This window comes from Bradyrhizobium zhengyangense (assembly GCF_022012435.1).
GTDB lineage: Bacteria > Pseudomonadota > Alphaproteobacteria > Rhizobiales > Xanthobacteraceae > Bradyrhizobium > Bradyrhizobium zhengyangense.
Genome location: NZ_JAKLUA010000014.1, coordinates 111478 through 166901, shown reverse-complemented (window position 1 = coordinate 166901; position 55424 = coordinate 111478). Strand labels below are relative to the sequence as shown.

Annotated in this window: 54 protein-coding genes and 1 pseudogene (2 of these 55 only partly in view); 24 read left to right on the top strand and 31 right to left on the bottom strand. The window is 64.0% G+C overall.

Annotation, left to right across the window (positions count from 1 at the left end; genetic code table 11):
• Both L6637_RS31855 and L6637_RS31850 read right to left on the bottom strand, forming a co-directional pair.
• Positions 1–2907 carry the 5' portion of an efflux RND transporter permease subunit gene (locus tag L6637_RS31855; RefSeq protein WP_237873006.1) on the bottom strand. It extends 273 nt beyond the left edge of the window, so the window shows 2907 of its 3180 coding nt (coding positions 1–2907); it begins with the start codon at positions 2905–2907; its stop codon lies beyond the left edge, outside the window.
• The gene (locus tag L6637_RS31850; protein WP_237873005.1) at positions 2897–4090 is read right to left on the bottom strand and encodes an efflux RND transporter periplasmic adaptor subunit; all 1194 of its coding nucleotides are present in this window, start codon (positions 4088–4090) and stop codon (positions 2897–2899) included. The genes L6637_RS31855 and L6637_RS31850 overlap by 11 nt, the downstream gene beginning before the upstream one ends.
• An 83-nt stretch (positions 4091–4173) precedes the next feature.
• On the opposite strand from L6637_RS31850, the gene L6637_RS31845 reads away from it, so the two are divergent.
• Positions 4174–4383, top strand: coding sequence for a hypothetical protein (locus L6637_RS31845; RefSeq protein ID WP_128950524.1), 210 nt, complete (start codon positions 4174–4176; stop codon positions 4381–4383).
• 8 nt (positions 4384–4391) lie between these two features.
• On the opposite strand, the gene L6637_RS31840 is transcribed toward L6637_RS31845, so the two are convergent.
• Genes L6637_RS31840 through L6637_RS31825 form a run of 4 tightly spaced genes read right to left on the bottom strand, consistent with a single transcriptional unit; the run spans position 4392 to position 7206 of the window.
• On the bottom strand, positions 4392–4745 hold the full coding sequence (locus L6637_RS31840) for a hypothetical protein (RefSeq protein WP_237864759.1): 354 nt from the start codon (positions 4743–4745) through the stop codon (positions 4392–4394).
• Positions 4746–4792: 47 nt separating this feature from the next.
• Positions 4793–5503 (bottom strand): ABC transporter ATP-binding protein, encoded by a 711-nt coding sequence (locus L6637_RS31835; RefSeq protein ID WP_237873003.1) that lies wholly within the window; start codon positions 5501–5503, stop codon positions 4793–4795.
• Positions 5493–6230 carry an ABC transporter permease gene (locus L6637_RS31830; RefSeq protein ID WP_237864757.1) on the bottom strand — a complete coding sequence of 246 codons (738 nt, stop codon included), beginning with the start codon at positions 6228–6230 and terminating at the stop codon, positions 5493–5495. The genes L6637_RS31835 and L6637_RS31830 overlap by 11 nt, the downstream gene beginning before the upstream one ends.
• Position 6231: 1 nt before the next feature.
• Positions 6232–7206, bottom strand: a complete 975-nt coding sequence (locus L6637_RS31825; protein WP_237873002.1) for an ABC transporter substrate-binding protein — start codon at positions 7204–7206, stop codon at positions 6232–6234.
• Between the two features lie 87 nt (positions 7207–7293).
• On the opposite strand from L6637_RS31825, the gene L6637_RS31820 reads away from it, so the two are divergent.
• Complete coding sequence (locus L6637_RS31820; RefSeq protein WP_237864756.1) at positions 7294–7653, top strand: hypothetical protein; 360 nt, start codon at positions 7294–7296, stop codon at positions 7651–7653.
• A gap of 118 nt (positions 7654–7771) precedes the next feature.
• Here L6637_RS31820 and L6637_RS31815 read toward each other — a convergent pair whose 3' ends face one another.
• Together L6637_RS31815 and L6637_RS31810 are read right to left on the bottom strand one after the other, a co-directional pair.
• Positions 7772–8590, bottom strand: a complete 819-nt coding sequence (locus tag L6637_RS31815) for a quinoprotein dehydrogenase-associated SoxYZ-like carrier (RefSeq protein ID WP_237873001.1) — start codon at positions 8588–8590, stop codon at positions 7772–7774.
• A gap of 65 nt (positions 8591–8655) precedes the next feature.
• Positions 8656–9447, bottom strand: coding sequence for a quinoprotein relay system zinc metallohydrolase 2 (locus tag L6637_RS31810; RefSeq protein ID WP_377803191.1), 792 nt, complete (start codon positions 9445–9447; stop codon positions 8656–8658).
• A 310-nt stretch (positions 9448–9757) separates the two neighbouring features.
• Here L6637_RS31810 and L6637_RS31805 point away from each other — a divergent pair, with 310 nt between their 5' ends.
• Both L6637_RS31805 and L6637_RS31800 read left to right on the top strand, forming a co-directional pair.
• Positions 9758–10591 carry a substrate-binding domain-containing protein gene (locus tag L6637_RS31805; RefSeq protein ID WP_237864920.1) on the top strand — a complete coding sequence of 278 codons (834 nt, stop codon included), beginning with the start codon at positions 9758–9760 and terminating at the stop codon, positions 10589–10591.
• Positions 10588–11160 carry a PQQ-dependent catabolism-associated CXXCW motif protein gene (locus L6637_RS31800; protein WP_237873000.1) on the top strand — a complete coding sequence of 191 codons (573 nt, stop codon included), beginning with the start codon at positions 10588–10590 and terminating at the stop codon, positions 11158–11160. Before L6637_RS31805 ends, L6637_RS31800 begins: the two co-directional genes overlap by 4 nt.
• A gap of 156 nt (positions 11161–11316) precedes the next feature.
• Here L6637_RS31800 and L6637_RS31795 read toward each other — a convergent pair whose 3' ends face one another.
• The 6 genes from L6637_RS31795 to L6637_RS31770 all read right to left on the bottom strand — a co-directional run bounded on the left by L6637_RS31795 (position 11317) and on the right by L6637_RS31770 (position 16160).
• The gene (locus L6637_RS31795) at positions 11317–11616 is read right to left on the bottom strand and encodes a copper-binding protein (protein ID WP_237864752.1); all 300 of its coding nucleotides are present in this window, start codon (positions 11614–11616) and stop codon (positions 11317–11319) included.
• A 135-nt stretch (positions 11617–11751) separates the two neighbouring features.
• A complete protein-coding gene (locus L6637_RS31790) occupies positions 11752–12366 on the bottom strand; it encodes a hypothetical protein (RefSeq protein ID WP_237864751.1) in 615 nt (204 codons plus the stop codon).
• Complete coding sequence (locus tag L6637_RS31785; RefSeq protein ID WP_237864750.1) at positions 12363–13211, bottom strand: ABC transporter permease; 849 nt, start codon at positions 13209–13211, stop codon at positions 12363–12365. Before L6637_RS31785 ends, L6637_RS31790 begins: the two co-directional genes overlap by 4 nt.
• The gene (locus tag L6637_RS31780) at positions 13208–14014 is read right to left on the bottom strand and encodes an ABC transporter ATP-binding protein (RefSeq protein WP_237864749.1); all 807 of its coding nucleotides are present in this window, start codon (positions 14012–14014) and stop codon (positions 13208–13210) included. Before L6637_RS31780 ends, L6637_RS31785 begins: the two co-directional genes overlap by 4 nt.
• Complete coding sequence (locus L6637_RS31775) at positions 14011–14994, bottom strand: YVTN family beta-propeller repeat protein (RefSeq protein WP_237872999.1); 984 nt, start codon at positions 14992–14994, stop codon at positions 14011–14013. The genes L6637_RS31780 and L6637_RS31775 overlap by 4 nt, the downstream gene beginning before the upstream one ends.
• Positions 14979–16160, bottom strand: a complete 1182-nt coding sequence (locus tag L6637_RS31770) for an ABC transporter substrate-binding protein (RefSeq protein WP_237864747.1) — start codon at positions 16158–16160, stop codon at positions 14979–14981. Before L6637_RS31770 ends, L6637_RS31775 begins: the two co-directional genes overlap by 16 nt.
• 61 nt (positions 16161–16221) lie before the next feature.
• Here L6637_RS31770 and L6637_RS31765 point away from each other — a divergent pair, with 61 nt between their 5' ends.
• On the top strand, positions 16222–16791 hold the full coding sequence (locus L6637_RS31765) for a DUF3280 domain-containing protein (RefSeq protein ID WP_237872998.1): 570 nt from the start codon (positions 16222–16224) through the stop codon (positions 16789–16791).
• A 173-nt stretch (positions 16792–16964) separates the two neighbouring features.
• Here L6637_RS31765 and fghA read toward each other — a convergent pair whose 3' ends face one another.
• Both fghA and L6637_RS31755 read right to left on the bottom strand, forming a co-directional pair.
• On the bottom strand, positions 16965–17810 hold the full coding sequence (fghA, locus tag L6637_RS31760) for an S-formylglutathione hydrolase (protein WP_237872996.1): 846 nt from the start codon (positions 17808–17810) through the stop codon (positions 16965–16967).
• Positions 17811–17881: 71 nt separating this feature from the next.
• Entirely contained in the window at positions 17882–18502 is a 621-nt protein-coding gene (locus L6637_RS31755) for a response regulator (protein ID WP_237864744.1), read from the bottom strand.
• A 194-nt stretch (positions 18503–18696) separates the two neighbouring features.
• Here L6637_RS31755 and L6637_RS31750 point away from each other — a divergent pair, with 194 nt between their 5' ends.
• The 4 genes from L6637_RS31750 to L6637_RS31735 all read left to right on the top strand — a co-directional run bounded on the left by L6637_RS31750 (position 18697) and on the right by L6637_RS31735 (position 23815).
• The gene (locus tag L6637_RS31750) at positions 18697–20055 is read left to right on the top strand and encodes a histidine kinase (protein ID WP_237872994.1); all 1359 of its coding nucleotides are present in this window, start codon (positions 18697–18699) and stop codon (positions 20053–20055) included.
• Positions 20056–20232: 177 nt separating this feature from the next.
• Positions 20233–22701 (top strand): TonB-dependent receptor, encoded by a 2469-nt coding sequence (locus tag L6637_RS31745; protein ID WP_237872993.1) that lies wholly within the window; start codon positions 20233–20235, stop codon positions 22699–22701.
• A gap of 316 nt (positions 22702–23017) precedes the next feature.
• Complete coding sequence (locus L6637_RS31740) at positions 23018–23302, top strand: hypothetical protein (protein WP_237872991.1); 285 nt, start codon at positions 23018–23020, stop codon at positions 23300–23302.
• Positions 23303–23458: 156 nt separating this feature from the next.
• Entirely contained in the window at positions 23459–23815 is a 357-nt protein-coding gene (locus L6637_RS31735) for a hypothetical protein (protein WP_237872990.1), read from the top strand.
• A gap of 72 nt (positions 23816–23887) precedes the next feature.
• Here L6637_RS31735 and L6637_RS31730 read toward each other — a convergent pair whose 3' ends face one another.
• The 3 genes from L6637_RS31730 to L6637_RS31720 are packed head-to-tail and all read right to left on the bottom strand — an operon-like array spanning position 23888 to position 27400.
• Positions 23888–24901 carry an ABC transporter permease gene (locus L6637_RS31730; RefSeq protein ID WP_237864739.1) on the bottom strand — a complete coding sequence of 338 codons (1014 nt, stop codon included), beginning with the start codon at positions 24899–24901 and terminating at the stop codon, positions 23888–23890.
• A 12-nt stretch (positions 24902–24913) separates the two neighbouring features.
• Entirely contained in the window at positions 24914–26416 is a 1503-nt protein-coding gene (locus L6637_RS31725; RefSeq protein ID WP_237872989.1) for a sugar ABC transporter ATP-binding protein, read from the bottom strand.
• A 30-nt stretch (positions 26417–26446) separates the two neighbouring features.
• Positions 26447–27400: a sugar-binding protein gene (locus tag L6637_RS31720; RefSeq protein ID WP_237872988.1), complete on the bottom strand. Its 954-nt coding sequence runs from the start codon at positions 27398–27400 to the stop codon at positions 26447–26449.
• A 390-nt stretch (positions 27401–27790) separates the two neighbouring features.
• On the opposite strand from L6637_RS31720, the gene L6637_RS31715 reads away from it, so the two are divergent.
• Positions 27791–28198: a hypothetical protein gene (locus tag L6637_RS31715; RefSeq protein ID WP_237864736.1), complete on the top strand. Its 408-nt coding sequence runs from the start codon at positions 27791–27793 to the stop codon at positions 28196–28198.
• A gap of 120 nt (positions 28199–28318) precedes the next feature.
• On the opposite strand, the gene L6637_RS31710 is transcribed toward L6637_RS31715, so the two are convergent.
• Positions 28319–28945, bottom strand: a complete 627-nt coding sequence (locus tag L6637_RS31710) for an MSMEG_1061 family FMN-dependent PPOX-type flavoprotein (RefSeq protein WP_237872987.1) — start codon at positions 28943–28945, stop codon at positions 28319–28321.
• A 158-nt stretch (positions 28946–29103) separates the two neighbouring features.
• Here L6637_RS31710 and L6637_RS31705 point away from each other — a divergent pair, with 158 nt between their 5' ends.
• The 4 genes and pseudogenes from L6637_RS31705 (at position 29104) to L6637_RS31690 (ending at position 34285) form a co-directional block, all read left to right on the top strand.
• Positions 29104–30669 (top strand): winged helix-turn-helix domain-containing tetratricopeptide repeat protein, encoded by a 1566-nt coding sequence (locus tag L6637_RS31705; protein ID WP_237872986.1) that lies wholly within the window; start codon positions 29104–29106, stop codon positions 30667–30669.
• Between the two features lie 159 nt (positions 30670–30828).
• A pseudogene (locus L6637_RS31700) lies at positions 30829–32291 on the top strand (GH1 family beta-glucosidase).
• 125 nt (positions 32292–32416) lie between these two features.
• Complete coding sequence (locus L6637_RS31695) at positions 32417–33649, top strand: acetyl-CoA C-acetyltransferase (protein ID WP_237872985.1); 1233 nt, start codon at positions 32417–32419, stop codon at positions 33647–33649.
• Positions 33650–33982: 333 nt separating this feature from the next.
• A complete protein-coding gene (locus L6637_RS31690) occupies positions 33983–34285 on the top strand; it encodes an HU family DNA-binding protein (RefSeq protein ID WP_008139488.1) in 303 nt (100 codons plus the stop codon).
• A 71-nt stretch (positions 34286–34356) separates the two neighbouring features.
• Here L6637_RS31690 and L6637_RS31685 read toward each other — a convergent pair whose 3' ends face one another.
• The 4 genes from L6637_RS31685 to L6637_RS31670 form a co-directional block, all read right to left on the bottom strand.
• Positions 34357–34512, bottom strand: coding sequence for a hypothetical protein (locus tag L6637_RS31685; RefSeq protein ID WP_237864730.1), 156 nt, complete (start codon positions 34510–34512; stop codon positions 34357–34359).
• 4 nt (positions 34513–34516) lie between these two features.
• The gene (gene lon / locus L6637_RS31680; RefSeq protein WP_237872983.1) at positions 34517–36904 is read right to left on the bottom strand and encodes an endopeptidase La; all 2388 of its coding nucleotides are present in this window, start codon (positions 36902–36904) and stop codon (positions 34517–34519) included.
• 8 nt (positions 36905–36912) lie between these two features.
• Positions 36913–37296, bottom strand: coding sequence for an Hsp20/alpha crystallin family protein (locus L6637_RS31675; RefSeq protein ID WP_237872981.1), 384 nt, complete (start codon positions 37294–37296; stop codon positions 36913–36915).
• A gap of 182 nt (positions 37297–37478) precedes the next feature.
• Positions 37479–38048: a YciE/YciF ferroxidase family protein gene (locus L6637_RS31670; protein ID WP_237872980.1), complete on the bottom strand. Its 570-nt coding sequence runs from the start codon at positions 38046–38048 to the stop codon at positions 37479–37481.
• Positions 38049–38193: 145 nt separating this feature from the next.
• Here L6637_RS31670 and L6637_RS31665 point away from each other — a divergent pair, with 145 nt between their 5' ends.
• The 5 genes from L6637_RS31665 (at position 38194) to L6637_RS31645 (ending at position 43404) form a co-directional block, all read left to right on the top strand.
• Positions 38194–38820, top strand: coding sequence for a MarC family protein (locus tag L6637_RS31665; RefSeq protein WP_237872979.1), 627 nt, complete (start codon positions 38194–38196; stop codon positions 38818–38820).
• Between the two features lie 193 nt (positions 38821–39013).
• Positions 39014–39661: an L-fuculose-phosphate aldolase gene (locus L6637_RS31660; protein WP_237873017.1), complete on the top strand. Its 648-nt coding sequence runs from the start codon at positions 39014–39016 to the stop codon at positions 39659–39661.
• A 12-nt stretch (positions 39662–39673) separates the two neighbouring features.
• Entirely contained in the window at positions 39674–41461 is a 1788-nt protein-coding gene (locus L6637_RS31655) for a chloride channel protein (protein WP_237872978.1), read from the top strand.
• A 125-nt stretch (positions 41462–41586) separates the two neighbouring features.
• The gene (locus L6637_RS31650) at positions 41587–42906 is read left to right on the top strand and encodes an alpha/beta hydrolase (protein ID WP_237872977.1); all 1320 of its coding nucleotides are present in this window, start codon (positions 41587–41589) and stop codon (positions 42904–42906) included.
• Positions 42907–43023: 117 nt separating this feature from the next.
• On the top strand, positions 43024–43404 hold the full coding sequence (locus L6637_RS31645; protein ID WP_237872975.1) for a hypothetical protein: 381 nt from the start codon (positions 43024–43026) through the stop codon (positions 43402–43404).
• A 147-nt stretch (positions 43405–43551) separates the two neighbouring features.
• On the opposite strand, the gene L6637_RS31640 is transcribed toward L6637_RS31645, so the two are convergent.
• Positions 43552–43770, bottom strand: a complete 219-nt coding sequence (locus L6637_RS31640; protein ID WP_237864722.1) for a hypothetical protein — start codon at positions 43768–43770, stop codon at positions 43552–43554.
• Positions 43771–43995: 225 nt separating this feature from the next.
• On the opposite strand from L6637_RS31640, the gene L6637_RS31635 reads away from it, so the two are divergent.
• The 4 genes from L6637_RS31635 to uraD all read left to right on the top strand — a co-directional run bounded on the left by L6637_RS31635 (position 43996) and on the right by uraD (position 46616).
• Positions 43996–44280: a hypothetical protein gene (locus tag L6637_RS31635; RefSeq protein ID WP_237873016.1), complete on the top strand. Its 285-nt coding sequence runs from the start codon at positions 43996–43998 to the stop codon at positions 44278–44280.
• A 91-nt stretch (positions 44281–44371) separates the two neighbouring features.
• Positions 44372–44785, top strand: coding sequence for a DUF3830 family protein (locus tag L6637_RS31630; RefSeq protein WP_128950562.1), 414 nt, complete (start codon positions 44372–44374; stop codon positions 44783–44785).
• Positions 44786–45721: an allantoinase PuuE gene (gene puuE / locus L6637_RS31625; RefSeq protein WP_237864720.1), complete on the top strand. Its 936-nt coding sequence runs from the start codon at positions 44786–44788 to the stop codon at positions 45719–45721.
• A 7-nt stretch (positions 45722–45728) separates the two neighbouring features.
• A complete protein-coding gene (uraD, locus tag L6637_RS31620) occupies positions 45729–46616 on the top strand; it encodes a 2-oxo-4-hydroxy-4-carboxy-5-ureidoimidazoline decarboxylase (protein WP_237872974.1) in 888 nt (295 codons plus the stop codon).
• Here uraD and L6637_RS31615 read toward each other — a convergent pair.
• Together L6637_RS31615 and L6637_RS31610 are read right to left on the bottom strand one after the other, a co-directional pair.
• Positions 46613–49339, bottom strand: a complete 2727-nt coding sequence (locus L6637_RS31615; protein ID WP_237872973.1) for a molybdopterin-dependent oxidoreductase — start codon at positions 49337–49339, stop codon at positions 46613–46615. The genes uraD and L6637_RS31615 overlap by 4 nt on opposite strands.
• Complete coding sequence (locus L6637_RS31610; protein ID WP_237872972.1) at positions 49336–50163, bottom strand: FAD binding domain-containing protein; 828 nt, start codon at positions 50161–50163, stop codon at positions 49336–49338. The genes L6637_RS31615 and L6637_RS31610 overlap by 4 nt, the downstream gene beginning before the upstream one ends.
• Positions 50164–50315: 152 nt before the next feature.
• On the opposite strand from L6637_RS31610, the gene L6637_RS31605 reads away from it, so the two are divergent.
• A complete protein-coding gene (locus L6637_RS31605) occupies positions 50316–51665 on the top strand; it encodes an 8-oxoguanine deaminase (protein WP_237872971.1) in 1350 nt (449 codons plus the stop codon).
• A gap of 200 nt (positions 51666–51865) precedes the next feature.
• Here the strand turns inward: L6637_RS31605 and L6637_RS31600 are convergent, their stop codons facing one another.
• The 4 genes from L6637_RS31600 to L6637_RS31585 form a co-directional block, all read right to left on the bottom strand.
• The gene (locus L6637_RS31600) at positions 51866–52942 is read right to left on the bottom strand and encodes a BMP family ABC transporter substrate-binding protein (RefSeq protein ID WP_237872970.1); all 1077 of its coding nucleotides are present in this window, start codon (positions 52940–52942) and stop codon (positions 51866–51868) included.
• A 180-nt stretch (positions 52943–53122) separates the two neighbouring features.
• Positions 53123–54040 (bottom strand): ABC transporter permease, encoded by a 918-nt coding sequence (locus tag L6637_RS31595; protein ID WP_237864714.1) that lies wholly within the window; start codon positions 54038–54040, stop codon positions 53123–53125.
• Positions 54027–55118 (bottom strand): ABC transporter permease, encoded by a 1092-nt coding sequence (locus L6637_RS31590; RefSeq protein WP_237872969.1) that lies wholly within the window; start codon positions 55116–55118, stop codon positions 54027–54029. The genes L6637_RS31595 and L6637_RS31590 overlap by 14 nt, the downstream gene beginning before the upstream one ends.
• Positions 55102–55424 carry the 3' portion of an ABC transporter ATP-binding protein gene (locus L6637_RS31585; protein ID WP_237872968.1) on the bottom strand. Its footprint extends 1249 nt past the window's final position, so the window shows 323 of its 1572 coding nt (coding positions 1250–1572); its start codon lies off the right edge, out of view — the gene reads right to left on this strand; the stop codon is at positions 55102–55104. The genes L6637_RS31590 and L6637_RS31585 overlap by 17 nt, the downstream gene beginning before the upstream one ends.

Genomic DNA, 55424 nt, shown 5'->3' with positions numbered 1-55424 from the left:
GGTATCGAGGTCCCAGACGCGACCATCGACGAGGACGAGATGTTCGTAGTGAGAGATGATGAGGATGGAGTTGCGCAGCGTGATGCCGAACAGCGTGACAAAGCCGACCATCGATCCGAGCGAAAGCAGGCCACCCGTCAGCGCCAAAGCGAACACTCCGCCGACGAAGGCAAATGGCAAGTTGATCATGACCAGCAACAGATTGCGCCAATGGCCCGTTACCATCGCAAGGAGAATGATGATGCCCGTTCCGGCCAGCAAGGAGTTGACGATGAGATCGCGCCGAGACCGGGCCTGGGCCTCGGCGGCTCCGGCAAATTCGAGGCGGGCACCGGTGGGCAGCGTGACCTCGCGAGCCAGTTTTCGTTTCGCCGCCGCTACGAAGGATTCGAGGTCGCGTCCGTTGACATTCGACGTGACCGTCTGAACGCGCTGCGCATTCTGGTGCTGGATTTGATACCGTCCGGAGGTTTCGTAAACGTCAGCGATCTGCTTGAGCAGAATGTAAGCTCCGCTCGGCGTACGCACCGGCAAGTCTCCGATCTGGGTGAGCCGCGCTCGGACATGTGCATCGAGAATCACGATGACATTGAAGACAGCATTGCCTTCATATCCTTGTCCGACGATGTCGCCCTGATAGGCCGTGCGCACCAGCTCGAGCACCTCGACCGCATCGAGCCCCCAACGTTGCAGATCGGTCGGGCGAAGCGTCACATTGACCTGCGGCATTCCCGGCGGAGTTCGCCGCTGCACGTCGGCCGCACCCCCGACCTCGTCGAGTTCGCGCGCGACGTCGCGCGCTGCGCGGTCGAGTGAGTCGAGATCCGGCCCATAGATGTTGATGACGACAGCTGCGCTGAAGCCAGAGACGGTTTCTTCCACGCGCTCCGTCAGATAGGTCTTGCTGGAGAAGGAAATTCCCGGGAAGTCGGCCAAGGCGGCCCTGATACGTGCTTCGGCTTCGGATTGCTCCTGACCCGAGAGCTCCGGCTCCAGATCGACCTCGAACTCGCTGGAGTGCGGACCAACTGTGTCGATGCCAGCCTCGGCTCGCCCTGCGTGCTGCGCTACCCTGCGGATGCCCGGGATATTTTGCAGCGCGTCCGTCATCAGTTTGCCGATGCGAAGGGATTCGTCGAGCGAGGTCCCGGGGATCGCGGAGACGTGCAAGATCAGATGGCCTTCGCGCAGATCCGGCAGGAAGGTTCCGCCGAAGAAGGGCAACATCGCTGCGCCGGCGATCGTGACAGCCGCGGCGGCCGCCATCACGAGCTTCGGGAAGCGGCCGATATGACGTAGCAGGGCCTGGTAATGGCGACGCGACCATCGCACCGCAGGCGGTTCATGCAGGCGCTCTCTGCCGCTTCTGCCGACGAGGAGCAGCATGGAGAGCGCCGGCGTCACCGTGAGGGCGACCGCGAGCGAGGCGATCACGGCGAGGATGTAAGCGATACCCAGGGGGGCGAACAGGCGGCCGGCAATGCCGGAAAGGGCCAGAACCGGAAAGAAGACCAGCAGTACCGCAAACGTCGCATAAGCAACCGCGGTGCGCACCTCGAGGAAGGCGTCGAGCACGACGCGAGGCTCGGGTCTCGGCACCGTCGCCCGGCGATTTTCGCGCAACCGGCGCACGACGTTTTCGACGCCGATGACGGCATCATCGACGACCTCGCCGATCGCAATCGCGAGGCCGCCGAGAGTCATCGTGTTCAGAGTCTCGCCCATCCATTGCAATGCGAGTACGGCCGCTATCAACGACAGGGGGATTGCAGTGCAACTGATGATCGAGGTGCGCCAGTCGAACAGGAATAGAAAAAGAACGATGACCACCAGTGTCCCGCCGATCATCAGGGCGTTGAGCACGTTCTTCGTTGCGGCGTCGATGAAGCTGGCGGGACGAAATATGTCCGCATATAGCTTGACGTTGTCGGCCTCGAGGCAGGGACGCAGCTCTTGCAGCGCGGCTTCGGCGCGCGTGGTGATCTCTCGTGTATTCGCGCCATATTGCTGGCTGACCATGAGCATGATGCCAGGTGCGCCGTCGATGAGGGCGGCGCCAATCGGCGGTTCGGGAGCGGTTACGACGGTGGCGACGTCGCCTAGGACCACGCTGGCGCCGCCTTCGTGCAGAAGAACGGTGCGGGCAAGTTGGTCGGGCGTCAGTGACTGGCCCTGGGTTTGCAGCGTGATGCGCTGATTGGCGGTGTCGATGAACCCGGCGCCGCGCACGCCTGTGGCCTTACGCGCGGCGGCCAGCACATCGTTTAGGCCGACTCGAAAGCGGATCAGATCATTTGGACGGACCTGAACCTGCAAAGACCTGACGTCCTTGCCGTAAGTCGAGACTTGCGCCACGCCCGGGACGGCCAGCAGCCGTCGTGCCACGGTCCAGTCCGCGATGGTGCGCAGATCCATCAGCGATCGCTTGTCGGACGTCAGGCCGATGACCAGCACCGTGCCGGCCAGCGGGGTCAATGGCGTCATCGACGGCGGTTGAACGCCTTGCGGCAGTCGCGCGGCGACGACCGCGAGACGTTCCGTCACCAATTGTCGCGCGCGGTAGATATCGCTGCGCGGCTGGAAGACGACGGTTACGACCGAGAGGCCCTGGATCGATGACGAGCGCAGACTCTCGACGCCGGCCAGGCCGTTGATCGACGTCTCGATCGGCTGTGTGACCAGGATCTCGACGTGCTCCGGGCTGAGGCCAGGGGCTTCGGTTTGTATGGTCACCTGAGGCGGGGCGAATTCGGGAAAGACCCCGTATTTGGCTTCGCCGATTGCGAACAAGCCGTAGCCCAGCAGAGCAAAGGAAAGCGCCAGCACGATGCCGCGGAAGCGGATGGCGAATGCGACGAGAGCGGCTTGTGGGCCTGACCTGCCGGAGCCGGTGTCATCAGTCGTCATCGCCGCCCCGAAGCTCGCTCTTGGCCTCTTCGGACAGCAGGACTTGTGCTCCGCGCATGACGATTTCGGATCCGGATGGGATGTCCCGGACGACATAGTCGTCGTCTGAGACCGGCTGATCCGTGCTGATCGGGTGCCGTCGGAAGCTGTCGGGGCTCACGCGCAGGTAAACCCACGATCGCCCCTGCCATCGCACGATCGCGGTGTCCTCGATGAACACACCCTCATAGGTGTTACCTGACGGCACATAGACAGTGGTGTTCATGCCCGGCAGTAGGCCGCTGTCCCCCGGCACGGAGAAGAAATAGCTCAATCCCTGAATACGAGGGTCGGTGCGCGTTGCCGGAGAGATGTACTGGAGATCGATATTGGCATTCCGCGTCGGTGCCTGCGCCAGAGCCGTTCCCGGAGTGCCGGTGACGGTCACGCCGGGCGGCAGTGTCACCTGAACCAGCAGCTGGTCGCGTTCGATTAGTTTGACAACAGCAGGCGAGCGCTCGACGATTCCCCGGCCGACGACTGGCCCCCATTCCTGCTGTGCCGTAGCGGTGAGAGTTCTGAGCTGCGATTCCGCCGCGGCCAGTGCGGCCTTGTCGACCCGCAGCGTTCCCTCCGCGGTCTCGGCTTCTTTCTTCGGAAGGGCGGCGGAGTCGACGAGATTCTTGGTGCGGTCGTAGGCGCTCTTGGCGACTTCGAGCTTGGCCTGCGCTGTCTGGAGTTGAGCTTGCGCATTGGCGTAGTTGTTTGTGAGCTCCGTAATGCGGGAGATATCGAGCACGGCACCATAGGCGCGGAATTGCTCCGGATGTGGCGCGGCTTCCAGAAGCGCGGTTTCGAGCCCGATCTGTGTTTGCTGGCTCGGCGTCAGCTTGACCACGGGCTGGTCGCTGTCTGCGGTGCCGGAAGGCGCGGTGCGGGCAGAATTCGATTTGTCCGGCGGTGCCTCGGCAGCAACTCGCCGGATGTAACCCGTGACAGCCCAGGTGCTGGCCAAAAGCACCAGCACGCAGACTGCGGCCGCGACGCCGCGGCGGGAGGTTTCCGTAAGAGCCATCAGCCTGTTAGCAGTTGTCGGGAACCAGCTTATTGACGAAATCAACGGGCGGCAAGGCGCCGGCTGCACCTCTGTCACTGCGGCAACCGAGGTGCGTGCGGGAACGAAGCCATAACCGTTGCCCCGCATGGCTCGCGCCTGTTTGAAACTTCTGACTGCCCAGGACGTAGGTTTTTATGGTAGTTTTCTTCGATCCCTGAAGGATTCCCGGCATGAACCCGATCGACCTGGTGGTGACTGTGTGTGCGCTGCTCTCGCCTGCGACCTGCGAGGAGCAGCATCTGGTGTTCAACTTCGGCGGCTCGCCGGCGCAATGCTCCATGGCCGCGCCGCCCTATATCGCGCAATGGATCGGTGATCACCCGAAATGGCAGGCGGTGCGCTGGCGCTGCGAATATCCGCATACACATGACAAGGCGTGATGCGCACGCTACTTCGTGCAGTCCTTTAAATCCTTGTCGGCGATCGAGAACACCGCGTCGGCCTTGATCTCGATGTCGCGGACGACGCATTGCCGTGAATTGGGATAGCTGACCTTGGCGTCGTAGCGGCCGGGTTCGACGCCGGTGATGCGCAGACGTTCGTCGTGGTCGACCTCCTTGTCCTTGTCGTTCAGGCACTGGTTCGGGCCCCAGTCGGTCTTGCCTGACGGTGCGAGCTGAAAGCCGGAGATCGTCTCGCTGGTCAAATTCCAGAGACGGATGCCCTTGCCCTTGGCCTGCGCGAGCGCCACGCCTGGCATCGCAACCAACAGGATGCCTGTGGCAATCAGCTGACGGCGCATGGTGACCTCCCTGGACAGTCTCGTTGAGCGCAATTGACCACGAGTTCTCATTTCGATTCAAGCAGCAAGGCCGCAAGCTCCGTCCTGATCCTGGCGAGCTCAACCTCGCTGCGCTCTGCGCGCGGAATCGGGATCGGCACCTCCTGCACGATGCGTGCAGGGCGGGGCGACAGGAAGAACAGGCGATCGCCGAGGCGGATGGCGTCGTCGAGGCTATGGGTGACCAGCAGCGTCATCACGGGACGGCTTGCCACCAGGGTCGCGATCTCGTCGCGCAGGCGGCCGGCGAGCGCATCGTCGAGCGAGGCGAGGGGCTCGTCGAGCACCAGCAAATCGGGCTCGACTGCGAAGGCACGGGCGAGCGCGACGCGGCGTGCGAGGCCCAGCGACAATTCGCCGGGGAAGTGGCTGCGGTGCGCCTCGAGCTCGAGAATCCTGAACAGCTCCGACAGCTTGCCATCGCTGACGTCAGGCGCAGCAAGCCGCACATTCTGCTCGACCGAGCGCCACGGCAATAGCCGTGGCTCCTGGAACACCATGCCGATCCGCGCTTCCGGTGGGCGCGCGACTTGGCCGTCGAAGTCGCGATCGAGCCCGAGGATGATGCGCAGCATCGTGCTCTTGCCGCAGCCGGAGGGGCCGATCAGCACGCCGACCTCGCCGGACTGCAACGCGAATTTCAGGGGCGACAGCACCTCGTGCGTTCCGCCCGCAGCGCTCCGGTAGGTCTTGCCCGTGATCTCGACCTCAAGCCGCACGGGGCCGCCACCGTGTTGCGCGGGCTTCGAACGGCTGCACCAGCGCCGTCTCGATCACGAGCACGACCGCGGCGAAGGTCAGGGAGTAGGCGAGCAGGCGCGGCGTGTCGAACAGCTGGAAGGCTACGCCGATCTCGAAACCGACGCCATTCGGCCGCCCCAGGAGCTCGGCGACCAGCACGATCTTCCAGACCAGCGACAGGCCGGAGCGGGCTGAGGCCGCGATGTAGGGTGCTAGCTGCGGCAACACGACATGGCGGAAGGCGCGCCAGCGCGGCATCGCAAAGACGGTCGCCATCTCGTCGAGCGAACGGTCGAGTGCGCGCGTGCCTTCGCGCAAGGTGACGACCGCGGTCGGCAGCTTGTTGATGGCAATCGCCGCGATCGCCGCGGCCTCGGTGAGCCCCGCCCAGATATACGCCAGCACGATCACCACCAGCGCCGGCAGATTGAGCAGCAGGATCAGCCAGGGATCACCGAGCCGGTCTGCAAGCTTCACGCGTCCCATCAGATAGCCGATGGCACTGCCGAGCGACATTGCCAGCACGAAGGCGAGCGCGACGCGCGCGAGCGTGGCGCCGAGATGCAGGAAAAGCGCGCCTGAGGCCGCTTCCGCGATGATGACGTGGAGTACGACAGGCGGGGAGGGCAGTTTTGCACCGTCGACGAACAGCGCGGCTGTCCACCAGATCGCAAGCAACAGGGCAATCGACAGAAGGCGCAGCACCTCAGTCTCCGGGCACGGCGTGATAGAATGTGCCGGGATCGAGCTCCGCCGCCGGCCCGACCAGATCGCGGCTGCCGATCTCGGCCAGCACGCGATAGAGCACGCGCGCATCGGCTTCCTCGTCATTGATGCTCCGGCGCGGAATGCCGTCGCGATAGCGGTCGCGATAGGTCTTTAACATGGCCGGATCGGTCGCGCCGGTGAGCGGAGCGATCTTGTCCCAGGCCGCGTCGGAGGTGACCAGAAGCTGCTTGGCCTTGCGGGTCATGGCGATGAAGCGCGCCACGGCGTCGCGATGGTTCGCGGCCCAGCCCTCATCGAAGACATAGCCGACGGCGGAGACCGCACCCTTGGCGCCGAGTTTCGGCAAGATCTCCTCGATACCGGCGAGACGCCTGAAGCCCTTGGCCTCGAGCTGGGCGCAGAAATTCCAGAAATTCAGGCTCGCATCCATCTCGCCGTCGAGCGCCTTGGCGGCGATCAGGGGGGGCGCGCCATAGACGATGGTCGCATCCGACTTGAGGTCGAGGCCGTCCTGCTTCATCCGCGCCTGCAGCAGCAGCCAGCTTTTGTCGATCGGGCCGCCGCCGACGCCGAGCTTGCGGCCCTTCAGATCGGCGAGCGTCTTGATCGGCGAGGATGCGGGCACCATCACTGCGCCGAGCGCGCTGGAATAGGGATAGAAGGTCAGCTTGGCGCCGAGCGTGCGCTCGCGCGACACCCAGAGCCAATCCGACAGCATGATGTCGGCGTTGCCGGCACGCATCGCGATCTTGCCAGCCTCGGGGCTCGCAAGCTCGGTGACCTCCAGCGACAGATCGGCCTCCTTGTCGAGCCCCGCCTCGCGAATCGTCGCCAGTTCCCAGGAGAACGTTCCGGTCTTCTGCACCGCAAGGCGGATGGTGTCGGCGGCTTTGGCCGGCATGCCCAGCGCCAGCATCATCGCCGGCACTATTGTTCGTGCCAAAACTCTCATCACCTTGTGAGCCATTTCCTCGGACAGAGTGCTTTTCAGGACAATACGCATAGCATAGCTTCCATCGCAACCAGCCGGAGGACGCTCATGGATTGTGCGGGACGGATACGACCGATTGTCGCCGCTGTGATTGTGCTGGCCGCGACCGTGTACGCGGCCAGGGCTGAGGAGGCCAATGACTATCCGACCTCGGCGCGCGCGGAATATGTTTACGGCTGCATGAAAGCCAATGGCGAGACGCGGCAGGCGATCGAGCAATGCTCCTGCTCAATCGACGTGGTCGCCTCGATCGTCTCTTACGAGCGCTACGTCACCGCCGAAACCGCGCTCAGCATGTCCCAGGTTCGCGGCAATCTCGGGACGCAGTTCCGGACATCCGAGCAGGCGAATGCGGCCGTGAATGATCTCAGACGGGCGCAGGCTGAAGCCGAGGTGAGGTGTTTTTGACTTAGCACCGTCATTGCGGGGCGCGCGAAGCGCGAACCATGGTGCGCAATTGCGCACCTGAGAATCTCGAGATTCCAGGTTCGGTCCTGCGGACCGCCCCGGAATGACAGCAAGGGGTCTACGTCCCAGACTTCTCCACGTCCCACTCGTTCCGGAACAAGTGTCCGTCGGTGTCCTTGGCCTCCGCGCGGAAACGCTTGGCGCCGTTGGAGACATAGGTGAAGCGCAGGTTGGGATCTTCCGAGATCGAGATGCCGCCTTCCATCGACAGCACCGGGCTGTCGTCCTGCGTCAGCTTCAGCTGATTGATGAAGAAGGCGGGAATATAGAGCTGCGTTACCTGATCCATCTGCAGGCCGGAATTGTTGGGATGGCCGATCATGATCTGGGCTTCACGGATGCGGCTCGCCGGCGCGTCCTCGCGTGCGAATTGCCGGTAGCGCATCTGGCCGAGGCGGTTGTTGGCTTCTTCGGCATTCTTCCCTGCCGGCGCCGAACAGCCGCCCGATGCCTTCACATAGGTCTTGGAGACGTAGAGCTGCCCGTCGCTGAGTTCGGCGACCGCATGCACATCGGTGTAATTGTTGACGCGCACGCGCGTAGAGATTTCGGTGACATTGGCATCCGGCCCGAGATCGAATTTCGCGGCCATCGGCGCCGGGTTGCGATCGATCACCAGCGTGATCGAGCGGATGCGGCGGCTATCGGCGGGCGATAGCTTGCTGCGCAAAGTCACCGGCACGATCGCCGCATCCTCGGCGCGATATGGCATCTCGATGGCGATGACATCAGCGCCGTCGTTCATCGGACGGTTATTGAAGATATCCTGCACCAGGCCCGGCCAGGGATCGTAGGCCTCTTCGGCGCTCGCAGGCAACGCAAAGGCGATGCCGAGTAGCGCGGCGATCAGGGGCAGGCGGCGTGTGCATCCCATCATGGTCGTGGTCTCGCACGGTCGAAGCAGTCTGGGTCAGCGTAGCTGATCCCAACGTAGCGCGCCCGCTATTCCCATTCAATTTCAGAAAATGCTGCGGTTGCGTTGCGGGCGTTGTAATCGTCGAAAAGTTCCCAATGCGACCGCTCGGTCGCGGCGGCCGTGTCAGCCGCCGTTCGGATCGGCTCGCCCTTCTTGTTTAGGGCACGGACATCCGACAGCAGCGTCGTGAGATAACGCTTTTCATCGGCCAAAGCGGCAGGCCAGTCGCTCACAGGGCCGTGACCGGGGACGACGTGGATCGCCGGGACGGCCTCGAGCTCCTTCAGCAGGCCCAGCCAGCCGCGAATGCTGCCATCCATTACCGGAATGTGGCGGAGAAAGACGAGGTCGCCCGCGAACAGCGTCTTCGTGGTCTCGTCATACACGGTCAGATCGTTGTCGCTGTGCGCGGCCGGCCATGCGCGCAAGGTCAGCCGTCTGGATCCGAGGTCAACCGTCATCGTGTCCTTCACCAGCACGGTCGGCGGCACGATCTTCACGGGATCTATCAGTTCGCCACCCATGATGCGGCGGAAATTATCGAGATAATACGGTCCACGCGTCGCCAGCGCTTGCGGGAGCTTGCTGTGTCCGACGAAGCTGGTTCCCTCTGCGACAAAAGCGGCATTGCCGAAGACATGGTCGGGATGGCCGTGGGTGTTGATGACGTAGCGGATCGGCTTCCTGGTGTGGGCCCGCACCGCCGCCAACAGCGCCTCGCCTTCACGCAGGCTGCCGCCGGTATCGATCACGGCCACCGCGTCGTCGCCGACAATGAAGCCGACATTGGCGATATCGCCCTCGTTCTCGCGGGTCATCAGGGCAATGGCCCCGGAGTGCACGAAGATTCCGGCCGCGACTTCGCTCACAGGCAATTCGGCCGCCCCGACGCGTGCTAGCGTCGCGAGTCCAAGCAGAGATAGGGCTGCGATCTTTGAGATGAGCTGCGACACTTTTCCGCCTCAGTTCAGGATTTGCCTCATTGCACTGCAACACAACGAGCCAACACTAAGTTTGGCAAACAATAGAGGGTGCGTCCTGCCTTGCATGGATAGCATTCGAGGGAAATGAGGAGGAAGCGCGATGGAGGCCGGACGACATCGTCGCTGGTTGTTTTCACTATGTCTGATGGCGGCGTCTTGTGCGATCGGCGACGTTGCCCGCGCGCAGACGAGTGATGGTGGCGATCTCTCGTTCGAGCTGGTCGACCCGAAGGTGCTGCGGGTCTGCGCCGATCCGCGCAACATGCCGTTCTCCAACGAGAAGGGCGAAGGCATCGAGAACAAGCTCGCCGAGCTGTTCGCCGACAAGCTGCAGAAGAAGCTCGACTACGTGTTCTTCCCGCAAGCGACAGGCTTCGTGCGTATGACGCTGGGCGCGCATCGCTGCGACGTTATCATGGGTTTTCCCCAGGGTGACGACATCGTGCAAGGCACCAATCCCTATTACCGCACCACCTATGCGCTGGTGGCCAAGGCCGGCAGCGGGCTCGAGGATATCGACACGCTCGAGGATCCAAAGCTGAAGGGCAAGCATGTCGGTATCATCGCCGGCACGCCGCCGGCAACCAACATGGCGATCGCCGGGCTGATGAGCGACGCCAAGCCCTATCCGTTGATGATCGACACACGCTATGACAATTCGGCGCAGGCGATGATCGACGATCTTACCTCGGGAAAGATCGATGCCGGCGTGCTGTGGGGACCAATGGCGGGGTACTACGCCAAGAAGGCCGGCTCGCTGCACGTGACGCCGCTGGTGAAGGAGACCTCTGGCCCAAAACTGGTCTATCGCATCGGCATGGGCGTGCGTGCCGCCGACCAGAACTGGAAGCGGCAGCTCAACAAATTGATCCAGGAGAACCAGGGCGAGATCAACAAGATCCTGATCGACTTCGGTGTGCCCCTGCTCGACGAGAACGATCGGCCGCTCGGCGTGGAGGCGGCCAAGAAGGCGCCATGAGACGGCCCCTTGCCGCTGCGCTGGTCGCCGCCTTGCTGGCGGTGCCGGTATCGGCGCAACAAGATCAGGCGCGGCAGCAAGAGCCGTTCGAGCCGGAAGGCTATCGCACCGACAATTACCGCGCGCCGGTGCCGGAGACCCTGGAAGGCGCGCGCGTGCTCTCGACGGCCGACGCCGAGACGATCTGGCGCGCGAAGGGCGGTGCTTTCATCGACGTGCTTCCGCGCGCACCGAAGCCGAAGAACCTTCCCGGGGGCACGGTGTGGCGCGATACGCCGCGCAGAAACATTCCGGGCAGTCTCTGGCTGCCGGACACCGGCTATGGCGCGCTGCCGCCGGCGATGGATGATTATTTCCAGCGCGGGCTCAAGCAGGCCTCGCACGACGACAAGGCCGCGCTGCTCGTAATCTATTGCCTCGCCGATTGCTGGATGTCCTGGAACGCCGCCAAGCGCGCGCTGGCTTACGGCTATTCCAACGTCGCCTGGTATCCTGAAGGGACAGACGGTTGGGAGCACGCGAAGCTACCGACGGAGGAGGCGCAGCCGGAGCCGCGGCCTGAACAATAGGCCCGGCGCTCTCCCCGTCATTGCGAGCGCAGCGAAGCAATCCAGGATCTGTCCTGCAAAGGCAATCTGGATTGCTTCGCCGCAAGGGCTCTTCGCAATGACGGCGTGGATGCAGTCTCGCTTACATCAATCAGTCCGACTGCGGCGACCTGAATCCTACTGCTTCTGCAACTTCGTCAGCGTGCTCGCCCCATCCGTATCGGTCGCGGTGTAAGTCACCCTGTCGCCGGCATGGACGGCATCCAGCATCGCGGCGTCCTTGGCCTTGTACTGCTGGAGCGCGCCGGCGCCGCCGGCACTTCCGCCGACCGTGCCCTTCTGCGTCTCCTGGATCGAGATCGTGTTGTTGAGCCTGTTGATGCTCGTGACCATTCCGGTCATGTCGTCAGCAAAGGCGTTGGATGTGAGCATGGTGATGGCTGCAGCGCTTGCGAAGATGAATTTTGCTGTTCCCATCGCGGCCTCCCGGCGTTTTGGATTCACGGGACAAGCCATCCTAGATCGATTTGGTTCCGGCAGATAGCGCGGCAAACATTAATGATCGTGTTGATATCGCGGGAACTTTTATGAAAGTCGTCAGCAGGGCTGACGCTATTCCATTTCCTGCTGAATGACGCGGCCGAGCGCGAACAGGCGCTGGTCGATCGTGGTCGGAACCTCGCAGACGAAGCGCACCACCTTGCGGCGGTCCTCAAAAATGCGGGTCTCCCAGATCAGCTGGTTGCTCATGGCATCGACCTTGGTGTCGTCGCGCGGCGTGGCGTCCTGGAGCGCCTGGAGCTGGATGGTCTCCTCGCGGATCTTGTCGGCGGCCTCGCGCTGCTTGCGGCTGACGCGTTCGAGACCGCCCATGACCTGGGAGCGCTGGGCGTTCAGCGTGTCGAACAGGCCTGCGAACAGCAGCTTTGCGTTGGTACTCTTGTCGGCGGCGGAGCCGGCCAGGAATTCCTTCACCGACTTCTCGGCCTCGTCCAGCGGCGTCTTGCGCGCCGCAAGCTTCGAGACCAGCGCGCTGATCTTGCTGTCGTCCTTCCACTTGGTCTCGGCGTCGCCGAGCTCCGGACCGGCCCAGACGGCGGCCAGTGAAATCTCCGGAACCTTGGCCTGCGCACACGGCCAGTTGGGATAGCGCGGATCGGCGGCGCGCGCGGCGGTGGCGGAGACCGCGAACGCAAGGGCCGCCATGGCTGCTGTCCGAACCTTCATCCTTCGCCTCCTGCAGGCCCGCGCCGTGCCAGCCCGCGTGACGGATCATAGGCGAAAATCGCGCCGATCATGAAGACGATTGTGCAAGCTCCCACCACGGCAAGCGAGATCCAGTTGATCTGCCCATACAGCGCGAAGCGGATTAGCTCGACCGCATGGGTGAACGGATTGGCCTGGCAGACATAATAGAGATAGGGACTGCCCTCCTGTACCCGCCAGAGCGGGTAAAGTGCGGATGACGCAAAGAACATCGGGAAGATGACGAAGTTCATCACGCCGGCAAAGTTCTCCAGTTGCTTGATGCCGGAGGAGATCAGCATGCCGAGCGATCCCAGCATCAGCCCTGATAGTATCAGCGCCGGCAGCACGGTGAGGTAGCCGATCGGAGGTGGCGTGATGTCCCAGAACCAGGCGATGATCAGGAACGCATAGACCTGGAGCAGCGACACCGCGGTGCCCGCCAGCAGCTTGCAGAATAAGAGAAAGCCGCGCGGCAGCGGGCTCACCAGCAGCGTGCGCATATTGCCCATCTCGCGGTCGTAGACCATCGAGAGCGAGGATTGCATGCCGTTGAAGAGCTGGATCATCGCCATCAGCCCCGGCGCGATGAAGACCTCGTAGAGGATGTAGGTTTCGTAAGGCGGGATGATGGAGATCCCGAGCACCTGGCGGAAGCCGGCGGCAAAGATGAACAGCCATACCAGCGGCCGCACCAGCGCCGAGACGAAGCGCTCGCGCTGATGCAGGAAGCGCAGGCCCTCGCGCCAGACGATGCCGGTCAGGCAGGTCATGTACTCGGCAGCCGTGAAGCCGCGTGGCACATCGCGCGTGGTGATGCTGCTCATGCGCCGCCTCCGGGCATCACTTGCGCGCCGGTCAGGCGCATGAAGGCGGTGTTGACGTCTAGCGCACCGGCCTCGGTGATGACGCGGTTCATGGGGCCCCGCGCCAGCACCTTGCCCTGGTGCAGCACCACAAGATCGTCGCTGGGCATGATCTCGTCGAACAGATGTGTGGCCCAGAGCACGCCGATGCCCTGCTCTGTCACGAGCTGGCGGACATGGCTGATGATGTCGGCACGCGCCTTGACGTCGAGGCCGACGGTCGGCTCGTCCAGCAGCAGCAGTCGTGGCCGGTGCAGCAGCGCGCGTGCGATCTCGAGCCGCCGCATCTGGCCGCCGGAGAGATCGCGCACCTTGCTGCCGGCGCGGTCTTCGAGCCCAATGCGGCCGAGCAGCTCGGCGCTGCGGGTGGCCGCCTCGCGCCGGCTGATGCCGTGGAGAGCGGCGTGATAGAGCAGGTTCTGCGTCAGCGACAGGTCGAGATCGAGCGTGCGCGGCTGGAACACGACGCCGAGCAGGCGCAGCGCCTCGCCGGGGCTCTTGCTGACGTCATGGCCAAAGATGCCGACGCGCCCGGTCTGGATGCCGAACAGCCGCGTGATCAGCGAGAACAGTGTGCTCTTGCCGGCGCCGTTGAGGCCGAGCAGGGCGGTAAAGCTCGCCGGCTGCACATTGAAGGAGACGTCGGTCAGCGCCCGGCGCGGGCCGTAGGCATGGCTGACGCTATCGATCGACAGCGCCGGCACCGCGGCGGGATCGGGCCGTGGCGTCTTGTGTGGTTCGGCGATGGGAGCAGGGCTGGTCATGGCGCGATCGTGATGCCCCAGGGCAGCTCGCCCACCTGAATGGTCTTGATCACTTTCTGCGCGGCGACGTCGATGACGGAGATGTCGTTGGAAACGCCGTTGGTCGTGAGCAGGTATTTTTCATCCGGCGTAAACGCCATGTGCCAGACGCGCTGTCCCACCAGGAGATATTTCGTCACCTTGCGCGTGGCGATGTCGACCACCGCGATGCGGTTGGCGGGCCCGAGCGCCACAAAGGCGGTCTTGTCATCCTTGGTCATGCCGATGCCAACGGGCTGGATCGCCTCCTTCCGCAGGCCCGGAATGTCGAATGTGACCTTGCCGATCACCTCGTGCTTTCCAGGGTCGACGATCGAAACGGTGCCGCCGATCTCGGAGGACACCCATAATTCGGAGGCGTCGTGCTTGAACTCGGCAAAGCGCGGCCGCGGATCGACCAGCACGTTGGCGACGATCTGGCGCGATGACGTGTCGATGAAATGCGCCATGTTGGTCGTCTCGGACGTGTTGATCAGGGTCTTGCCGTCAGGGCTGATGGTCATGCCCTCGGGCTCGACGCCGACCTGGATGTCGCCGAGGCGGGCGCGCTTCTCCAGGTCGATCACGGTCACCGTGTTGTCGTTCTCGTTGGCGACGTAGAGCGTCTTGCCGGCGGCATCCTGGGTGAACAGTTCAGGGTCGGGGCCGGAGGGCAGGGTGTCCACCACGCCTTGCGTCTTGGCGTCGATAAGCTGGATCGTGTCATCGTCGCCGACCGCGACCATCACGAACTTGCCGTCGCGGGTGAACTCGATGCCGCGCGGACGCTGGCCGACCTTGATGGTCTTGGTCACGGTCCAGCTGTCGGTGTCGATCACCGACACCGTGTTGCTCTTCTCGTTCGAGACATAGGCAATGAAAGCATGCGCGGGCGCTGCCGCCAGCACCAGTCCGGACAGCAATCCCACACGCAACATCCAAATCCTCATTTCAGCTTGCATTTGCTCTCCGGGCGATCATAGCCGAGCGTGTCGAGCTCGGAGACCTGGTGCAGAAACCCTTCCTGCGGCGATACCGACACCACCATGCGGCCGTCGACCAGCAGGATCGGCTGCCGCAGCTGAAGATTCCAGTCGCGCAAGGTGAGTCGGGTGCCTTTGAAGGCGGCGACCTCGAAATTCGGCCCCTTGATGAAGTCGGTGACTTTCTTGACGTCGCCGGAATTGGTCCGCGAGGTGGCCTCGCCAATCATGCGCACCGCGGTCCAGGCCTGCATGTCAAGCGCGGTCATGCGGCGCGCGTTCAGCTTCATGAAGCGATTCTGCATCTGCGTCGCGCCCCACTGATCCTGCGCGGCGTCCCAGCTGCGCGGCACGAGGCCGGCCGAGCCCGCGACGGGGCGAGCATCCCATGTGCGATAGGGCAGATAGGCCGCGAACACCTCGCTCTCGTCAGCGGCGACCAGCACGTCATAGGCGGGTGCCTGTTGCGTGAACACCGGCATCTGCCGCTGGATCAGCGTGACGCCGGAATCCGTGCGGCGTGCGCCGCCGGTGTCCTCGAAGGTGCGCTCCTGTACGATCTTGGCGCCGAACCGCGTCGCGGCGCGGCGGAGCGCATCGGCATAGAGCTTGTCCTCGTCATGCGAGCCGACCACCAGAAGCCAGCGCGACCATTTCTTCCACACCAGATACTGGCCGAGCGCATCCGCCAGCATCGCGCGCGTCGGCGCGGTGTGGATCACGTTGGCGCGGCAATCGGCCTCGCGCAGTCGCTCGTCGATGGCGCCGGCGTTGAACAGCAGCGTGCCGCGGTCGCGCAAGGCGTCGGCCACTTTCAGAAGTGCATCGGCCGGCAGGTCGGCGACAATAAAACCATTGTGCTCGGCGAGCGCGGATGCAGCCTGGACCGGATCCTCTCCCTCCTTGATGCGGTGCTCCTCCAGCGTGAAGCGCTGGCCCAGGAATTTGCCGGTGGTGTTGTTGTCCTCGATCGCGAGCTTGGCGCCGGCGAGGCCGTCATTCTCGGCGGGCTGCTCGACCAGCGACAGTGTCGATCTGGTGCCGGCGACGCCGAGATAGCCGACGCCGATCGTCACAGGGTCGGCCGCGAGCGCTTGCGCTGCTGCCAGACACAGGCCGATCGGGCCGAGCAACCATCGGATCATGCTTCCTCCGTCACGTCCTCCCCGGCTTGACCGCCGGTGGAGAATTGTTTCTGCTGGAAGCATGACCGATTTGGCAAGGCTTGCAACCCCGCATTTCGTCCTCACGCGCGCAAGCGCTGGAATCACGATCGTGCGAGCGCTGCTGTGTTTCGCGGCATTGCTGTTGACGGGATCGGCCGCACTGGCCGACCCGCCGAAGCTTGCCGTGTTTGATTTCGAGCTGATCGACACCAGCCTGCCCGGCGAGTTCTATGGCTCGAAGCCGGAAGAGGCGCGCCTCGATCGTATCAGTGAGCAGCTCCGCAAGGAACTGGCCGATTCAGGCAAGTTCCAGGTGCTCGATATCGCGCCGGTCAGGGATGCGGCCCGTCACAGCAATCTGCAGGCCTGCGGCGGTTGCGACCTCAAGCTTGCCGGACAGTTGGGTGCGGACGTCGAGATCACAGGCATGGTGCAGAAGGTCTCGAACCTGATCATCAATCTCAACATCTATCTGCGCGACGTGAAGACCGGCAACATGATCACTGCGGCGAGCGCCGACATGCGCGGCAATACCGATGAATCCTGGACGCGCACGATGAGCTATCTGACCCGCAACCGCCTGCTGGCGCCGAACTACGGCAAGCCGTGAGGTGGATATTCGCTCAGCGAGTCGGGGATCGTAGGGTGGGCAAAGGCGCACTTGCGCCGTGCCCACGTTCAATCAATGATTCGAGAGAAATCGTGGGCATGCCTCGCTTTGCCCATCCTACGATACTGTAGTCGCGGAGATATACCTCTCATCACAAGGGGAGAAGAAAGATCTCACCCCTTCAATCTCTCCGCATGCCAGTGCAGATGATCGCTCATGAAGGTCGAGATGAAATAATAGCTGTGGTCATAGCCCGGCTGGCGCCGCAGCGTCAGCGGGATGTTGGCCTTGGTGCAGGCCGCCTCCAGCAGCTCGGGCCTGAGTTGTTCTTTCAGGAAATTATCGGCCTCGCCGACATCGACCAGGAAGCCGGAATATTTCGCGCCGTCCTCGATCAGCGCCACAGTGTCATGGCTGCGCCAGGTATCCTTGTTCGGTCCGAGATATCCGGTGAGCGCCTTGATACCCCACGGCACCTGGGATGGTGCCACGATTGGGGCGAATGCGCTGGCGGCGCGGTAGCGGTGCGGGTTGCGCAGCGCTACCGTCAGCGCGCCGTGGCCGCCCATGGAATGGCCCATGATCGATTGTCGCTTGGCATCGACGGGAAAATTTCCCGCCACGACCTTCGGCAACTCGTCGGTGACATAGCTCCACATGCGGTAATTCCGCGCGAACGGCTCTTGCGTGGCGTCGACATAGAAGCCGGCTCCCAGGCCGAAATCATAGGCGTTGTTGGCGTCGCCAGGCACGTCGGGCCCGCGCGGCGAGGTGTCGGGAGCGACGAAGATCAGCCCGAGCTCGGCGCAGGCATTGCGGAATTCGCCTTTCTCGGTGACGTTGGCGTGGGTGCAGGTGAGGCCGGAGAGATACCAGACCACGGGCAGCTTGGCGCCTTCGGCATGCGGGGGAACATAGACCGAGAACACCATGTCGGTTCCGGTCGTCTGGCTCGCATGGCGGTACACGCCCTGCACGCCGCCATAGGATCTGTTGGTCGAGACAGTCTGGATCGTCATGCCTGATAGCTCCGTGGCATCTCACCACATTGAGAATGCAATGCTTGTGTGACCGAAATTTGTGGCGCTCTTTAAGCCACGCCGCTGTCGATCGCCAGCCGCACCAGCTCGACCGAGGTCTTCACCCCCAGCTTCTGGCGCATGATCGAGGAGGTGTTGGCGACGGTCTTGTAGGACGATTGCACCAGCCAGGCGATCTCGGAGAGGCTTTTTCCCGCGCTGAGCAGCCGCAAGATCTCCATCTCGCGTGCGTTCAGCTTCGAGAGCGGGCTCTGCGCCAGCGTGGGTCCTGCGAAGGCGATGCTGCGGGCAATCGCGCTCGGCAGATAGGTGCCGCCGCCGCCGACGCTGCGGATCGCCTCGACGAGATCATCGGGGTCGCCGGTCTTGGAGACATAGCCCTTGGCGCCGCATTCGATCGCGCGCGCGGCGAAAGCCGGGTCGTCGTTCATGCTGAACATGATGATGCGCGCTTCAGGCGCGCGCTCGAGGATGCGGCGCGCCAGCTCGAAACCGGAGACCGTCGGCAGGTTGATGTCGATGACGCAGAGGTCGGGGCGCTCGACGATGAAGATGCTCTCCCCGTCTTCGGCGTCAGCAGCCTCCAGGATCTCGATCTCGCCCTCGTCGGCCAGCACGGCGCGGCAGCCGGAGGCGACAATGGGATGATCGTCGACGATCAGAATGCGCATAGGCGTTCCCCGTGACAGCGCCGGACTCTTTGGTTTCGCGATTTCGCGCCGCATGATGCCGAACGAGGAAAAATGTCCGGTCATGCAACCCGGCCGGGATTGCTGTACGCTTCCGATTAGATATCGGGCGCTTCGCCCCTGTCAACGCTATCGGACAGGCGCGGGCGACCCATGGCGGGGCACGAGCGAAAGCAATGTGGCAAAATCTTTCCTTGCGCGGGCGCATCAACCTTCTGCTGGCGCTGCTGCTGGCACTTGGGCTCGCGGTCAACATCGCCCGCCAAGTCGCGGAGGCGGGGCCGCGCGTGCAGGCCGAGGACCAGAGCGTCATCCGGCTGGCGCGTGAATTCATCGAGATGATCGTTGCCGATCTCAACGAGGCGCCGGATCCCGACGCCAGGCTGAACCAGATCGCGCATGATCTGAACCGTCTGCGTCATGTCAGCATCGCGCTCCGCGATGCCGGTGGTAACCCGCTGACCCCACCGCGGCCCGATGCGGATGACGATACGCCGGGGCCGCCGGCCTGGTTCGTCAGCCTGGTTCATCCCGAACAGACCGCCGTCAGTGTGCCGGTCTCCGTTCTTGGCAGGGCAGGCTCGCTGGTGATCACCTCGCATCCCAATGACGAGATTGCCGAGATCTGGGACGCGATCGTTACCCAGCTCGAGGTCGGCTCGGTGATCGCGCTGGTGCTGTTCCTGGTGATGATGACGGTTGTCGGCCGGGCGCTTGCGCCGCTCCAGTCCCTGGCGCAGACCATGGGGGAGATCGAGGACGGCGACTACGATGCGCGCGTTGCGCCCGGTGGCGCGCCCGAGCTTGCGGCGATCTGCACCAGGCTCAATCATCTTGCGGCGACGCTGGGCGAGGCGGTCGAGGACAAGCGTCGCCTTGCCGAGCGCGCGGTGTCGCTCCAGGACGTCGAGCGCAAGGAGATCGCGCGCGAGCTGCATGACGAGTTCGGGCCCTATCTGTTCTCGCTGCGCGCGCATGCCAGTGCGCTGGCGAAGCTCGCCGATGGACGGGCGCCGAGTGCGGACGCCGTGAGAAAACACGGCGGCGCGCTGCTGGAGCAGATCAACGCGCTGCAGCAGTTCACGCGCCGCGTGCTGGAGCGGTTGCGGCCGGTCGGACTTGCCGAGCTAGGTCTCGGCAAGGCGTTGGAATCGCTATCGCGGTTGTGGCGGGAATCGCATCCCGACGTCACCATCGAGACCACGATCTCGCCCGCACTCGGCGTCACGGGTGAGACTGCCGACCTCACCATCTATCGCGTCGTACAGGAGGCTCTCACCAACGCGTTCCGCCACGCCGGCGCGACCGCAATCAATGTCGTGATCGAGCCCGCGGAGCAGCCGGGCCGCGATGGCCGCTTCTGTGCGCGTGTGCGGGTCAGCGACAACGGGCGCGGCATGGAGCCTGGCCAGAAGCTCGGCTTCGGCCTCGTCGGCATGCGCGAGCGCATTCTAGCGCTCGGTGGCACCCTCAACGTCGCCACGGGCGAAAGCGGCGTGACCGTAGAGGCGCTGGTTCCAACCGCGGCGGCCTGATCGCGCCCGCTTCAAGCAGGAGATTTCCCGATCGGGAAAAATTCCCGATTTGGTCGGGAAAACGGGTGCGGATATTGCCCGACCTTTTGTGGCTAGTGCGTGAGCTGCCGCCGAATACACTCGTCTCGACCAAACGGCGAACATGAAAACAGCCGGGGTGCCTAATGGGGCGAGGGAATGGGCAAGCTGGGACACGCGCGAAATCTGCTGATGGCCTCGGTCTCGACCGGGCTGCTGTCCAGCCTGTTTTTCGTGGCCGACGCGCGCGCCGCGCAAGACGAAGAGACCAACGTCCAGAATTTGCCCGCGGTCGAGGTGGTGGCGCCGCAGCCGACCGCGCGTCGCGCGCCGTCGCGCCCCGTCGCGCGGACAGCTTCGAATTCGGGCAAGCCGAGGAGCAGCGGCAGGATCTACGTCTATCCGACGGCGCCCGGCACTGGCAGGGGTCTCGAGGTCGACAAGGTTCCGTCGGCGATCAACGCCGTCGACGCCAACCAGATCAAGCGCACCGGCTCGCTCAACGTCACGGATGCTCTGCGCGACAACATCGCCGGCGTCAGCATCAGCGAGGTCACCGGCAACCCGTTCCAGCCCAACGTCGAGTTTCGCGGCTTTATCGCCTCGCCCGTGACGGGCACGCCGCAGGGACTGGCCGTGTACCAGAACGGCGTCCGCATCAATGAAGCGTTCTCGGACGCCGTCAACTGGGACCTGATCCCGACCGCAGCGATCAGGTCGGCGACGCTGGTGACCAATAATCCGGCCTTCGGCCTCAACGCGCTCGGTGGCGCGATCAATCTGCAGATGAAAGATGGCTTCACCTATCAAGGCACGGAGCTTGATGTCATGGGCGGCTCGTTCGGCCGCATCCAGGGTTCGGCACAATGGGGCAAGCAGGTCGACCAGAACTACGGCGTCTACGCCGCGCTCGAAGGCCTGCACGACAACGGTTTCCGCAACTTCTCCCAATCGGATGTGCGGCGCTTCTACAGTGACGTCGGCTACAAGGCGGGCGACAGCGAATTCCACCTCAATGTCGGGGCTGCCAAGAACGATTTCGGCGCCAGCGCCACCGTGCCGGCTGAGCTCCTGAACAATTATTGGGGCGCGACCTACACGACACCGCAGACCAGTTCCAACCGCGTCGGCTATCTCAACCTGACTGCCAAGGCCGACGCGACGCCGACCTGGACGCTCGAAGGCACCGCTCACGTGCGCCGGTACGAGCACAAGGTCGTCGACGGCAATCCGACCGAGGTCGGTGAGTGTGCGGCGGACGCGACACTGCTGTGCTTCGGCGACGGTGCGACTCCTGCGAACGGCACGAACGGCGTCCAGCTCGGCAATCCCTTTGCGCCGGGCACGATCCTCGGCGAGATCGATCGGAGCTCGATACGGTCGACCAGCTTTGGCGTCTCGGGGCAGGCCACCAACACCGATCAGTTGTTTGGGCACGAGAACCGCTTCGTGGTCGGTACGAGCTACGATGCCAGCACCACGCGCTACGATGCCATGGCGGAGATCGGCTCGATCGGAGAGAACTACGTCGTGACTGGCAGCGGCGTCTTCCTGGGGCCATCAGGCACGGTCGCGACCGGGCTTGCCGGTCCCGTCTCGCTGCGGACGGTCAATCAATATAACGGCCTCTATGCGACCGATACGTTCAACGTGACGGACGCCTTCGCGATCACAGGCGGAGGCCGCTTCAATGTGGCGCGCATCTCGCTGGAGGATCAACTCGGTACCGCGCTCAACGGCGACTATACCTACACACGGTTCAATCCGGTGATCGGCGGCACCTACAAGATCACGTCGGAACTGACCGCCTATGCCGGCTATTCCGAGGCCAACCGTGTGCCGACGCCGCTCGAGCTCGGCTGCGCCGATCCGAACAATCCCTGTCTCATCGCGGCGTTTCTGGTCTCCGATCCGCCGTTGAAGCAGGTTGTGTCCAAGACCGTGGAAGCGGGGCTGCGCGGCACCAGGGAGCTGAACATCGGCACGCTCGGCTGGAAGCTCGGTGGCTTCCGCGCCACCAACTATGACGACATCCTGGCCGTCCCTGTTCCTGATAGAACCGGCTTTGGCTATTTCACCAATGTCGGCAGGACGCGGCGTCAGGGCCTCGAGGCCGAGGTCAACGTCAAGTCAGCGGCGCTTCAGTTCCAGGCGAGCTATACCTTCATCGACGCCCGCTTCCTCGACCCATTGACGCTCGGTTCGAACAGCCCGTTCGCCGATGCCGCCGGCCACATCCAGGTCGTGCCCGGCAACCAGATCCCCGCGATCCCGCCCCACCGCGTCAAGCTCGGCGTCGATTACGCTGTTACTGACGAGTGGAACGTCGGCGGCAACGCACTGTTTGTCTCCAGCCAATATCTGGTCGGCGACGAGTCCAACCAATCTTCGAAGCTGCCGTCCTACACGGTCTTCAACCTGCATACGTCCTACCAGGTCACCAAGAACGTCCAGCTCTACGGCAAGGTCGACAATATCTTCGACAATCGCTACGCGACCTACGGACAGTTCTTCGACACCGGCGCGCTGCCGAACTTCACCAACGGCGGCAATCCCTTCACCGACCCGCGCTCGCTGAGCCCGGCAAGGCCAAGGGCTTTCTATGCGGGGGCGCGGGTGACCTTCTGAGGCGGGGGGTCTTCCGCCGCATCCATGGCCGTGGCGGACCAGGCGACCCGAACGGCTGCCCGGCGGCAGGTAGTCTTTCAGTAAGCGCACAATTCGCAATGTCTAAGATGGACGACGCCCCGCATCCTGACTGCGAACTGTACGTTGACGATGAGGCATCAAAGACGCTTTTAGGTGAGATACTGTCTATTCGTTCACGAGATTTATCAACGCGCGTGCAGATATTTCAATTGGCGCAGCTTCTGTTGGGTATCAATTAGGTCATATGGTTGAGAACAAACGGTTCCCGCGAGCTATCGGCGCAACGGAGGGCAACATGAAGGGATTGCTAAGAGCAATTCTCTTCGGAGGCGGCTGGTCATTCGGCCTACTTGCAATCGGTTTGCTGGTCGGACTTCCGGAAGCCGCCTTCAAAGATCGCGAGTCAGTCGTTATTGGTGCCTGCTCGGCGATAGCATCGGCGCTGGTCTTTTGGACCGCAACGCGGCTGCCCGCGACCCCATCATGGCCCATTGCCATAGTCGGCTGGATCGTTGGCTTCTTTCTGCTTCCCGGCGCGGTCCGCGTTCTGGTTGAATTCGCCGACCGAATGTTCCGATGAATTTCAAACTGAGACACTACCCGGCGGCAGCCGCGGTCTCCGGCCCCGACATCCCGGTCCAAACCTTGATCGGCCGCAAGGCACGATGTTGCCAGCTGCCCGTAAGCTCTCCGGCGCTATAGTGCGACGTTACGCGAGCACGATAAGGCAGAGACAATGTGGATCAGAACATTCCTGCTGGGATTGAGCTTGACGGTTTGTGCAACGCTTCCAGCCGACGCGCGATCGGGAGGCGTCGGTCATGACGATCCCTTGAATGCAGAGCATATCGGGGTCCTTCCCAGCGATATCAGGCAATATATTGCCGGAATATGCAAGGGCCCCGCGCGCGCCCAACACGACTTCGCAACCTATCTGCCGTCGGAGAAGCGATGGCGCATCAACCTCGAATATCTGCATTGCGAGGGCCTGGGCGCGTTTCGTCGCGGCAACCAATGTCTGGACGTTGATTTCGTCGGCGACGGCTCGCACTTCCGGCTGGCGCGGAAAGGCTATGCGGAGTGTGGCTTCTGACGCTTTGCCGGCGCCGGTTCAGGTGAGCAAAACCGACGCCGCTGCGTAAGCGGCGCGACGCTCACCTCACCTTCACCCTTCGAGCGGGGCGGCGGCGAGGCTTGCCTGCGTCCGGCCCTTGGCCGTGCTCACGCGTTGCCGGCGCTGGACGAGATACTGGTCGGCGAGCACGCCGATCAGGATCACTGCGCCCATCACAGCGAAATTCAGCGAACTCGGGATTCCCAGCAGATTGACCAGGTTCTGCAGCACCTGCAGCAGCACGGTGCCGAGCACGACGCCGACGATCGAGCCTTCGCCGCCGCGCAACGAGCAGCCGCCGAGCACGGCCGCGGCGATGGCATAGAGCTCGTAGAACGAGCCGTGCACGGCGGGCGAGATCGAGCGGGTATACATCGCGAACAGGATCGCCGCGAACGCGGTCAGCCCGCCGCAGATGACATAGGCCGAAACCATCACGCGTTCGGAGCGGATGCCGGAATAGCGCGCGGCCTCCTCGTTCTTGCCGACGGCGTAGAGATAACGGCCGAACACCGAGCGGTGCAGCAGCACCCATGCAATGGCGGCGACGACGATCAGCGCCACAAGGCTGTGCGGGACCGGAAAGCCCAGCAAATTGGTTCGGCCCGCGGTCAGCCATTCCAGCGTCGGGAAGCTGGCGCCGAAGCCGAAGCCGGCCGTCGCGTCCTCAGTGTAATAGCGCGCCGCGCCGCGATAGATCAGAAGTCCGCACAGCGTCACCACGAACGGCTGGATATGCATCCGCGTCACCAGCGCGCCGTGCACGAGGCCGATCACGAGGCCGCTGGCGATGATCGCGGCAAAGGCGACCATCCAGTTGACGTCGTGATTGACGATGAGGTCGATGAAGAGAACGCCGAGTAGGGCGATCACCGATCCGACCGAGAGCTCGATCCCGCCGATGATGATCACGAAGGCTTCCGCGATCGAGAAGATGCCGAACATCCCGACCTGGTTCAGCGTGTTGGAGAGATTGCCGACGTAGAGGAAACGCGGATTGATGAAGGCCACGACCGCGCCGACGACCAGGATCAGGACCAGCAGGCTCAGATCTTTCTTGTTCAAGGCACCCTCATCTCAAACCGCGTGGCCGACGGCCAATTGAAGCACGTTGTGCTCGCTGAACTGGCTGCGATCAAGGAAACCCGAAATCGCGCCCTCGTGCATGACGGCGATCCGGTCGCTGACCCCGATCACCTCCTCCATGTCGCTCGAAATCATCAGGATCGCGACGCCGGCGTCGGTCAGCCGGCGCAGCATCTCGTAGATTTCCTGCTTGGCGCCGACGTCGACGCCGCGCGTCGGCTCGTCGAAGATCAGCACCTTGGGCCGCATCGACAGCCATTTGGCCAGCACGACCTTCTGCTGATTGCCGCCGGACAGCGAGCCGACGGTGGTTGCAACGTCCGGCGCACGGATCTTGAGCTGCTCGCGCTGGACCCGGGCATTCTTCGTCTCCTGCGCCGTGTTGACCAGGAAGTAGCGCAGATAGGACGCTAGGTCCGGCAGCGAAATGTTCTCGGCGATCGACACGTCGAGCAGGAGCCCGCAGCCCTTGCGGTCCTCCGGGATAAGGTAGATGCCATGGTCGATCGCCGCGCGCGGGTTTGTCACGCGGATCGCTTCGCCGTTCAGCTTGATCGCGCCGCCCCGGAGCGCATCGACGCCAAAAACGGCGCGCGCCAGCTCGGTCCGGCCGGAGCCGACGAGGCCGGCCAGCCCCAAGATCTCGCCGCGGCGAACCGACAGGCTCACTGTGCGCTCCGGATAGGTATCGGTCACAGCCTCGACGATGTCGAGCACGGGCTCGCCCGGTGGGGCGGCCGGCGGCACGTAGAGCGATTTGAGGTCGCGCCCGATCATCAGCCGGATCATCGCCGCCGGCGACAGCTCGGCGCGGGTCAGCGCGCCGACCATGCGACCGTCGCGCAAGACCACCGCGCGGTCGGCGCATTGCATCACCTCGTTGAGGCGATGGGTGATGAAGATGATGCTGACGCCGTGGGCCTTCAGGGCTGCGATGACCCGCATCAGCCGGTCGGTCTCGGAAAGGGTCAGGCTCGATGTCGGCTCGTCCATGATCACCAGGCGCGCATCGAGCGACAGCGCCTTCATGATCTCGACGAGCTGACGCTGGGCCAGCGACAGCTCGGCGAGCGGCGCGTCCGGCGCGAAATCGGCCCCCAAACGGTCCAGCAGCGGCTGCGTCTTGGCGTAGAGCGCCTTGCGGTCGATCAGCCGCAGCGGCCCGCCATGCACCGGCTCGCGGCCGATGAACACATTGCCGGCAACGTCGAGATTGTCGAAGAGGTTGAGCTCCTGATGGACGAAGGCGATGCCTGCGGTGATCGCCTCAGCCACCGTCAGCGCGTTCCGCTCGACACCGTCGACGCGGATGCGGCCGCCGCTCGGCTCGACCACGCCGCCGAGCACCTTCATCAAGGTCGACTTGCCGGCGCCATTCTCGCCGATCAGCGCGATCACCTCGCCAGGCGACACGGCAAGGCCGACGTGGTCGAGTGCGACCACGCCGGGGTAGCTCTTGCTGATGTCGACGAGTTCGAGGAACGGCTCAGTCATTGAAGGCTGCGGGCAATGCCCGCACGTCTCCTACTTTTTGAGCATTGCCTTCATCGAGCCCATGAAGTCGTCGACATTGCTCTTGTCGATGACCTTGCCGGGTACGATGATGATGCCGTTGGCGGGCACGCCGGACTTGTCGCCCTCGATGTACTTCGCCATCAGCTTCATGCCCTGATAGCCCCACTCGAACGGCTGCTGCACGACGGTGCCGGCGATCGCACCTTCCTTGACGCCGCCCAGCGTGATCGGATCCTCGTCGAAGCCGATGATCTGGATCTTGCCGAGCTTGCCGGCTTCCTTGAGCACTTCATAGATGCGAGGCGTGTTGTAGGAGTAGAAGCCGACCAGGCAGCTCACGTCGGGCATGGCAGCGAGGATGTCCTCGACGTTGCGCTTGGCGCGGGTCTGATCGATCTCGTCGCCGCGAACGTCGACCAGCTCGACCTTCGAGCCCTTGATGGTCTCCTTGACGCCCTCGATGCGTTCGCGGGCGTTGTCCGCGCCGGGCAGGCCGACGAAGCCGACGCACTTGCCGCCGTTCGGCAGTGCCTTGAGCATCAGCTTGCCGGCGTCCTTGCCGAGGTCGACGTTCGACGAGCCGATATAGGCGATGCGCTTTGAGTTCGGCGCGTCGCTGTCGGTGGTGAACAGCAGCGTCTGCGAGGCGATCTTGTTGAGGTGCTCGACCTGGTTCTTCGGATCGACCGCGCTGACCATGATGCCGGCGGCACCGGCGGCGACGAGGTCGTCCATCATGCGCTGCTGGACGGCAGCGGCGGCCTGTTCTGGATATTTGAGCTGAAGATTGTAGTTGGGCAGTTCGCCCTGGGCTTTCTTCACGCCGGCTTCCGCGATCTTCCAGAAGTCGGACGCGCCGTTGACGACGAAGGCCAGAACCTTCTTGTCGGCCGCATTGGCCGTGCCGAGGCCCAGAACCAGTGCGAACGCGACAGATACGCCTGCGATCAAGTGACGCTGCATGTCATCCTCCCCTTGTGCGGTCAGCCCTTGATGGAGGCCAACTCTGCTTCAGCCCGAATTGGGCACATGCCTCACCCTCCTCACGGGACGCAAAGGTCGGCCGCCAATCCGCATCTTTGCGGCAGGGGCGGGATCACCCGTCGGCCCATGAGGTGAAATGAGGCGCGTACCTCAACCGTAGCAAAAGCACGTCGAGCGTGCAACAGGAGGCGTCGTTCGCGCGAAATCGCGCCATAACTCGCTCGCCCGGCGTTCATCATCCTGAACATGATTGAGGAAGTTGATGCCCTGAGGCGGGCCACCGGATTGGTACGGGCCGGGTCATTAACCGCGCTTTAGCCCTGATCATGTGGATGATTAGCCTAGCAAGATCAGGGGGAGACCGCTCCCATGCTGAAGGATGGCACCTACGCGGCGTGGTACAAGACGCCATTCGACCAGGGCACCGGCATCGTCCATGTCGCCGACGGCCAGATCTGGGGCCGCGACAGCCTGATGACGTATCACGGTTCCTGCCGGGTCGATGGCGATCGTTTCACCGCAACCGTATCGACGAAGCGTCACACCGAAGGGCGTGACACGGTGTTCGGCGTCTATGATGAACTCACGCTGGACATCGAAGGCACGTGCCCCGGCAAGATCGCGACCTACACGGCGACCGCGGGGCAGGCGCAGGGGGTCGTCCTCGAGGGAACGCTCATTCTGACGGAACAGCCCGCGGCGGCGCCTGAACGGACCGGGGAGATCCCAGCCTTCAATCCCGCGAAACTGCCAAAGCTGCCCAAACGCTCGCGCTAAGCGCGGAAGTCATTGCGGCGTCGCACGCCGCGACACACTGCGCGGGCGCAGTGCAATTCTGCATCGTCAAATTCCAGCGCCGGCGGTTCTCAAGTCCGCCCGTCCAGAAGGCTGATCGGTCTAGTAAAGACGCTCGGCCTCGTTGTGATCGATGCGCGCCTGTATGGTGTCCAGCGCGTCCGGGGAGGCAGCGTGATCCTTCAGCGCCTGGGCATAGGTCGGCAAGCCTTCGACCGGCTTCCAGCGGTCGGGCTCCCACAGGCCTGATCGGATCACGGATTTGCCGCAGTGGAAGAACGCTTCGCGGACTCGCACCACGATCGCCAGATCGGGGTGCTTGCCGTTGACCGCCATGTCTTCGAGAAGACCCGGATCCTGCGCAAGCGACGCTGTGCCGCTGACGCGAACGACCTCGCGCCGCATCGGTATGATGAAGACGATTCCGACACTTGGATTGTCGAGGATATTGAGAACCGTGTCCCCACGGTGGTTACCAATACGGTCAGGAACGGCCAGGGTATGCTTATCGAGAACTCTTACAAAGCCGGGCGGGTCCCCCTTGGGCGATATGTCCATCGCCCCGGCGGCACCGATGCTGGATATGACGATGAACGGTGTTCGCGCGATCCAGGCCCTGCAGTGATCGTCGATGTGATCGATGACCTTGTTTACTTGATTTGGCATGGGCGAGCCGAGGATCGCTCGCACCTCGGCGGCGTTTGTAATCGGCATTGCCGGCTGGTACATCGCTGTCTCCGATCCGATCTTCCGTTCGGAAACAGTGCCAGGCCCTCCGGCGCCGCGCTTGATATCGGACTGACTTTTTTCTCACCAAACGCTAATCTTTCACCGCGGGTCCTGGACGAGGGCGGTGCACCTGATCAGCCGGCGTGAGGATGGGCCATTTGCGGTACGTCTTTGCAAACTGCGAGTTCGATACGGACCGGCGTGAATTGTGCCGCGACCGAAAGCTCGTAGCTGTTGCGCCGCAGGTTTTCGATCTGCTGAGCTTTCTTGTCAGCAACCGAAACCGCGTCGTGAGCAAGGACGATCTCGTCGAGGCGATCTGGAATGGGCGGAGCGTGTCGGATGCTGCGCTGACGACACGCTTGAATGTCTTGCGGAAGGCGATCGGCGATTCCGGCGACGAGCAACGTCTGATCAAGACGTTTCCGCGCAAGGGCGTTCGGTTCATTGGATCAGTCCGGGAATTCGGCGGGCAGAACGACGAGGCGGCTACCGAATATGCTTTGCGGCCATCCGCACCGGTGATCACTGGTCCGCGCAGGCCGTCGATCGCCGTATTGCCGTTCCAGAATCTCAGCGGTGACCCCGCGCAGGAGTTTATCGCGGATGGTATGACAGAGGACATCATTACTCTGTTGTCTCAGACACGCGATTTTCTGGTGATCGCCAGGGGTTCCACGCTGGCCTATAGAGCGAAGGCGACCGGCTTGGACGATATCGGGCGACAGCTCGGCGTCCGGTATATCCTCGAAGGCAGTGTTCGTAGCGCGAAACAGAAGCTTCGCGTGACAGCTCAGCTCGTCGAGGCCAGCACGGCCGAAAGGGTGTGGGCGGCTCATTTCGATAGGGAACTCATCGACCTGTTCGCGGTCCAGGACGACATCACCAGCGGAATCGTCGGGGCGTTGCATCCGCAATTGCTGCTCGCGGAGGCTCAATCATACAAACGTCAGCCGCCGAGCAGCCTGGACGCATGGGGTCTGAGCATGCGCGGCATGTTGGCCCTCACCAGCCTGGCTCAGGAAAATCTCGACATCGCGGCCGATTTCGCCAACCGGGCTATTGCGATTGCTCCTGAATTTGGACTGCCGTACGGACTGCGGGCATTCGCGCTGGGCTATCGAGCCTACACGCAATGGGGGCCGGACTGGCGCCAGGACGCCGCGCAGGCGTCAGCCGACATCAAACGAACACTCAGCGATCAGCCTGACGATCCGACGGCTCTTTTCCTGGCCGGTGGTGCATCTCATTTCATGGGCCGGCATCGGACGAGCATTGGCCTTTTTGAGCGCGCAATCGAGCTCAATCCGAATCTGGCGATGGCGCACGGCTTGCTGGCAATCAGTTGCGCCAGTATCGACCGCCCGGCCGACGGACTGGCTCATGTTGAGACCGCCTTGCGGCTGAGTCCGAGGGATCCGATGGCCTACCTGTTCGTTGCAGGCCAGGCGCTCTGCCGCTTCGTGTCGGGTGATTTCGCCGGAGCCGTCGCCTGTGCTGAAAAAGGCATCAGCATGAACTTCAGTTCATGCGAGAACTATTTCTATATGGCGGCAGCCCTCGCCGAGCTCGGCCAGATGCAGCAAGCCAAAGAGCAGATCAAACGAGGGCTGCGCTTCGCGCCCAAGATGACACTGTTGGTTATCGGTCGCGCGATCGAGGGCCGAAATCTTGGTTGGACCAGATATCATGCGGCTCTTCGCAAGGCCGGATTGCCGGAATGATCGACGTGTTCGGCCAAGCCATGCTGCGGGCCCGCTTATGGTGCGCAGAGGGTCTGAGCGGGCGGCAATTCTGCATCGTCAATCTCCAGCGTCACCGCTTCTCAAACGGCTTCCAACCCGCCATTGTGCCGCCGCAGCAATTAGCCGGAGGCAGCATCAATGTCGGACAAGGTCTCGCGTCGCCAGTTCGCGAAAGTCGCGGGACTATCCGCAGCCGGAATCGCAAGTCCCCTTGAGATCGCCGACGCCAAGCCGGCAGCGGCACCGCGCAGCGCCGGCGGCTTCCCGGCAGGCTTTCTCTGGGGCACCGCGACCTCGTCCTATCAAGTCGAGGGCGCGGTCGAGGAGGACGGGCGAGGGGCCTCGATCTGGGACAGGTTCGTGCGCATCCCCGGAAAGATCGAGGACGGCACCAATGGCGACCGCGCCGCTGAGCATTATCACCGCTACAAGGATGACATCGCACTCATCAAGGAGCTCGGCTGCAAGGCCTATCGGTTCTCGGTGGCCTGGCCGCGGGTGTTTCCTGACGGCGATGGCAAGCCGAACCCGAAGGGGCTCGACTTCTACAATCGCCTGATCGACGAGCTCCTGAAGAACGGCATCGACCCGTGGCTGACGCTTTATCACTGGGACCTGCCGCAATCATTGCAGGACCGCTTCGGCGGCTGGCGGTCGACCGAGACCTGCAAGATCTTTGGCGACTACGCGGCCTATGTCGCCGAGCACCTCACCGATCGCGTCAAGAACGTGTTTACGCTGAACGAGAGCGGCCGCTTCGTTTATTTTGGCTATGGCATCGGCATCGACGCGCCCGGCCTGACGCTGCCGCAGGTCGACGTGAACCAGGTCAGGCATAACAGCGCGCTCGCGCATGGGCTCGCGGTGCAGGCGGTGCGCGCCCATGGCCGCCGCGGCACGCGCGTCGGACCTGCCGAGAACATCGATGCCTGCATTCCCGCGATCGACACGCCCGAGAACGTCCGTGCCGCCGAGATCGCGCTGCGCGAGCTGAACGCCGGCTATCTCAACGTCATCATGACCGGCCGCTATACCGACGCGTTTCTGAAATATGCAGGCCGCGACGCGCCGAAATACACCGACGCGAATTGAAGATCATCTCCTCGCCGGTCGACTTCCTCGGCCTCAACATCTACGCGCCGCAGCACTACATTGTCGCGTCCGACCAGGGCGCGGGCTTTATGCCGCTGCCGATCCCGAAATCCTTTCCGCACATGAACTCGGACTGGCTGCGCGTCGGACCCGAGACGATCTATTGGGTGCCGAAGCTCGCCGCAAAGATCTGGAAGACCGATGCGATCTATATCAGCGAGAACGGCACATCCGGTGAGGATCAGGTGATGCAAGACGGCAAGATCTACGACACCGACCGCATCATGTATCTGCGCAACTATCTTGCCCAGCTCCAGCGCGCCACCGCGGAAGGCGTGCCGGTGCGCGGTTATTTCCTCTGGAGCCTGCTCGACAATTTCGAATGGGTGTTCGGCCTCAACAAGCGTTTCGGACTCTACCACGTCAATTTCGACACCCAGGTGCGGACACCAAAACTCAGCGCGAGCTTCTACCGCAACGTCATCGCGAAGAACGCCGCGGGTGCGTGATGGCTTGAGTCCGGATTTTACGCGTAGCGGAAAATCCGGACGAGGGAGCTAAACACCGCGCATTGACTCCGCTCTCCCCCTGATTCACAACGACCTCAACATCCATAAAAATGAGGACAACGCCCATGACCGACGCGCTGATCATCGATGCCTGCCGTACCCCGCGCGGCGTCGGCAAGGCCGGCAAGGGGGCTCTCTCAGGCATTCATCCGCAGCAGCTCGGCGCCACCGTGCTGCGCGCGCTGGCCGATCGCACCGGGATTAACACCGCCGATGTCGACGATATCGTCTGGGGCTGCAGCGCGCAGGTGGCAACGCAAAGCGGCGATCTTGGCCGCATGTCGGCGCTCGATGCCGGCTATGACGTGCGCGCCAGCGCCGTGACGCTGGATCGTTTCTGCGGTTCGGGCATCACCAGCGTCAACATGGCGGCCTCCTCGATCATGGCGGGCGCGGAAGATCTCGTCATCGCCGGCGGCTGCGAGATGATGTCGATGGAGGGACGTCGCGGCGGCGGCCCGATGATGATGGACGCCGGCAATCTGCGGCTTCGTGCAAAACATCCGCAGTCGCATCAGGGCGTCTGCGCGGATGCGATCGCGACGCTGGAAGGCATCACGCGTCGGGACGTCGACGCGCTTGGCCTTGAAAGCCAGAAGCGCGCCGCGCGAGCGATTGCCGGCGGCCATTTCAAGAAGAGCCTCGTGCCGGTTTATCGCGAGGACGGCAGCCTCGCGCTCGACCATGAAGAATATCCGCGGCCGCAGACCACGATGGAAGGGCTGGCGGCGCTGAAGCCGGCATTCCCGGCGATCGCCGACTATGCGCTGGACGACAAGGGTACGACCTATCGCGGCCTGATCCTGCAAGAATACCCTGACCTCGACATCGACTTCATGCACCACGCCGGCAATTCGTCGGGCGTCGTCGACGGCGCCGCGGCGATCCTGCTGGCGTCACCTTCTTACGCCAAGGCGCATGGCCTCAAAGCCCGCGCCCGCGTGGTCGCCATGGCCAATATGGGGGACTCGCCGACCCTGATGCTGAACGCACCGGTGCCGGCGACGCGCAAGGTGCTGGCGAAGGCGGGGCTCACCATCGACGACATCGACCTGTTCGAGATCAACGAGGCCTTTGCGGTGGTGGCAGAAAAATATATCAGGGATCTCAAGCTCGATCGCGCCAAGGTCAACGTCAATGGCGGCTCGATCGCGCTCGGTCATCCTATCGGGGCGACGGGCTCGATCCTGATCGGCACTGTGCTCGACGAGCTCGAACGGCGCGACCTCAAGCGCGGTCTCGTCACGATGTGCGCGGCCGGTGGCATGGCTCCGGCCGTCATCATCGAGCGCATCTAGTGCGCCGCGGCCCGTAAAAAGCAGGGAAAAACGTCGCAGGGCGACGATCAAGCCTTATTTTTCAGGGTGAATCGCGCTTCTCCTCGCACAAAGAGGCCGGTCGTCGCTTGTCGAAAGCATCGAATCAGCTTTAGCAAGGCTGCTTGCGGGCCTTTGAAACAAGGCAAAAACAGCTGCGCGAGGCGCCATCCGTTCTGGAAGCCGCTAAAATGCAGGGTTTTTTGTCTCAGGGGGCCAAAAAAGCCCGTAAAACCGCGACAAAACTGTGCAGAAGGCTATAGGCCTTCGCCGGTTGGTCTAATATGCAACCGGCAACGAATCAGAGGAGACACGATGCCAGCCCAAATGTCCAAATCGCAGTTGATCGAAAAGATTGCGACCGCCACCGAGCTTTCCAAGCGCGACGTCAAGAGCGTCATGGAGACGCTGACCGACGTCGGCCATAAGGAGCTCAAGAAGAACGGCCTGTTCCTGGTGCCGGGCTTCGCCAAGTTCGTGGTCATCAAGAAGCCCGCGACCAAGGCGCGCAAGGGCACCAACCCGTTCACGGGCGAAGAGATGATGTTCAAGGCCAAGCCGGCCCGGAAGATCGTCCGCGCCCGCCCCGTCAAGGCCGCCAAGGACGCCGTGGCCTGATAACGCAAAGGCCCCCTCGATGAGAGGGGGCCTTTTGGTTTGAATGGACCGCAGGGGCCGATCGGAGGGGATCAGCCCTTGCGGCGCCTCACCCGGACCGGGATCGGTTGAAGCCGCGGCTCAGGTCCTGCAAGTGCATCGCGCACCCGGTCGATGGCACGGCCGAGCAGCTGGCGCAGCTTCTGCGTTTTTCGCGATCGCTTTGCGTCTTCCAGCAGTTTCTTCATCGCATCACTCCGCCGCTTCGACCTTCGCATCGACTCCCACCGGCTCGAGCGCCGCGGCGATGGCCTCGTCGACGCGCTCCAGCCAGATGAATTCGAGGTTGTCCCGCGCGCTCTTCGGGATGTCGTCATAGTCCCGCTTGTTGCGCGCCGGCAGCATCACCCGCTTCAATCCGGCGGCGGCCGCAGCCACCACCTTCTCCTTGATGCCGCCGACCGGCAGCACCAGGCCGCGCAGCGAGATCTCGCCGGTCATCGCGGTGTCGCTCCGCACCGTGCGATTGGTGAGCAGTGATGTCAGCGCCGTGAACATCGCCACGCCCGCGCTCGGTCCGTCCTTCGGGGTTGCGCCCGCAGGAACGTGAACGTGGATGTCGCTCTTCTCGAACAGCTGGGGATCGATACCGAGCTGGTTCGCTTTGCTCTTCACCAGCGTCAGCGCGGCCTGCACGCTCTCGCGCATGACCTCGCCAAGCTGGCCGGTCAGGATCATGCCGCCGCGGCCGGGCACGCGCGAGGCCTCGATGAACAGGATGTCGCCGCCCACAGGCGTCCAGGCAAGGCCGGTGGCCACGCCCGGAATGCTGGTGCGCTGCGCGATCTCGCCTTCGAAGCGCGGCTGTCCCAGCACGTCGCCGATGTCCTTCGCCGTCACCACCACCTTTGTGGTCGTGCCTTCGGCGACCTGCACCGCGGCATGGCGGAACACCTTGCCGATCTCGCGCTCGAGGTTACGCACGCCGGCCTCACGGGTGTAACCCTTGACCACCAGCTTCAGCGCATCCGGCTCGATGTCGGCCTGCTCGGCCGTCAGGCCATTGGCCTCCAGCTGCCGCCGCACCAGATACCGCCGCGCGATCTCCAGCTTCTCGTCCTCGGTGTAACCGGCCAGGCTGATCAGCTCCATGCGGTCCAGCAGCGGACCCGGAATCTGGTCCAGCATGTTGGCGGTCGCGATGAAGACGACGCGCGACAGGTCGAAGGGCACGCCCAGGTAATTGTCCCGGAACGTCCCGTTCTGCTCGGGGTCGAGCACCTCCAGCATCGCGGCGGAAGGATCGCCCTGAACGCCACGGCCCATCTTGTCGATCTCGTCCAGCATCATGACGCAGTTGCGGGCGCCCGCCTTCTTGATGCCCTGGATGATGTTGCCGGGCAGCGCGCCGATATAGGTGCGCCGGTGACCGCGGATCTCGGCCTCGTCATGCACGCCACCCAGGCTGACGCGCACGAAGGGGCGATCCATCGCACGCGCGATGGACTGGCCGAGCGAGGTCTTGCCGACGCCGGGCGGGCCGACGAAGCACAGGATCGGGGCCTTGCCCTGCGGCGCCAGCTTGCGCACCGCCAGATATTCGATGATCCGGCTCTTGATCTTCTCCAGGCCAAAGTGATCCGCATCCAGGATGCGACGTGCTTCCTTGATGTCGATCGGCTTCTCCGCGGGGAGCGCCCAGGGCAACTCGATCAGCCAGTCGAGGTACGTGCGGACCATGCCGGCTTCACCGGCAGCCTCGGGCATGCGCTCGTAGCGGCGCAGCTCCTTCCTGGCGTGCGCGTCCGCCTCCGGCGGCATGTTGGCCTTGGCGATCGCAGCCGTCAGCTCGGCGACCTCGGCAGACTTGCCGTCGCCTTCGCCCAGTTGCCGCTGGATGGTCGCCATCTGCTCGCGCAGGATCGCCTCGCGCTGCCGCTCGTCGAACGAGGCGCGGGTCTTCTGGCCGATCTCGTTGGAGATGCGCAGCACCTCCAGCCGCTCGGCCAACTGCTTCGACACCTTCTCGACGCGCAAGGAGAGGTCGATGGTCTCCAGCACCTCCTGTTTATCGGACGGCTTGATGTCCATGAACGACGTCGCCAGGTCCGCCAGCGCGCCGGGCGCACTGGTGCTCTGGAACATCGCGACCAGCTCGGGCGGGGCCTGCGGCAGCAGCTCGATTGCCTCGATGGCCTGGCGCTGCAGGTTCAGCGCCCGTGCCTCGATCTCGGCTGAGGTCGTGGTCGGCTCGGGGATCTGCTGGAAGCGCGCAGCCAGGAACGGCGTCCCCGGCAGGAAGTCGAGGATACGCGCGCGCTGCACGCCCTGGCAGACGATGTGATGCGTGCCGTCGGGTGCGGTGATGTAGCGCACGATGTTGGCGATGGTCGCGACCTTGTAGAGATCATCAGGGCCGGGCTCGTCGGTCTCGGGGCTGCGCTGCAGCACGATGCCGACCGGCCGCTGCTCGCGCAGCGCCTGCTGCGCGGCGGCGACGGATTTCGGGCGTGCGATCGCGATCGGCGCGATGGCGCCGGGGAACAGCACCATCTCGCGCACGGGGATGATGATCAGTGCGTCGTCGGGGATATTCACGTCAGGATTGGTCTGTGCGGTATTCATCTGTTCGGTGGCCATGATCGACCTCAGGATTTGGCGAGGCGCAGCGCGACGCAGCCGTCCATCACGAAGCGGCTGATGGCGTAGCGGCCAAGGGGCAATGCAATGCGGCGCTCAAAACGCCCCTGCGGCAGCTCGAGCCGGTGGATGCGGGCGTTGCGAAGCTCCGGCGGCAGCGTGCGCTGGCCGGATATGACCAGCACGCCGTCATGGATGACGGTCTCGACATTGTCCGGATTGACGCCGGGAAGCGCGACCAGGATCAGAAGCTCATGCTCGGTCTCAAGCACGTCGATCGGCGGCTCCCAGCAGGTGTCCTGACGGCCGAACTGCTGCCGCATCCGTTCGGCGCGGGTCAGCTGGTCGAGGGCCTCGGACAGCATCCAGTCAAAGGGATTCTTGGGTTGCATGGCAAAACTCGGGGAAGGCGCTGCAGTTGGAAAACGGGATATGGTGATGGTTCCCGCAAATTCCAGCATCGCGCGTTTGCGGCATGCCTGCCTCTCTTGGCGGAGCAGGCCCTTGCGCTCAGACGCATCGACGCCGCGAAAGATGTTCCGCGGCGCCGGAGGTAACAATTGGGTGGTCTGGATCAGGCGGCTTCGCGGTATTCGGCCTCGGCTTCGAGGTTGATGACCGACGTGGCGAGCTCGGTCAGGGTGTGGTCGGTCGCCTCTTCCTCGTCCAGCGTATCCTGGAGCAGCCTTGCCGCCTCGGGCATGCCGAGCTCTTCGGCCCAGGTGCGAAGTGTGCCGTAACGGGAGATTTCGTAGTGCTCGACGGCCTGCGCCGCCGCGAGCAGCCCGGCATCGAGGGCAGGGGCGTTCTTGAAGTCCTTCATGATCTCGGCGCCCTCGTCGGTGATGCCGTTTATCGCTTCGCACGGCTTGCCGCGCGCGGGCTTGTTCAGCATCTTGAAGATCTGCTCCAGGCGTTTGACCTGTCCCTGCGTCTCCCGCAGATGCTTGTTGAAGGCGGCGGCAAGATCCTTCGAGTGGGCGGCCTTGGCCATCTTCGGCAGCGTCTTGATGATCTTGTTCTCGGCGTAATAAATGTCCTTCAGCGTTTCCAGGAAAAGGTCGCTCAGCATCTTAGGCGCCTGACGCGGGCGGCGCGATGCGGCCTTTTTCTTGAGAGCACGTTTCTTTGCTGGTCTAGCCATTGGTCCTCCTCATGAGGCGACACGGGAAGGCACGTCCTTCCTCAATCCTCACGCGATCAAGAGCCGGGACAGGCAAATGTTCCTCGCGAAGGTCTGCGCGAGCCGCTATGGCTGGCCGTCCACGCTCGCCCGAGGCGCCTGACCCATGCTCGACTTCGCCCTGTCCGCCTTCGTCACGCTGCTGCTGGTGGTCGATCCCGTCGGCCTCGCACCGGCGTTTCTGGCCGCGACCGGCGGCATGCCCGAGACGAGCAAGCGGACGGTGGCGCTGCGGGCGCCGTTCATCGCGGCCTCGATCCTGGTCGTGATCGCGCTGGTCGGAAACTGGCTGCTGCGCCAGCTCGGGATCGGCATCCCCGCCTTCCAGATCGCGGGCGGGCTGCTGCTGTTCGGCGTGTCCTACCAGATGATCTTCGGCGACCGGCCGCATCGCGAGGCGCGGGAGGCGGACAAGGCGACGGCCGAGCACGCCTCCGATGTCGCGGTGTTTCCGCTCGCAATCCCCATGATGGCCGGTCCCGGGGCGATCGCAACCACGCTGTTGCTGGCGGGCGATGCCGGCTATGGGGCAAGGCTCGCCATCATCATCGCGATCGTGCTGGCGGTCTGCCTGCTCTGCATGCTCTGCTTCGTCTCGGCGCACCTGATTGCGCGCACGCTCGGGCGCACCGGAAATGCCGTGCTCTCGCGGGTGCTCGGCATGCTGCTGGCGGCCTATTCGGTGCAATTCGTGATCAACGGCATTGCGGCTGTCCGGGCGAGCCTGTCTTGAGGTCTCTGGGCCTGCGACAAACTGTTAATCTGTTGATTTTACGATGAATTCATGTCCCGGGCGGGCGCGCCAGAAATCCAGTGCCTGAACAGGTCCGCTTTCGCTTGCACTGCCATATTGCTTTGACGTACTTCGGGTCTAACAAGAGCCCATCGAAGAAATCGACAAGAAGGTCGAGATGAAATCGAAGTCGATGACAGCGGACGAACTCGCAAAGAGACAGGCCATCATCGACGCCTGCCGCCGCATGAATGCGCTCGGCATCAACCAGGGCACATCAGGCAATATCAGCGTGCGGCATGGGGACGGGCTCCTGATCACGCCCACCAGCCTGCCCTATGACACCATGACGCCGGACCAGATCGTCTTCATGGCGATGGACGGCTCGCATCCCCCAGGCCAGAAGCCGTCCAGCGAGTGGCGCTTCCATCTGGACATCCTGAAGGCGCGCGCCGACGTCAACGCCGTCGTGCACGCCCATCCGACCTATTGCACCATCCTGGCGATCATGGGCATGGAGATCCCGCCGGTGCACTACATGATCGCGGCGGCCGGCGGCGACAGCATCCGCTGCGCGCCCTATGCCACCTTCGGGACAGTGGAGCTGTCCGCGCATGCGGTGCGCGCGCTGGATGGCCGGCTCGCCTGCCTGCTGGACCATCACGGCATGATCGCGCTCGGCCAGACGCTCGACAAGGCGATGTGGCTCGCCGTCGAGGTCGAGACGCTGGCGCGGCAGTATCACGGCTGTCTCCAGATCGGCAAACCGCCGCTGCTCTCGAGCGCCGAGATCGAACGGGTCCGTCAGCGCATGGCCGGCTACGGCCTGTCGGAAGGGTAGGGCTCGCAAGCGGTGTTCGCGCGGATCAGATATTTCGTCGACGGCAAGGGCACCAACCGCACGATGGTTCGGCTGCGCGCGCTGTTGCGCAGCAACGAGTTCTACCTGATCCCGCTCGCGCTCGTGATCGGCACGCTGGCCGGTGCGATCGTGACCCTGATGGCCGTGATCGCGCAGATCGCCCACGTCGTGATCTTTGGCATTCCGATCGACGTGCGCCTCTCTGCCAACGCCTATATCAGCCCCTGGGCGGCAATGATCGCGCCGCCGCTCGGCGGCCTCGTGCTCGGCATCATGGAATGGTGGCGGCGACGGCTGAAGATCTCGAGCGCAGTCGACCCGATCGAGGCCAATGCGCTGCGCGGCGGCATTCTGTCGATGCGCGACAGCGTGGTGGTGTCGAGCCAGACGCTGATCTCGAACGGTTGCGGCGCCTCCGTCGGCCTCGAGGCCGGCTACACGCAGATCGGCTCGGGCATCGCCTCGCTATTCGGCAAGTTCTTCAACCTCCGCCGTAACGATCTCCGCCTGATGGTCGGCTGCGGCGCCGCGGCGGCGATCGCGGCCGCTTTCGGCGCGCCGATCACCGGCGCGTTCTACGCCTGCGAGCTGATTGTCGGTGTCTATTCCGTCGGCAGCGCGGCGCCGATTTTGGCGGCCTCGCTCGCCGGCGCGCTCACCGCGCAATGGCTCGGCGGCGCGCCGTACTCCATCGAAATACCGAAGGTCAGCGCCGTCGGCGTCGAGCAATATCTGGCGCTGATCGGGCTCGCGCTTGTCACCAGCGGCGTTGGCATTGCCGTGATGCGCTCGTCCTCGATGTTCGAGCGGCTGTTCAAATGGCTGCCGGTCTGGCTGCGCCCCGTGATCGGCGGTCTCGTCGTCGGAAGCTTCGCCCTCGTCACGCCGCAGGTGCTGGCGGCCGGCCACGGCGCCATGGTGCTCGACCTCTTCCACGACATGACGATCGGACTGGTCGCGATCATCATCGCGCTGAAGGTGACGGCCTGCCTGATCTCGCTGGCCTCGGGCTTCCGCGGCGGTCTGTTCTTCGCCTCCCTGTTCGTCGGCAGCCTGATCGGTAAGTTCTTCGCCGCGGTGCTGCTCTTGATCAGCCCGAACTTCGCGATCGATCCGTTGGTGGCGATGCTGACCGGCATGGCGACGCTGGGCGTGGCCATCGTCGGCGGCCCCCTGACCATGTCGTTCCTCGTGCTCGAGATGACCCGCAATGTCGACGTCACCGCCGTGGTGCTCGCCGGCTGCATCGTCACCTCGATCTGCGTCCGCTTCATGTTCGGCCATTCCTTCTCGACCTGGCGCCTGCATCTGCGCGGCGAGACCATCCGTAGCGCCAATGACGTCGGTTGGCTGCGCAACCTCACCGTCGAGCGGCTGATGCGCTCCGACGTCGGCAAGGTGCCGTCGAGCACGACGATCGCCGCGACCCGCAGCGAATTTCCGCTGGGGTCGCGCCCGGGCGTCGTCATCGTCAACAATTCCGACGAATATGTCGGCCTGGTCCTGCTGCCCGACTTGTTCTCCAGCGACCTCGACACCATCGCCGATGATATCCAGATCATCGAGCTCGCGCGGCTGACCGAGATCGTGCTGATCCCGGAAATGAACGTGAAGTCTGCCATGGCGGTGTTCGACGAGGCCGAGGCCGAAATGCTGGCGGTGGTCGATTCCACCGACAGCCGCAAGGTGGTCGGCTTCCTGACCGAGACCACCGCCCGTCGCCGCTATGTCGAGGAGATCGACAAGGCCACGCGCGGCGTGCTGGGGGCGCTGTCCTGAGGTCTTCACCCCGGGCAAGTTGACGCTGGCACGCTGGGCGGACTTGCCAGATCGTTCACAACCTCTAGGCTAGGGATCGACGGCGGGGCTGGCGCCTGGCCGCATCCAGCGACGAGGGACGTGCGATGTCGGACAAGCTTCGCCTGTTGCTTGCCTTGCTCGAACTCGGGCCCCGGCTGAAGGATCTGCTGGGCGACAAATGGCCCCCTTACGCCGACGAATTGCAGGAATTGGCCGGCCGCGCCGGCAAGGGCGAGGATCCGGCCAGGCTTCGTCAGTCGCTTGACCTGCTGCTCGTGCGGCTGCTCGCCGAGGCGCCGGCCACGGAACTCGTCGAGCATTTGATGGAAGACATGGCGGCGCCCATGGCTGCCACGGAGACTGTGACCCGCCGCGGCCGGGTAACGCCGCTGGTCGTCCCGGACATTGTCGGGCCGAGCACGGATGAGGCGACCGGCGTCGTCACCATCCCCGTGTTCTACGGCACCGACCGCGCCCGCGGCGACGACACGCCGGCGCACTATTTTGGCGGCGCGCGCGGGACGCCGTCATTCGGAATCGCGGAGGTCAGCGTGCCCACGCATGGCCGCGACCTCGGCGAACTCACCAGCCCGAGCTGGTGGCACCTCGAATTCTCGGCCAATCCGGAAAAGCATGTCATCCTCAAGTCAGTGGGAGCGCTTGGCAGGGACACGTTCGTTACGAGTCTGAAGGACTCGCTTGCGGCCGCGGATTTGCACGACGTCCTGATCTTCGTGCACGGCTACAACGTCACTTTCGAGGACGCGGCGCGGCGCGCCGGGCAGCTTGCGGTGGATCTGAAATTCGCCGGCAGGACGCTGCTGTATAGCTGGGCGTCGGCGGCGGACACCAAGAAGTACACGGTGGACGAGAGCACGATCGACTGGTCGCGCGATCATTTCGAGACGTTTCTCCAGCTTGCGCTCGGCGAGATCGGTGCCGGCAAGGTCCACGTCATCGCTCACAGCATGGGCAACCGCGCGGTGATCAACACGCTGGAGCGCGTTAAGTCGTGGCAGCTGCCGGCCGGCGCCGCAAAGCTCGGTCAGATCATCTTTGCCGCGCCCGACATCGACCGCGACCGTTTCGTCCAGCTCGCGGCTAGGTTCAAAGGCTGCGCTGCGCGCGTCACGCTCTATGCGTCGTCGCGCGACGTGGCGCTGCTGGCCTCCAAATTCGTGCACGGCTATCCCCGGGCGGGCGAGGCCGGTGACGCGCTGACCGTTGTCGACGGCGTCGATACGATCGATGCCTCGCTGGTCGACACCAGCCTGGTCGGCCTGCGCCATTCTTATTTCGGCGAGAAGCGCTCGATCCTGAACGACATGTTCAATCTGATCGTGCAGCAACTCGCGCCCGACCAGCGTTTTGATCTCCAGGTCGCGGGCGATGCGTTGCGGAAGTATTGGAGTTACAGGGCCTAGAGGTAGCGCGACCAGTCAAAGCGTGGCAGATTGCCGCGATCACGAAACCATTTCGGTGCTTTGCGCATTATGTGGTGTTTCCATATCTTTTCTTTGACGAGAGCGGAGGACGTGAGGATGAGTGACAGGTCCGTGAAATCGAGAGTTGGCCGCAGCGCCGCACTGGCTGCATTCGCCAGTCTCGCTTTGGTCGTTGCTTCCGTCTCGCCGTCAGCTGCCGCGTCGCCGGCAGCGGCCAAGGCCGCGACTGCCGCTGTGGCCGGGCAGGGCTCGTCCAACGCGACCGATTTCAGCGCCGCGCGCCGTCATCGCTATTACCGGCGCGGGCCGAGCGCTGCGGGCCTTGCCTTCATGGGCGCCGCGGTTGGTATGATCGGAGGCGCGATCGCCGAGAGCCGGCGCCAGGAATATTACGACAACTATTACTATGGCGGCCCGCGCTATTATGGTCCCGGCTACGGCTATTACGGTGGACCGCGCTACTACGATCCGTATTGACGGATGCCGTAGCCCGGATGGAGCGCAGCGAAATCCGGGATCACTGGAGCATGTCGCAAGCGTCCCGGATTACGCTGCGCTCTGCGCAGCAGCGTTGCACGCTGCAGCGCGTCCGGGACACGAGAGCCGCGCCCTACGCCTTCCGTATCACCGTCCCGCCGGCGCCGACATTGCGCCATTGGCGTAGCGCGACCAGTCAGGTTCCGTCGGCTGCGATGGCCACATGGCCGCGTTGGAGTCGCGCGCCGACTGGGTGATGGGAGCAGGTCGTGCCTTGCGAAGGTGGTGATGGTCGTTCGCGGCCGCGGTCTGGATGGTGATGGCAGCGATCAGCGTCGCGCCGAGAATGGCAAGAGTCTTCTGCATGGTTGTATCTCCCGTGACGACGTCCCGGTCGTGAGAAATGTCGTCGTCGTCGCGGCTGACATGGCGATGCCGCCAGCCTGATATCACTGTCGCCGGGTTCACGATGGGGCGAGCAAATTTTTTGGTCCCGGCTAAATATTCGGCAGCCTCCTGGCGGGGGCCGGATGGACTTGACCAGCGCCATCAGGTTGAATGGGGGCAACAAAGGTTTCAGGCGCGACAATGATGTCGAAATATCTGCTGGTCCTGCTTTTGATCGCCTCGCCGGCTGTGGCGCAGGTCAAAACCGCTCCCAAAATCTCGGCGGCACATCCTGACCCCTGCGCTCCGATCGGACGCACCGCGGACGGCAAGCTGGTCTATTCCATGAAATGCGAGAACCTGCCGGCACCGCCTCCGCCACCGCCCCAGGCGGAACTGAAGGAGGCGCCGGCGGCAGCCGCCGCTGCGGAGCCCGAGCCGGAGGTGCGGCGGAGCGGCATATTTGGCTGGTCCTACGACCGCAGGTAATGGGTCCTAGCGCCCTTGCGCGAAGCCCGCTGGAATGCTCTTTGCGTGCAAGTTCCCCGTGGGGCCTCACCCCCCGATCCAGAGAGATGAGATGAGCAAACTCGTTATCCGCGCCGGCGATTTCACCTTCGATGCCCGCTTCGAAGAGGAGGCCGCACCCAAGACTGTCGCGGCGTTCCGCAAGGCGCTGCCGTTCGAGAGCCACATCATCCATGTACGCTGGAGCGGCGAAGGCGTCTGGATGCCGCTCGGCGATCTCGACTTTGGCGTCGGCTATGAGAACCACACCAGCTATCCCGCGCCGGGCCAGATCATCCTCTATCCCGGCGGCATCAGCGAGACCGAGATCCTGCTTGCCTATGGCGGCGTGCACTTCGCCAGCAAGATGGGCCAGCTCGCCGGCAATCACTTCATCACCGTGACTTCGGGCCTGGAGAACCTGGCGACGCTGGGCAAGAGCGTGCTGTGGAAGGGCGCACTGCCGATCCGCTTCGAGGAAGTCTAAGTGACTGATATCAGCTACCCGCGCGATCTCCGCGGTTACGGTCGCAACCCGCCGCATCCGGAGTGGCCCGGCCATGCGCGGGTCGCGGTGCAGTTCGTCGTCAATTTCGAGGAGGGCGGCGAGAACAACATTCTGCACGGCGACCGTGCGTCGGAAGCGTTCCTGTCCGACGTGCTGGGCGCGCAGCCCTGGCCCGGCCAGCGTCACGCCAATATCGAATCCATGTTCGAATATGGCTCGCGCGCCGGCTTCTGGCGCTTGTGGCGCATGTTCAATGAGCGCAACTGGCCGACCACCGTGTTCGGTGTTGCCACCGCGCTGAAGCGCAATCCGGAAATCGTCGCGGCGATGAAGGAGTCCGGTTGGGACATTGCGAGCCACAGCCTGAAATGGATCGAGCACAAGGACATGACGGAAGCGCAGGAGCGCGCCGAGATCGCCGAGTCCATTCGCGTCCACACCGAGGCCACCGGCGCGCGTCCGCTCGGCTGGTACACCGGGCGCTCCTCGATCAACACCAACCGTCTGCTGATGGAGGAGGGCGGCTTCCTTTATCTCTGCGATTCCTACGCCGACGATCTGCCCTATTGGGTCAAGGGCGCGAACGGCAAGCAGCTCGTCATTCCCTATACGTTAGATGCCAACGACATGCGCTTCATCAACCCGCAAGGGTTTGCCGAAGGCGAGCAGTTCTACACCTATCTGAAGGACGCCTTCGACGTGCTCTATGCCGAAGGTGAGACCGCGCCGAAGATGATGTCGGTGGGGCTGCACTGCCGCCTCGCGGGCCGGCCCGGCCGCGCCGCGGGCCTGATCCGCTTCCTTGATTACATCGGCAAGCACGATCGCGTCTGGGTGCCGACGCGACTTCAGATCGCGCAGCATTGGCACGACAAGCATGCGGGTCTTGCCGACAACGCTTTCGAGATCGGGTAGGGACTCGATGTCGCAGATCGCCTTGTCTGATCTCAATACCGCGAGCTTCGACGATTTCGTTGCGGTACTTGAAAACGTGGTCGAATACTCGCCGTGGATTGCCCAAGAAGCCGCGGCGCGGCGTCCGTTTGCCGGCATCAATCAGTTGCACGCCGCGCTGATGACGGCGATCCAAAGCGCCGCACCCGACGCGCAGCTGGCGCTGATCCGCGCGCATCCCGATCTCGCCAACAAGGCCCAGCGTGCGGCAGGCCTCACGGCGGAATCGACCAATGAACAAAACAGCGCCGGCCTCGACCGGCTGTCGGAGGCCGAATACGCCGCGTTCGAGCGCGTCAACAACGCCTACCGCGAAAAATTCGGCTTCCCCTATATCGTCTGCGTGCGGCGCCACACCAAGGATTCCGTGCTGCGCGACTTCGAGACGCGCCTGCGCAACATTGCCAAGACTGAGACGCGTCGCGCGATCGAGGAGATCGGCCGTATCGCGGCCCTGCGGCTCGATCAGCTCGTCGTCGCCGATGACAGACTGAAAGTGCACGGCCGGCTCTCGACCCATGTGCTGGATAATCACATAGGCAAGCCGGCCCCCGGAATCGCGGTGGAACTCGTCGAGCTAGCCGCGCTCGGCGAGAATCGCGTCATCGCGCGCGGCGTCACCAACGCTGACGGCCGCACCGACCAGCCGCTGATCGGCGGCCGCCCGCTGCCGATCGGCCGCTACGAGCTCCGCTTCAACGTCGGAAGGTATTACGCCGAACGCAATGTGCAGCTTCCCGATCCGCCGTTCCTCGACGAGATCCCGCTGCGCTTCGCGATCAGCGAGCCGGAAGGCCACTACCACGTGCCGCTGCTGGTCACGCCGTGGAGCTACTCGACCTATCGCGGGAGCTAGTCGCCGAACTTGTCGTGTAGCGCCGGAAACAGCCGGTCCGGCTTGAACGGCGGTGCGGTGAAGCGGATGCCGGTGGCATCAGCGATGGCGTTGCCGAGGGCCGCGGCGACCGGATTGTAGGGGCTCTCGCTCATCGACTTCGCGCCCAGGGGTCCGATCGTGTCGGACGTCTCGGCGAACAACACCTCCGTGCGCGGCACGTCCGTGAAGGACGGCAGATGGTAATCGCGGAATTTGGGATTGGTGACGCGGCCCTCGGCGTCGATCACCATCTCCTCGTAGAGCGCCGCACCGAGCGCCTGGGCGACACCGCCTTCGACCTGCCCCCGGCATTGCATGGGATTGGCGACGACGCCGGCATCGGCCGCCTGCACGCTCCGGAGAATCCTGACCTCGCCGGTGCCTTTGTTCACGGCGACGCGAAAGCCCTGCACGTTGAAGCCGACCGAGCGCGGCGTTCCCTCGGAATTGCCGTGCGCGACGAGCGGACGACCCGCCTCGCGCACCAGCCTGGCGAGCTCGGCAAAGGACATGCGCCGCACGCCGCTGACGACGAACTCGCCCTCGAGCGTGCACGTCGCGACATCGCAAAGCCACACGCCGGCTGCGGCTGCCTTCAGCTCGGCTGCGAGCTGCATCGCGGCGGCCTGCGTTGCCTTGCCGGCCACGAAGGTGCCGGTGCTGCCATAGGCGCCGGTGTCGTGGCCGCCATGGGCGGTGTCGGACTGGCGCAGGCGGATTCTATCGACGGTGGTCGCGAGCACAGTGGCGGCGATCTGCCGGTGCACGGTGCTGGTGCCATTGCCGAACTCGGCGGTACCGACGGTGAGATCGAAGCCGCCATCGTCGTTGAGCGCGATCATGGCGTCGGCGATGTGGCCGGCGGGCGGCGCCGTGTCGATCATGGTCAGCGCGATGCCGTCGCCGGTCAGCCAGTCCGGCGACAGCTCGCCTTGCGGCTGATCCGCCCGCATCGCGCGCTCGACGAGATCGATGCACTGGTCGAGCCCGTAGGAGCCGTAGAGCACATCGTGATATTCGGATTCAGGCGGCGACAGCATGGGATCGCCGGGCCTGACGATATTGCGGCGGCGCATGTCATAGGGGCTGATGTCGAGCTGCTTCGCCAGTTCGTCGATTGCGGCTTCCACCGCGATCACGGACTGCGGCAAGCCATAGCCGCGAAACGCGCCTGCTGGCACCGTATTGGTGTAAACGACGAAGCCGTCGACGCGCTTGTTCGGGCAGTTATAGACGGCGATCGACTCGTTCACCGCGTGGAACATCACGGAGGGGCCGTGATTGCCATAGGCGCCGGTGTTGGAGAGCACGTCGAGCTGCAGCGCGGTGAGCTTGCCCTGGGCATCGGCGCCGGCTTTGATGTGGACGCGCATCGGATGCCGCGTCGAGGTCGCGATGAACTGCTCCTCGCGGGTCAGCTCGAGCTTGACGGGGCGTCCGGTCTTCAGCGCGGCCAGCGCCAGAATATCCTCGACGAACATCTCCTGCTTGCCGCCGAAGCCGCCGCCGACCCGCTCGCAGAACACGCGGACCTTGTCCATGGGAAGCTGGAAGATGTCCGAGAGCGCGCGCCGCGTCAGGAACGGGACCTGCGTCGAGGTGCGGACGTTGAGCACGCCTGTCGCGTCGAGCCAGGCGAGGCCGCCATGGGTCTCCAGCGCCGCATGCTGCACACGATGGCTGTGGAAGGTGGCTTCATAAGTGACGGCGGATGTGGCGAGCGCGGCGGCGACATCGCCGAATTCGCCATGAATCTCCGCGACCAGATTGCGCTGCGCGTCGGCAACGCGGTTGGCGCTGGTCCTGTCGGGATGAACGAGCGGCGCGCCCGGCATCATCGCCTGCTCCGGATCGATCAGCGCGGGCAGAATTTCGTACGTGACCTTCAGCCGGCGGCAGGCCTCCTCGGCCGCGCCTTCACTCTCGGCCACCACCGCCGCGACCCTCTGGCCGATGAAGCGAACGACGTCGTCGAGGATGCGGGTATCCTCGGGATCCATCCAATCCTTCTCATGCCGCGCGGTCGATGTCAGCACCGACGGCGCATCCTCATGCGTCAGGATTGCGTGCACGCCCGGAGCGGCCATCGCCGACGATCTGTCGATCGAAACGATCCGCGCGTGCGCATGCGGCGAGCGCAGCAGCTTGATGTGCAGCAGGCCATCGACGTGCGTGTCGAACGTGTAGCGCGCCTTGCCGCGCACGACGTCCGGCCCCGCCGGCGCCGGCAGGCTGCGACCGAACGCGCCGCCGGCCTCGACGCGCGCCTCGACATTGCTCTTGCCGTGGATTGCGTCCTCGATCGCGCGATAGCCGGTGCAGCGGCAGATATTGCCCTTCAGGGCAGCGCCGAGATCGGTGCGCTGCGCCTGGTTCAGCGAGGCGCAGGTCAGGATCATGCCGGCGGTGCAGAAGCCGCACTGGAATCCCTGCGCGTCGAGGAAGGCCTGCTGCATCGGATGCGCGCCGTCCTCGCCGCCGAGCCCTTCGATCGTGGTGACGGCGCGCCCCTCCGCGCGAAACGCGGGGATCAGGCAGCTGTGCACGGGTTCGCCGTCGAGCAGCACGGTGCAGGCGCCGCAATCGCCGGCGTCGCAGCCCTTTTTCACCCCGAACTGGCCAAGCTCCCGCAGGAATGTGCGCAGGCACTGGCCGGTGCGCGGCGTTTGCGTAAATGTCGTGCCGTTGACTTCGAAACTCATGGCGACATTGCATCCAGCAGTTCGGCGCGGATCTCCTCGGCGAGCCGCAGCGTCATGTGCTTGCGCCAGAGCGGCTTGCCATGGATGTCGGTGTGATAGAGATCGTCGGGGATTTCCTCGGAGATCGCGGTGCGTAGCGTGCCCGCATCGATCGGTCCGGGAAACGACATCTGGATCGGGCGTACGGTCGATGCGGTCACGGTCAGCTTCAGCGCGCCATTTCCGTCGAGGCTTCCGATCAGAAGCGCCGCGGAGCGGCCGACCGGTGCGAGCGAGATCTGGCGAAACGCGGAGCGACGCTTCAGCGCCGCAATCGGGATATCGATCTGCCGCAGCAGGTCGCCCGGCAACAGGCGGTTGCGCTGGTTGCCGGTGACGAAGTCGGTGACGGGAATCCTTTGCTCGCCGCCGCCGGCCTTCCAGATGGTGCAGACCCCGTCGAGTGCGGTGGTCAGCGAGATCATCGGTCCCGCCGGCAGCGACATGCAGAGATTGCCGCCCACCGTCGCCGTCTTCCAGATCTTGAAGGAGGCGAGGAAGGCGCGGCAGCATTGGCCGATCAGCGGCGCAGCGAGCCAGTCGGGCGGAGAGTTGAACGCATCGAGTTGCGAGATGGTGCAGGTGGCGGCGATGCTGAGGTGACCGGGCGTGATCGTCAGCGCAGGCCATTTCAGATCGGTGAGATCGATCAGCCGCGTGAGGTGAACTTGCGGTTCGGAGAACAGCCACGTGCCGCCCGCGAGCCAAGCATCACCTGGCGTCCAAACGGGCAGATCGGAGCGCGTTTGCGGATGAGACACCGCTGTGATGGTATTCAAGTCCATGGCCGCAACAACGCCTGCGCCGAAGTGATTTGTCGAGGGAAAGTCTTGCAAGACCAGCGCCAAGTAGCAACAACAAGTCGCAGCCATAACGCTGTCGGGATGGCCTCTGCCTTGCAGGCGCTTTGTTAACGAGGGTGGGGAGAAATTGAGTCATGAGCGACGCAAAGCCGATCTGGATCAGGGATCCCCTGGCCATTCTCGCTGACGGCGCCGGGCGCGGGATCGTCGTGAGGGATGGCCGTATCGTCGAACTCGTGCCCGCAGGCGGGACGCCTGCGACCGCAGACGTCGCGGTGTTCGATGCGAGTGGGCATGTCGTGCTGCCTGGCCTCATCAACACCCATCATCATTTTTATCAGACGTTGACGCGGGCTCTGCCGGGGGCGATGGACCGCGAGCTGTTTCCCTGGCTTCAGGCGCTCTATCCGGTGTGGGCGAAGCTGACGCCCGAGGCGCTCGAGCTCGGCGTCACCGTGGCGATGTCGGAACTGCTACTCTCGGGCTGCACGACGACGACCGACCATCACTACGTGTTTCCCAGGGGGCTCGAAGAATCCGTCGATATCGAGGTCGGCGTCGCAAAGCGGCTCGGCGTCCGCGTGCTGCTGACGCGCGGCTCGATGAACCTGTCGCAACGCGATGGCGGCCTGCCGCCCGACAGCGTCGTGCAGGACGAAGACACCATCCTCGCCGACAGCGCGCGCGTCGTCGCCAAGCATCACCAGCGCGGCGCGGATGCGATGGTGCAGATTGCGCTTGCGCCGTGCTCGCCGTTCTCGGTGACGACGTCCTTGATGCGCGCCACCGCCGATCTCGCCGACAAGCTCGACGTGCGTCTGCACACCCATCTCGCCGAGACCGAGGACGAGAACAAATTCTGCCAGCAGATGTATGGCTGCCGTCCGCTCGACTATCTCGAGCAATGCGGCTGGCTCAACGGGCGGACCTGGCTCGCGCACGGCATCTTTTTCGACGCCGACGAGATGAAGCGGCTCGGCAAGGCCAAGACCACAATCAGCCACTGTGCGTGCAGCAATCAGCTGCTGGCGTCGGGCTGCTGTCCGGTTTGCGAGATGGAGGAGGCCGGCGTCGGCATCGGCCTCGGCGTCGACGGCTCGGCATCGAATGACGGGTCCAATCTGATGCAGGAGGTGCGCGCGGCCTTCCTGTTGCAGCGGGCGCGCTACGGCGTGACCAAGGTCAGCCATAAGGATGCGCTACGCTGGGCGACAAAGGGTTCGGCGGCCTGCGTCGGCCGTCCGGAACTCGGCGAGATCGCGGTCGGCAAGGCGGCCGACCTCGCGCTGTTCAGGCTCGATGAGCTGCGCTTCTCCGGCCATGGCGATCCCATGGCCGCGCTGGTGCTGTGCGGCGCGCATCGGGCTGACAGGGTGATGGTGGCGGGGAACTGGGCCGTGATCGACGGTGCGATCCCGGGACTGGACGTTCCGGACCTCATCCGCCGGCACAGCGCCGCGGCGCGGACGATGCAGGCGGGATAAAGCATGATCCGGAAAAGTGTGAAGCGGTTTTCCGGAAAGATCATGCTCAAACAAAGAGCTAAAGCGCGATGACGATTCAACCAATCTCATCGCGCTTTAGGATAGAAAGAGGGGGCGGCCACAAGTGCCGGGTGCTTCTGGCCACCCCCTCCGAACCTCCTCCGGGAGGAGCAGGTGATTTAGGCAATGCAAGAAGCGTGCTACTTGCCCGGCAGCTTGTCGTCGATGCCCTTGACGTAGAAATTCATGCCGAGGATCTGGCCGTCGTCGAGATTGGCGCCGCCCTTGCACTCGATCTCCTTGCCGTCCTGCCCAACGACCGGGCATTTGAACGGGTGCAGCTTGCCGGCAGTGATCGCCGCCTGGGCATCCTCGGCGATCTTCTTCACGTCGTCAGGCATGTTGGTGTAGGGCGCCATCGCGAACATGTGGCTGTCGAGGCCGCCCCAGGTGTCTTCCGACTTCCAGGTGCCGTCGAGTTCGGCCTTGACGCGGGCGATGTAGTAGGGGGCCCAGGTGTCGAGGATCGAGGTCAGCTGGGTCTTGGGCCCGAACTTGATCATCTCGGAGTCCTGGCCGAAGGCGAGCTTGCCGCGTTCGCTGGCGATCTGCATCGCGGCGGGCGAGTCGGTGTGCTGCATGATCACGTCGGCGCCCTGGTCGATCAGCGCCTTGGCGGCGTCGGCTTCCTTGCCCGGGTCGAACCAGGTGTTGGCCCAGATGATCTTGACCTTGATGTTCGGGTTGATGCTCTGCGCCGCGATCATCGTCGCGTTGATGCCGGAGACGACCTCGGGAATCGGGAATGAGCCGATATAGCCGAGCACGCCTGACTTCGACATCTTGGCGGCGATCAGGCCTTGGATGTAGCGGCCCTGATACCACTTCGAAGAATATGTCGACATGTTCTTGTCGCGCTTGTAGCCGGTCGCGTGCTCGAAATGCACGTTCGGATACTTCTTGGCGACCTTCAGTGTCGGATCCATGTAGCCGAACGACGTCGTGAAGATCAGCTTGTTGCCGGCGCGAACCAGCTGCTCGATGGCGCGCTCGGCGTCGGGACCTTCGGGGACGTTTTCGAGATAGGTGGTCTCGATCTTGTCGCCGAACTCCTTCACCAGCGCCTGGCGGGCAAGCTCATGCTGGTAGGTCCAGCCGAGATCGCCGATCGGGCCCAAATAAATGAAGCCGACTTTCAGCTTGTCGGCGGCGGAGGCTGCACTGACGCTCCCGGCAAGCAGAAGCCCGGCAGCCAGTGCAAGAAGTGATTTCCTCATCATCAATCTCCAAACATCAGGGGAAAGCCACGATCCGCAACCTGCGCGCCCCATCGCGCATGCTGGGAAAGCCAAAACTCTAGAGCATGATCCGGAAAAGTGTGAAGCGGTTTCCCGAAAAGATCATGCTCAAACAAAGAGCTAAAGCGCGATGACGATTCAACCCAATCTCATCGCGCTTTAGCGGTCAGGCACGAACACGGTGCCGAGCGCGGCCGGCGCGGTCGAGCCGCCGGTGCGGGCACGGGAGAGCAGGACCAGCACGATGACCGTCGCGAGATACGGTAGCGCCGACATGAATTGCGAGGGAATGCCGACGCCCCAGCCTTGCGCATGCAGTTGCAGGATCGTCACGGCGCCGAACAGGTAGGCGCCGACCACGAGCCGGCCCGGCCGCCAGGATGCGAACACGACCAGCGCGAGCGCGATCCAGCCGCGGCCCGCGGTCATGCCAGGAATGAAGAACGGCGTATAGGCGAGCGGCAGATAGGCGCCGGCAAGACCTGCGCAGGCGCCCCCGAACATCACGGCGAGGGTGCGGATGCGCAGCACGGGATAGCCGAGTGCATGTGCGGAGACGTGATTGTCGCCACAGGCGCGCAGGATCAGTCCCGCACGCGTGCGGTACAGGAACCACCACACGCCGATGATGAGAGCGATGGAGAAATAGACGAATGCGTCCTCGCCGAACAGCACGCGGCCGATCAGCGGAATGTCGGTGAGGCCGGGAATGTGCAGATGTGCAGCCGGCGTGAGGCGCTCGCCGACAAACCCTGCGCCGATCAGGCCGGACAGGCCGACGCCGAGGATGGTCAACGCCAGACCCGTTGCGACCTGGTTGACCGCGAGGCCGAGCGCCATCAGTGCGAAGATCAGCGACATCAGCACTCCCGCGATGATGCCGAACAGCGCGCCGATGAAGATTGATCCGGTGAGCCAGGCGCCGCCAAAGCCGCAGGCTGCGCCGACGATCATCATGCCCTCCACGCCGAGATTGAGCACGCCGGACCGCTCGGTCACGAGCTCGCCGGTTGCCGCGATCAGCAGCGGTGTCGAGGCGGCGAGCACCGACAGGATGATGGCTTCAACCAGCTCCACGGGTCACCTGTCGGTTCGGGACGACCAGCTTGAAGCGGTAGAGAATGAGAGAATCGCAGGCGAGGACGTAGAAGAGCAGGATGCCCTGGAACACCTTGGTGACGTCCAACGGGATCTTCATTGCGATCTGCGCCTGCTCGCCGCCGATAAAGGTCAGGGCGAGAAAAAGGCCTGCAATTAATATTCCAAGCGGGTTCAGCCGGCCGAGGAAGGCAACGATGATCGCGGTGAAACCGTAACCGGGCGAGATGCCGGGCTGCAGGTGTCCGACGGGGCCGGCGACCTCGATGATGCCGGCAAGGCCCGCGAGCGCGCCGGACACCGCGAAGGTCAGGATGATCAGCTGGTTGGCGTTGAAACCGCCAAACCGCGCGGCGCGAGGAGCAGCGCCAACGACACGGATCTCAAACCCCTTGATGGTGCGCCCGAGCAGGATCGCGGCCGCCGCGACGACGAGCAAGGCGATGATCGAGCCGAGATGCAGCCGGCCGCCTTCGATCAGCAGCGGCACCGTTGCCACGGGATCGAACTCCGCGGTGGTCGGGAAATTGAAGCCGTGCGGATCGCGCCAGGGTCCGCGCACGAGGTAGTCGAGGAAGAGGTCGGCGACATAAACCAACATCAGGCTGGTCAGGATCTCGCTGGCGCCGAACTTCACCTTGCAGATCGCCGGGATCAGCGCATAGAGCGCGCCTGCGACCGCCGCGAGCACCAGCATCGCCGGAAGCACCCAGGCCCCGGCGTCGGTGCCTTGCGTCTTCACCGCGATCCAGCTTCCGGCCACCGCGCCGATCAGGAATTGTCCTTCAGCGCCGATGTTCCAGGCATTGGCGAGGTAGCAGAGCGACAGCCCGATCGCGATCATCACCAGCGGCGTCGCCTTCACTGCGATCTCCTGGAGCGAATAGCTGTCGGTCAATGGCGCGATGAAATAGGCCTGCAGCGCGAGAAACGGATTCTTGCCGAGGATCGCGAACAGGATGGTCATGGTCACGATCGTCAGACCGATCGCGATCAGCGGCGAGACCAGCGCGATCGTGTTGGAGCGCTCGGTGCGCTTCTCAAGCACCAACTGCATGCGCGGCCTCCTTCGGCTCCAGGCTGCTGCCGCCCATCAACAGGCCGAGCTTCTCGCGCGTCGCTTCGCTTGCTGCCAGCGGAGCGGATAGCCGGCCATGGAACATCACGGCGATGCGGTCGGCGATCTCGGTGAGTTCGTCGAGATCCTGGCTGGTGACAAGCACCGCGGCGCCTGCGGCGGCAAGGTCAAGCAACGCCTGGCGGATGACGGCGGCTGCTCCAGCATCGACGCCCCAGGTCGGCTGGCTCACCACCAGCACAGCAGGGTTGCGCAGGATCTCGCGGCCGACGATGAATTTCTGCA

What these genes read in the sequence shown, in the direction of transcription:
- L6637_RS31850 (WP_237873005.1), bottom strand. Translation starts at nt 4,090, where the DNA reads ATGCGGGGCAACGGTTATGGCTTCGTTCCCGCACGCACCTCGGTTGCC.
- L6637_RS31845 (WP_128950524.1), top strand. Translation starts at nt 4,174, where the DNA reads ATGAACCCGATCGACCTGGTGGTGACTGTGTGTGCGCTGCTCTCGCCT.
- L6637_RS31840 (WP_237864759.1), bottom strand. Translation starts at nt 4,745, where the DNA reads ATGCGCCGTCAGCTGATTGCCACAGGCATCCTGTTGGTTGCGATGCCA.
- L6637_RS31825 (WP_237873002.1), bottom strand. Translation starts at nt 7,206, where the DNA reads ATGAGAGTTTTGGCACGAACAATAGTGCCGGCGATGATGCTGGCGCTG.
- L6637_RS31820 (WP_237864756.1), top strand. Translation starts at nt 7,294, where the DNA reads ATGGATTGTGCGGGACGGATACGACCGATTGTCGCCGCTGTGATTGTG.
- L6637_RS31815 (WP_237873001.1), bottom strand. Translation starts at nt 8,590, where the DNA reads ATGATGGGATGCACACGCCGCCTGCCCCTGATCGCCGCGCTACTCGGC.
- L6637_RS31810 (WP_377803191.1), bottom strand. Translation starts at nt 9,447, where the DNA reads ATGACCCGCGAGAACGAGGGCGATATCGCCAATGTCGGCTTCATTGTC.
- L6637_RS31805 (WP_237864920.1), top strand. Translation starts at nt 9,758, where the DNA reads ATGGCGGCGTCTTGTGCGATCGGCGACGTTGCCCGCGCGCAGACGAGT.
- L6637_RS31800 (WP_237873000.1), top strand. Translation starts at nt 10,588, where the DNA reads ATGAGACGGCCCCTTGCCGCTGCGCTGGTCGCCGCCTTGCTGGCGGTG.
- L6637_RS31795 (WP_237864752.1), bottom strand. Translation starts at nt 11,616, where the DNA reads ATGGGAACAGCAAAATTCATCTTCGCAAGCGCTGCAGCCATCACCATG.
- L6637_RS31790 (WP_237864751.1), bottom strand. Translation starts at nt 12,366, where the DNA reads ATGAAGGTTCGGACAGCAGCCATGGCGGCCCTTGCGTTCGCGGTCTCC.
- L6637_RS31785 (WP_237864750.1), bottom strand. Translation starts at nt 13,211, where the DNA reads ATGAGCAGCATCACCACGCGCGATGTGCCACGCGGCTTCACGGCTGCC.
- L6637_RS31780 (WP_237864749.1), bottom strand. Translation starts at nt 14,014, where the DNA reads ATGACCAGCCCTGCTCCCATCGCCGAACCACACAAGACGCCACGGCCC.
- L6637_RS31775 (WP_237872999.1), bottom strand. Translation starts at nt 14,994, where the DNA reads ATGCAAGCTGAAATGAGGATTTGGATGTTGCGTGTGGGATTGCTGTCC.
- L6637_RS31770 (WP_237864747.1), bottom strand. Translation starts at nt 16,160, where the DNA reads ATGATCCGATGGTTGCTCGGCCCGATCGGCCTGTGTCTGGCAGCAGCG.
- L6637_RS31765 (WP_237872998.1), top strand. Translation starts at nt 16,222, where the DNA reads ATGACCGATTTGGCAAGGCTTGCAACCCCGCATTTCGTCCTCACGCGC.
- fghA (WP_237872996.1), bottom strand. Translation starts at nt 17,810, where the DNA reads ATGACGATCCAGACTGTCTCGACCAACAGATCCTATGGCGGCGTGCAG.
- L6637_RS31755 (WP_237864744.1), bottom strand. Translation starts at nt 18,502, where the DNA reads ATGCGCATTCTGATCGTCGACGATCATCCCATTGTCGCCTCCGGCTGC.
- L6637_RS31750 (WP_237872994.1), top strand. Translation starts at nt 18,697, where the DNA reads ATGTGGCAAAATCTTTCCTTGCGCGGGCGCATCAACCTTCTGCTGGCG.
- L6637_RS31745 (WP_237872993.1), top strand. Translation starts at nt 20,233, where the DNA reads ATGGGCAAGCTGGGACACGCGCGAAATCTGCTGATGGCCTCGGTCTCG.
- L6637_RS31740 (WP_237872991.1), top strand. Translation starts at nt 23,018, where the DNA reads ATGAAGGGATTGCTAAGAGCAATTCTCTTCGGAGGCGGCTGGTCATTC.
- L6637_RS31735 (WP_237872990.1), top strand. Translation starts at nt 23,459, where the DNA reads ATGTGGATCAGAACATTCCTGCTGGGATTGAGCTTGACGGTTTGTGCA.
- L6637_RS31725 (WP_237872989.1), bottom strand. Translation starts at nt 26,416, where the DNA reads ATGACTGAGCCGTTCCTCGAACTCGTCGACATCAGCAAGAGCTACCCC.
- L6637_RS31720 (WP_237872988.1), bottom strand. Translation starts at nt 27,400, where the DNA reads ATGCAGCGTCACTTGATCGCAGGCGTATCTGTCGCGTTCGCACTGGTT.
- L6637_RS31715 (WP_237864736.1), top strand. Translation starts at nt 27,791, where the DNA reads ATGCTGAAGGATGGCACCTACGCGGCGTGGTACAAGACGCCATTCGAC.
- L6637_RS31710 (WP_237872987.1), bottom strand. Translation starts at nt 28,945, where the DNA reads ATGTACCAGCCGGCAATGCCGATTACAAACGCCGCCGAGGTGCGAGCG.
- L6637_RS31695 (WP_237872985.1), top strand. Translation starts at nt 32,417, where the DNA reads ATGACCGACGCGCTGATCATCGATGCCTGCCGTACCCCGCGCGGCGTC.
- L6637_RS31690 (WP_008139488.1), top strand. Translation starts at nt 33,983, where the DNA reads ATGCCAGCCCAAATGTCCAAATCGCAGTTGATCGAAAAGATTGCGACC.
- L6637_RS31685 (WP_237864730.1), bottom strand. Translation starts at nt 34,512, where the DNA reads ATGAAGAAACTGCTGGAAGACGCAAAGCGATCGCGAAAAACGCAGAAG.
- lon (WP_237872983.1), bottom strand. Translation starts at nt 36,904, where the DNA reads ATGGCCACCGAACAGATGAATACCGCACAGACCAATCCTGACGTGAAT.
- L6637_RS31675 (WP_237872981.1), bottom strand. Translation starts at nt 37,296, where the DNA reads ATGCAACCCAAGAATCCCTTTGACTGGATGCTGTCCGAGGCCCTCGAC.
- L6637_RS31670 (WP_237872980.1), bottom strand. Translation starts at nt 38,048, where the DNA reads ATGGCTAGACCAGCAAAGAAACGTGCTCTCAAGAAAAAGGCCGCATCG.
- L6637_RS31665 (WP_237872979.1), top strand. Translation starts at nt 38,194, where the DNA reads ATGCTCGACTTCGCCCTGTCCGCCTTCGTCACGCTGCTGCTGGTGGTC.
- L6637_RS31660 (WP_237873017.1), top strand. Translation starts at nt 39,014, where the DNA reads ATGACAGCGGACGAACTCGCAAAGAGACAGGCCATCATCGACGCCTGC.
- L6637_RS31650 (WP_237872977.1), top strand. Translation starts at nt 41,587, where the DNA reads ATGTCGGACAAGCTTCGCCTGTTGCTTGCCTTGCTCGAACTCGGGCCC.
- L6637_RS31645 (WP_237872975.1), top strand. Translation starts at nt 43,024, where the DNA reads ATGAGTGACAGGTCCGTGAAATCGAGAGTTGGCCGCAGCGCCGCACTG.
- L6637_RS31640 (WP_237864722.1), bottom strand. Translation starts at nt 43,770, where the DNA reads ATGCAGAAGACTCTTGCCATTCTCGGCGCGACGCTGATCGCTGCCATC.
- L6637_RS31635 (WP_237873016.1), top strand. Translation starts at nt 43,996, where the DNA reads ATGTCGAAATATCTGCTGGTCCTGCTTTTGATCGCCTCGCCGGCTGTG.
- L6637_RS31630 (WP_128950562.1), top strand. Translation starts at nt 44,372, where the DNA reads ATGAGCAAACTCGTTATCCGCGCCGGCGATTTCACCTTCGATGCCCGC.
- uraD (WP_237872974.1), top strand. Translation starts at nt 45,729, where the DNA reads ATGTCGCAGATCGCCTTGTCTGATCTCAATACCGCGAGCTTCGACGAT.
- L6637_RS31615 (WP_237872973.1), bottom strand. Translation starts at nt 49,339, where the DNA reads ATGAGTTTCGAAGTCAACGGCACGACATTTACGCAAACGCCGCGCACC.
- L6637_RS31610 (WP_237872972.1), bottom strand. Translation starts at nt 50,163, where the DNA reads ATGGACTTGAATACCATCACAGCGGTGTCTCATCCGCAAACGCGCTCC.
- L6637_RS31605 (WP_237872971.1), top strand. Translation starts at nt 50,316, where the DNA reads ATGAGCGACGCAAAGCCGATCTGGATCAGGGATCCCCTGGCCATTCTC.
- L6637_RS31600 (WP_237872970.1), bottom strand. Translation starts at nt 52,942, where the DNA reads ATGAGGAAATCACTTCTTGCACTGGCTGCCGGGCTTCTGCTTGCCGGG.
- L6637_RS31590 (WP_237872969.1), bottom strand. Translation starts at nt 55,118, where the DNA reads ATGCAGTTGGTGCTTGAGAAGCGCACCGAGCGCTCCAACACGATCGCG.